The sequence below is a fragment of the Paenibacillus diazotrophicus genome (assembly GCF_042610465.1).
Genome location: NZ_JBGJZN010000005.1, coordinates 346,028 through 403,698 on the forward strand (window position 1 = coordinate 346,028; position 57,671 = coordinate 403,698).

46 protein-coding genes, 2 tRNA genes, 1 pseudogene, 1 riboswitch and 1 other annotated feature (2 of these 51 running past the window's edge) are annotated in these 57,671 nt (G+C 50.7%); of the genes and pseudogenes, 35 read left to right on the plus strand and 14 right to left on the minus strand.

The window, feature by feature from the left end:
* The 4 genes from ACAN54_RS20545 to ACAN54_RS20560 form a co-directional block, all read left to right on the plus strand.
* Positions 1–218 carry the 3' portion of an NfeD family protein gene (locus ACAN54_RS20545; RefSeq protein ID WP_379159635.1) on the plus strand. Its footprint begins 205 nt before the window's first position, so only the last 218 of its 423 coding nucleotides appear in the window; its start codon lies beyond the left edge, outside the window; it ends in the stop codon at positions 216–218.
* Positions 218–1,153, plus strand: a complete 936-nt coding sequence (locus ACAN54_RS20550; protein WP_379159638.1) for an SPFH domain-containing protein — start codon at positions 218–220, stop codon at positions 1,151–1,153. The genes ACAN54_RS20545 and ACAN54_RS20550 overlap by 1 nt, the downstream gene beginning before the upstream one ends.
* Positions 1,154–1,293: 140 nt before the next feature.
* Positions 1,294–1,752 (plus strand): cupin domain-containing protein, encoded by a 459-nt coding sequence (locus ACAN54_RS20555; protein WP_379159641.1) that lies wholly within the window; start codon positions 1,294–1,296, stop codon positions 1,750–1,752.
* A gap of 272 nt (positions 1,753–2,024) precedes the next feature.
* Entirely contained in the window at positions 2,025–2,861 is an 837-nt protein-coding gene (locus ACAN54_RS20560; RefSeq protein WP_379159644.1) for an aldo/keto reductase, read from the plus strand.
* Between the two features lie 187 nt (positions 2,862–3,048).
* Here the strand turns inward: ACAN54_RS20560 and ACAN54_RS20565 are convergent, their stop codons facing one another.
* The gene (locus ACAN54_RS20565) at positions 3,049–3,876 is read right to left on the minus strand and encodes a CPBP family intramembrane glutamic endopeptidase (RefSeq protein WP_379159647.1); all 828 of its coding nucleotides are present in this window, start codon (positions 3,874–3,876) and stop codon (positions 3,049–3,051) included.
* A 136-nt stretch (positions 3,877–4,012) separates the two neighbouring features.
* Positions 4,013–5,857 (minus strand): asparagine synthase (glutamine-hydrolyzing), encoded by a 1,845-nt coding sequence (asnB, locus tag ACAN54_RS20570; RefSeq protein WP_379159650.1) that lies wholly within the window; start codon positions 5,855–5,857, stop codon positions 4,013–4,015.
* A 143-nt stretch (positions 5,858–6,000) separates the two neighbouring features.
* Here asnB and ACAN54_RS20575 point away from each other — a divergent pair, with 143 nt between their 5' ends.
* On the plus strand, positions 6,001–6,357 hold the full coding sequence (locus ACAN54_RS20575) for a hypothetical protein (RefSeq protein WP_379159653.1): 357 nt from the start codon (positions 6,001–6,003) through the stop codon (positions 6,355–6,357).
* A gap of 240 nt (positions 6,358–6,597) precedes the next feature.
* A tRNA-Arg gene (locus tag ACAN54_RS20580) sits at positions 6,598–6,671 on the plus strand.
* A gap of 447 nt (positions 6,672–7,118) precedes the next feature.
* Here ACAN54_RS20580 and ACAN54_RS20585 read toward each other — a convergent pair.
* The 7 genes from ACAN54_RS20585 to ACAN54_RS20615 all read right to left on the minus strand — a co-directional run bounded on the left by ACAN54_RS20585 (position 7,119) and on the right by ACAN54_RS20615 (position 19,692).
* Positions 7,119–8,972, minus strand: a complete 1,854-nt coding sequence (locus ACAN54_RS20585; protein ID WP_379159656.1) for an arginine--tRNA ligase — start codon at positions 8,970–8,972, stop codon at positions 7,119–7,121.
* 75 nt (positions 8,973–9,047) lie between these two features.
* Positions 9,048–9,267 (minus strand) — a binding site (T-box leader).
* 252 nt (positions 9,268–9,519) lie between these two features.
* Positions 9,520–9,858: a hypothetical protein gene (locus tag ACAN54_RS20590; RefSeq protein ID WP_379159659.1), complete on the minus strand. Its 339-nt coding sequence runs from the start codon at positions 9,856–9,858 to the stop codon at positions 9,520–9,522.
* 130 nt (positions 9,859–9,988) lie between these two features.
* Complete coding sequence (locus ACAN54_RS20595) at positions 9,989–13,342, minus strand: DEAD/DEAH box helicase (protein WP_379159662.1); 3,354 nt, start codon at positions 13,340–13,342, stop codon at positions 9,989–9,991.
* 154 nt (positions 13,343–13,496) lie between these two features.
* Positions 13,497–16,955: a cadherin-like beta sandwich domain-containing protein gene (locus ACAN54_RS20600; protein WP_379159665.1), complete on the minus strand. Its 3,459-nt coding sequence runs from the start codon at positions 16,953–16,955 to the stop codon at positions 13,497–13,499.
* A gap of 203 nt (positions 16,956–17,158) precedes the next feature.
* Positions 17,159–17,860, minus strand: a complete 702-nt coding sequence (locus ACAN54_RS20605) for a TetR/AcrR family transcriptional regulator (protein ID WP_379159668.1) — start codon at positions 17,858–17,860, stop codon at positions 17,159–17,161.
* Between the two features lie 66 nt (positions 17,861–17,926).
* Complete coding sequence (locus ACAN54_RS20610) at positions 17,927–18,964, minus strand: ABC transporter permease (protein WP_379159671.1); 1,038 nt, start codon at positions 18,962–18,964, stop codon at positions 17,927–17,929.
* Positions 18,961–19,692, minus strand: coding sequence for an ABC transporter ATP-binding protein (locus ACAN54_RS20615; protein ID WP_379159674.1), 732 nt, complete (start codon positions 19,690–19,692; stop codon positions 18,961–18,963). Before ACAN54_RS20615 ends, ACAN54_RS20610 begins: the two co-directional genes overlap by 4 nt.
* 197 nt (positions 19,693–19,889) lie before the next feature.
* On the opposite strand from ACAN54_RS20615, the gene ACAN54_RS20620 reads away from it, so the two are divergent.
* From ACAN54_RS20620 to ACAN54_RS20645, 6 genes are all read left to right on the plus strand, one after another.
* Entirely contained in the window at positions 19,890–20,333 is a 444-nt protein-coding gene (locus ACAN54_RS20620; RefSeq protein WP_379159677.1) for a hypothetical protein, read from the plus strand.
* A 203-nt stretch (positions 20,334–20,536) separates the two neighbouring features.
* Positions 20,537–21,955 (plus strand): TolB family protein, encoded by a 1,419-nt coding sequence (locus tag ACAN54_RS20625; protein WP_379159680.1) that lies wholly within the window; start codon positions 20,537–20,539, stop codon positions 21,953–21,955.
* 59 nt (positions 21,956–22,014) lie between these two features.
* Complete coding sequence (locus ACAN54_RS20630) at positions 22,015–22,878, plus strand: phosphate ABC transporter substrate-binding protein (RefSeq protein WP_379159683.1); 864 nt, start codon at positions 22,015–22,017, stop codon at positions 22,876–22,878.
* Positions 22,879–22,971: 93 nt separating this feature from the next.
* Positions 22,972–23,922 carry a phosphate ABC transporter permease subunit PstC gene (gene pstC / locus ACAN54_RS20635; protein ID WP_379159686.1) on the plus strand — a complete coding sequence of 317 codons (951 nt, stop codon included), beginning with the start codon at positions 22,972–22,974 and terminating at the stop codon, positions 23,920–23,922.
* On the plus strand, positions 23,919–24,794 hold the full coding sequence (gene pstA, locus ACAN54_RS20640; RefSeq protein ID WP_379159689.1) for a phosphate ABC transporter permease PstA: 876 nt from the start codon (positions 23,919–23,921) through the stop codon (positions 24,792–24,794). The genes pstC and pstA overlap by 4 nt, the downstream gene beginning before the upstream one ends.
* A gap of 181 nt (positions 24,795–24,975) precedes the next feature.
* Positions 24,976–26,853: a flagellar assembly protein A gene (locus ACAN54_RS20645; protein WP_379159692.1), complete on the plus strand. Its 1,878-nt coding sequence runs from the start codon at positions 24,976–24,978 to the stop codon at positions 26,851–26,853.
* A 182-nt stretch (positions 26,854–27,035) separates the two neighbouring features.
* On the opposite strand, the gene ACAN54_RS20650 is transcribed toward ACAN54_RS20645, so the two are convergent.
* A tRNA-Arg gene (locus ACAN54_RS20650) sits at positions 27,036–27,109 on the minus strand.
* A 109-nt stretch (positions 27,110–27,218) separates the two neighbouring features.
* Here ACAN54_RS20650 and ACAN54_RS20655 point away from each other — a divergent pair.
* From ACAN54_RS20655 to ACAN54_RS20700, 10 genes are all read left to right on the plus strand, one after another.
* Positions 27,219–28,175, plus strand: a complete 957-nt coding sequence (locus tag ACAN54_RS20655; RefSeq protein ID WP_379159695.1) for a hypothetical protein — start codon at positions 27,219–27,221, stop codon at positions 28,173–28,175.
* Positions 28,176–28,272: 97 nt separating this feature from the next.
* Positions 28,273–29,610, plus strand: a complete 1,338-nt coding sequence (gene tig, locus ACAN54_RS20660; RefSeq protein WP_379159698.1) for a trigger factor — start codon at positions 28,273–28,275, stop codon at positions 29,608–29,610.
* A gap of 288 nt (positions 29,611–29,898) precedes the next feature.
* Positions 29,899–30,489, plus strand: coding sequence for an ATP-dependent Clp endopeptidase proteolytic subunit ClpP (gene clpP, locus ACAN54_RS20665; protein WP_379159702.1), 591 nt, complete (start codon positions 29,899–29,901; stop codon positions 30,487–30,489).
* 12 nt (positions 30,490–30,501) lie between these two features.
* Positions 30,502–31,758 carry an ATP-dependent protease ATP-binding subunit ClpX gene (gene clpX / locus ACAN54_RS20670; protein WP_379159705.1) on the plus strand — a complete coding sequence of 419 codons (1,257 nt, stop codon included), beginning with the start codon at positions 30,502–30,504 and terminating at the stop codon, positions 31,756–31,758.
* A gap of 112 nt (positions 31,759–31,870) precedes the next feature.
* Positions 31,871–32,998 (plus strand): flavodoxin-dependent (E)-4-hydroxy-3-methylbut-2-enyl-diphosphate synthase, encoded by a 1,128-nt coding sequence (gene ispG / locus ACAN54_RS20675; RefSeq protein ID WP_379159889.1) that lies wholly within the window; start codon positions 31,871–31,873, stop codon positions 32,996–32,998.
* Between the two features lie 112 nt (positions 32,999–33,110).
* A complete protein-coding gene (locus tag ACAN54_RS20680; RefSeq protein WP_379159708.1) occupies positions 33,111–33,794 on the plus strand; it encodes a hypothetical protein in 684 nt (227 codons plus the stop codon).
* A 775-nt stretch (positions 33,795–34,569) separates the two neighbouring features.
* Positions 34,570–36,279 carry an ATP-dependent protease LonB gene (gene lonB, locus ACAN54_RS20685; protein ID WP_379159711.1) on the plus strand — a complete coding sequence of 570 codons (1,710 nt, stop codon included), beginning with the start codon at positions 34,570–34,572 and terminating at the stop codon, positions 36,277–36,279.
* Positions 36,280–36,566: 287 nt separating this feature from the next.
* A complete protein-coding gene (gene lon, locus ACAN54_RS20690) occupies positions 36,567–38,930 on the plus strand; it encodes an endopeptidase La (protein WP_379159714.1) in 2,364 nt (787 codons plus the stop codon).
* A 12-nt stretch (positions 38,931–38,942) separates the two neighbouring features.
* On the plus strand, positions 38,943–39,608 hold the full coding sequence (gene yihA, locus ACAN54_RS20695; protein WP_379159719.1) for a ribosome biogenesis GTP-binding protein YihA/YsxC: 666 nt from the start codon (positions 38,943–38,945) through the stop codon (positions 39,606–39,608).
* A gap of 207 nt (positions 39,609–39,815) precedes the next feature.
* The gene (locus ACAN54_RS20700; RefSeq protein ID WP_379159722.1) at positions 39,816–40,403 is read left to right on the plus strand and encodes a non-ribosomal peptide synthetase module; all 588 of its coding nucleotides are present in this window, start codon (positions 39,816–39,818) and stop codon (positions 40,401–40,403) included.
* Positions 40,404–40,502: 99 nt separating this feature from the next.
* Here the strand turns inward: ACAN54_RS20700 and ACAN54_RS20705 are convergent, their stop codons facing one another.
* Complete coding sequence (locus ACAN54_RS20705) at positions 40,503–41,615, minus strand: acyltransferase family protein (RefSeq protein WP_379159725.1); 1,113 nt, start codon at positions 41,613–41,615, stop codon at positions 40,503–40,505.
* 240 nt (positions 41,616–41,855) lie between these two features.
* On the opposite strand from ACAN54_RS20705, the gene ACAN54_RS20710 reads away from it, so the two are divergent.
* The 4 genes from ACAN54_RS20710 (at position 41,856) to ACAN54_RS20725 (ending at position 45,862) form a co-directional block, all read left to right on the plus strand.
* Positions 41,856–42,959, plus strand: coding sequence for a hypothetical protein (locus tag ACAN54_RS20710; RefSeq protein ID WP_379159728.1), 1,104 nt, complete (start codon positions 41,856–41,858; stop codon positions 42,957–42,959).
* Entirely contained in the window at positions 42,946–43,986 is a 1,041-nt protein-coding gene (locus tag ACAN54_RS20715; RefSeq protein WP_379159730.1) for an acyltransferase family protein, read from the plus strand. Before ACAN54_RS20710 ends, ACAN54_RS20715 begins: the two co-directional genes overlap by 14 nt.
* 38 nt (positions 43,987–44,024) lie before the next feature.
* Complete coding sequence (locus ACAN54_RS20720; protein ID WP_379159733.1) at positions 44,025–45,203, plus strand: hypothetical protein; 1,179 nt, start codon at positions 44,025–44,027, stop codon at positions 45,201–45,203.
* A gap of 95 nt (positions 45,204–45,298) precedes the next feature.
* Positions 45,299–45,862, plus strand: coding sequence for a CueP family metal-binding protein (locus tag ACAN54_RS20725; protein WP_379159736.1), 564 nt, complete (start codon positions 45,299–45,301; stop codon positions 45,860–45,862).
* Positions 45,863–46,025: 163 nt separating this feature from the next.
* Here the strand turns inward: ACAN54_RS20725 and hpt are convergent, their stop codons facing one another.
* From hpt to ACAN54_RS20740, 3 genes are read right to left on the minus strand one after another with little or no spacing between them, the layout of a single operon-like run.
* A complete protein-coding gene (gene hpt, locus ACAN54_RS20730) occupies positions 46,026–46,553 on the minus strand; it encodes a hypoxanthine phosphoribosyltransferase (RefSeq protein ID WP_379159739.1) in 528 nt (175 codons plus the stop codon).
* Positions 46,554–46,572: 19 nt separating this feature from the next.
* On the minus strand, positions 46,573–48,087 hold the full coding sequence (locus tag ACAN54_RS20735) for an IMP dehydrogenase (RefSeq protein ID WP_379159742.1): 1,515 nt from the start codon (positions 48,085–48,087) through the stop codon (positions 46,573–46,575).
* Between the two features lie 32 nt (positions 48,088–48,119).
* On the minus strand, positions 48,120–48,680 hold the full coding sequence (locus ACAN54_RS20740) for a phosphoribosyltransferase (protein ID WP_379159744.1): 561 nt from the start codon (positions 48,678–48,680) through the stop codon (positions 48,120–48,122).
* A gap of 161 nt (positions 48,681–48,841) precedes the next feature.
* Positions 48,842–48,944, minus strand: a riboswitch (purine riboswitch).
* A gap of 170 nt (positions 48,945–49,114) precedes the next feature.
* Between ACAN54_RS20740 and ACAN54_RS20745 the strand changes: the two genes are divergently transcribed.
* From ACAN54_RS20745 to hemL, 9 genes and pseudogenes are all read left to right on the plus strand, one after another.
* The gene (locus ACAN54_RS20745) at positions 49,115–49,957 is read left to right on the plus strand and encodes a protein phosphatase 2C domain-containing protein (protein ID WP_379159746.1); all 843 of its coding nucleotides are present in this window, start codon (positions 49,115–49,117) and stop codon (positions 49,955–49,957) included.
* A gap of 227 nt (positions 49,958–50,184) precedes the next feature.
* The gene (gene hemA, locus ACAN54_RS20750; protein ID WP_379159749.1) at positions 50,185–51,576 is read left to right on the plus strand and encodes a glutamyl-tRNA reductase; all 1,392 of its coding nucleotides are present in this window, start codon (positions 50,185–50,187) and stop codon (positions 51,574–51,576) included.
* A 5-nt stretch (positions 51,577–51,581) separates the two neighbouring features.
* Positions 51,582–52,406, plus strand: coding sequence for a cytochrome c biogenesis protein CcsA (gene ccsA / locus ACAN54_RS20755; RefSeq protein WP_379159752.1), 825 nt, complete (start codon positions 51,582–51,584; stop codon positions 52,404–52,406).
* Positions 52,407–52,656: 250 nt separating this feature from the next.
* Positions 52,657–53,304, plus strand: a complete 648-nt coding sequence (locus tag ACAN54_RS20760) for a precorrin-2 dehydrogenase/sirohydrochlorin ferrochelatase family protein (RefSeq protein WP_379159755.1) — start codon at positions 52,657–52,659, stop codon at positions 53,302–53,304.
* A 166-nt stretch (positions 53,305–53,470) separates the two neighbouring features.
* Positions 53,471–54,512 (plus strand): annotated as a pseudogene (gene hemC / locus ACAN54_RS20765) (hydroxymethylbilane synthase).
* 5 nt (positions 54,513–54,517) lie between these two features.
* Positions 54,518–56,065 carry a uroporphyrinogen-III C-methyltransferase gene (cobA, locus tag ACAN54_RS20770; RefSeq protein ID WP_379159758.1) on the plus strand — a complete coding sequence of 516 codons (1,548 nt, stop codon included), beginning with the start codon at positions 54,518–54,520 and terminating at the stop codon, positions 56,063–56,065.
* Between the two features lie 202 nt (positions 56,066–56,267).
* Entirely contained in the window at positions 56,268–57,266 is a 999-nt protein-coding gene (hemB, locus tag ACAN54_RS20775; RefSeq protein WP_379159761.1) for a porphobilinogen synthase, read from the plus strand.
* A gap of 52 nt (positions 57,267–57,318) precedes the next feature.
* Positions 57,319–57,468, plus strand: coding sequence for a hypothetical protein (locus tag ACAN54_RS20780; RefSeq protein WP_379159764.1), 150 nt, complete (start codon positions 57,319–57,321; stop codon positions 57,466–57,468).
* Positions 57,416–57,671 carry the start of a glutamate-1-semialdehyde 2,1-aminomutase gene (gene hemL, locus ACAN54_RS20785; RefSeq protein ID WP_379159767.1) on the plus strand. The gene runs 1,046 nt beyond the window's last position, so only the first 256 of its 1,302 coding nucleotides appear in the window; the start codon lies at positions 57,416–57,418; its stop codon lies off the right edge, out of view. The genes ACAN54_RS20780 and hemL overlap by 53 nt, the downstream gene beginning before the upstream one ends.

Sequence of the window (57,671 nt, forward strand, 5' to 3'; positions counted from 1 at the left end):
GCAGTTCGCGGGGTTTCAAGGATACAGGGACTGAGATTGTGGGCAGGCAAGGGGTAGTCATTGAACCGATTGAGCCGGGAAGATACGGCCAGGTTAAGGTCGGCGGCGATACCTGGAGTGCAACCTCCATAGAGCCGCTGGGCAAGGATGAAGTGGTCAAAGTAGTTGGAAGAAGCTCGACAATTATTGAAGTAGTACGATGGGGGGATATGTTCTAATGCAATGGGCTATTATTGGGATTATCATTTTTGTTGTTGTCGTATTTGTCGCACTAACTGTCAAAATCGTACCGCAACAGCGGGTAGGGGTTGTAGAGCGTCTCGGTAAATTCCACCGTTTGCTCACACCGGGACTTAATATTCTCATACCGATTATCGATCAGGTACGGACGTATCATGATTTGCGGATTCAGCAGGCCAATGTGCCGCCGCAGACAGTGATTACCAAGGATAATGTACAGGTTCAGATCGATACGATTATTTTCTATCAGGTGGTAGGTCCGGAAGAAGCAACCTACGGTATATCCGATTATGTATACGGGGTACGCAATATTTCCACAGCTACCATGCGGCAGATCATTGGTAAGCTGGAGCTGGATGAAACCTTATCAGGCCGGGAAAAGATCTCCTCGGACATCCGCCTGGCGCTGGATGAGGCCACGGAGAAGTGGGGCGTTCGGATCGAGCGCGTAGAGGTTATCGATATCAAGCCGCCGCTCGATATCCAGGAAGCGATGGATAAGCAGATGAAGGCAGAGCGCAGCAAACGCGCGATCGTGCTGGAAGCCGAAGCCGCTAAGCAGGATATGATCCTGCGTGCCGAAGGTGACAAGCAGAGTAAGATCCTGAAGGCGGAAGGCGATAAGGAAGCGCGTATCCGTCAAGCGGAAGGATTAGGTCAGGCGCAGGAACTGGAAGCACTGGGTCAGGCCAAAGCCATTCAGGCCGTAGCCGAGGCCGAAAAGGCCCGTATTCAACTGATCGGCAGCGCCGGATTGGATGAACGGGTGTTGGCGTATCAATCCTTTGAAGCATTGACCGAAATGTCCAAGGGTGCGGCCAACAAGGTGTTCCTGCCTACCAGTGCTGTGGATACGCTTGGTGCACTCGGCGCCATGGCTGAGGTGTTCAAGGCGAGCAAAGAGAGCAAGTAAGAGGGATATTTTACAATTACGCCACATTCCGTTAAAGTAAAAGCAAAACGAAGGGTACACTGATGAAGCCAGTTTTACTGCGCAACTTAGCTGTACCCTTACGAAGCCAGTTTTGCTGGGCAAAACTTTAAGGAGAGAATATGGTGACGCACAAAGAAATTTCGCCACTGGTGGAAGCGCTGGGGCTGCAGCCCCACGTAGAAGGCGGCTGGTACAAGAGACTATGGAATGCTCCTTTTGAAATTCCACAGGACACTCTGGGTGAGAGCTACTCGGGGCCCAGAGCTTCAGCCTCTTCAATCTATTTTCTGCTGCATGCGGATGAAACCTCAGAATGGCACACGGTGCTCTCGTCTGAGATCTGGCTGTGGCATTCCGGCAGCCCGATTGTCCTGAGCCTGGGAGGCAGCGGTGATAAACCCGAGAATGTAACTGAGGTCGTTCTGGGCCTCGACATTGCAGCCGGCCAGCAGCCGCAGGTGGTTATCCCGCCGGGTGTATGGCAGGCAGCCCGGCCGCTCGGCGAAGAACCGGTACTGGTCTCATGTATTGTCTCTCCGGAATTCCATTTCGATGATTTCAGGCTGATCGGAAAATAAAGTGAGCGGCAATGGAGTATGGCTGTGTAGGCAGCCATACTCCATTTTTTGCATTAGGGGCATGAACTGCTATACTGATTTTTGAAAAGGGCTGATTCCTATACCGGATTTAAGGTTAAAGGAAGTTTGTTAAAGGAAGTTTGTAAGAGGACGAGCACGCTGACATGCAGCGGTTTGGATTATCTTTATGTTTTCGCTGTGACGGACACTAACCTGTGTATAGGGTGGCGGGCCGTATCCGCTTAATACCATTACGTTTGGAGGGCTATTTGATGACTGAAGCAAACGGGCCATTTTCTGGAGGACCTACGTTAAATGACGGTGCAACCATGCCTTGGCTGGGGCTTGGGGTGTGGCAGACCAAGAATGGTGAAGAAGTCATTCAGGCTGTGAAGTCGGCTGTGGAAACGGGCTATCGCAGTATCGATACCGCTGCCGGATACAAGAATGAAGAAGGTGTCGGACAAGCTATCCGTGAATGCGGAGTGGACCGGAATGAGCTGTTCATTACGACGAAGCTGTGGAATGGTGACCAGGGGTATGAGTCGGCGCTGAAGGCTTTTGAGGTTAGCCGCAAGAAGCTAGGCCTGGATGTTGTGGATCTGTACCTGATCCATTGGCCAGTGGCCGGCAAGTACCGGGAATCCTGGAAAGCCCTGGTTCATCTGCAAAAGGAGGGGCTCGTCAAATCCATCGGCGTGAGCAACTTCCAGCCGCATCATCTGCAGGATATTATCGACGATACGGGAGTGGTTCCTGCCGTAGATCAGGTGGAATTCCACCCGCTGCTGACCCAGCGCGAGCTGCTGAAGTATGCGAAGGAGCATGACATTCAGATAGAAGCCTGGAGCCCGCTCATGCAGGGCAATCTGGATCTCCCGCTGTTGAAAGAACTGGCTGGTAAATACAACAAGACCGTAGCACAGATTGTGCTCCGCTGGGATCTCCAGCAAGGCGTTATCACGATTCCAAAATCGGTGCATGCTGAGCGTATCGTGGAGAATGCGGGATTCTTCGACTTCACCCTCAGCGATGAGGATGTCAAAGCGATTGAAGACCTGAATCAGAATCACCGCTTCGGTCCGGACCCGGATAATTTCAACTTCTAAGCTACTAAATACATTAGATAAAATATTGCACACAAAAAAGAGCAAGTCTCCTCCGCGGGACTTGCTCTTTTGGCTTATCAGGACAGATGGCGTACAGCCGCTAATTCCGGTAGTTGGCAATTACTGTAAAATGCCGTGAAAGCCGGTCGATTCTGGAAGAACAAACTTGTTTTCGGCAGAGGGGGCTTTACTGTGTGGGCGGGACGCTACGGCGTCTGCCGAGGATTCGCATCAGCAGAATGCCTTGGATAATAACCAGCATACTGCAGACCATAGCCATCACCTCGGCCGCTTGGTCGCTAGCGGTAAGCAGATCAAAGATGCCATGCCACAGGATCACGGGCAGAATACTCCAGCGGCTTCCAGCACAAATCCAGGCCAGCACGACCGAGCCGTAGGTGAGGCTGATGGCCCAGCCGATCACACCAAAGCCCATCCCCAGATAGCTTTCATTGAACCAGAAGGCCGGTAAATGCCAGGCCATCCAGATAACGGCAACCAGCAGGGCTGAGGTGAACAGAGAGTATCGTGTGTGCAGTTCAGGCAGTAGATAGCCGCGCCAGCCGCTCTCCTCCCCAATCCCGAAGGTAAGCATCCACACGAGTGCGGTCGTCCAGACACCGAACTGCGGCGGCAGATCAGAGGTCAAGCCGAACTGGTGCATATCCGGCGCACTGCCGGTAATCAGGGTATGGGCCAGAATGGCCACCGCCCCATAGGCCAGTGGCAGACCTGCAGCCAGAGCCAGCCACTTTTTGGGGAAGCTAGAGGAAAAAGCAGTTCTGAACCAGGCAGCTAAGCCGCCTGCACCCGGCATTCTCACGCTCACCAGTGTGCCAAGCAGCGGTCCGAAGGAGCCAAGATAGAACTGTCCGGGCAGCACTGGCAGACCAGCGGCATACTGCTTATTGAGCAGCAGCGGCAGCCAGCATAGCCAGGTGAAGCCAAAAGTCACCAGAATAAAGACAGTCAGCTTTTTGGTGAACAGAGGATCACGGTTAACAGAGGACTTCATCTGGATAAAACCCCTTATGCCAAGATATGTTTCACCTATAGTTGTAGAGGTTTTCCTCTTTACCGGCTGTGGGAATGATCACGTTGGCCCGTCTGTGCAGCTACAAAGTCCCGGGAATGCTGATCCGGCAGCTATTTTACCTGATCGAAACGTTATACTTGCGCAGCCAGAGATTGACTTGGGTCAGATAAGCAAACAGCTGCGGGCCGGACATGAGCTGACCGAACCAGGGAAGATTGCTGGAAGACTCTGGTGAAGCGGCGATTTCCCGGATTTTGGCGGCGTCTATTAAAGGTAGTATAGGTGAGGATGAATCATCCAGGATGTTCAGCATCTGTGACCGAACAGCATTTAAGTAAGCCGGATTATGCGTTTTGGGATACGGGCTTTTTTTGCGGTAGAGTACATCGTCCGGGAGAACGCCTTCCAGTGCTTTCCGGAGGATTCCCTTTTCCCGGTTGCCTACGGTCTTGATTTCCCAGGGAATATTAAATACATACTGCACGAGACGGTGGTCGCAATAGGGCACCCGGACCTCCAGGCCTACGCCCATGCTCATCCGGTCCTTGCGATCCAGCAGGGTAGGCATGAAACGGGTAATGTTGAGGTAGGACATCACGCGCATTTGCGCCTGTTTGCCGGTTTCACCGTCCAATTGCGGCACCTCTGCAACCGCATCGCTGTATCTGTCGCCCAAATACTCCAGCGGACGAATCCATTCACGGATCTCTGGGGACAAGAGCTCTGCGCGCATTTTAGGCGCTACCGACCAAGGGAAGGTGCCTGATGACAGCATCTCCTCACGGTGGAACCACGGGTATCCGCCGAATATTTCATCGGCCGCTTCGCCGGAAATGGCGACGGTCGCATTCTTTTTGATCTCCTGGCAAAATAAATAGAGCGAAGAATCCACATCAGTCATTCCCGGCAAATCGCGCGAATAGAGGGCGTTATCCAGTGCCTTCACCAGTTCAGGGGTATCAAAGGCCACATAGTGGTGGTTCGTCTTCAGTTCATCGACCATCCGTTTAATCCAGGGGCCGTCTGCGCCGGGCTGGAAGGTATGGCTTTTGAAATGCTTGTCATTATCGACATAATCTACAGAATAGGTGTCTACCCGGCCTTGGCCGGTGCGGTTGTAGTAATCTACGGCGAGTGCGGTCAGCGCACTGGAGTCCAGCCCTCCGGAGAGCAGCGAGCAGACCGGAACATCAGAAACCAGCTGGCGCTCCAGCGTATCCTGCAGCAGTTCACGAACTCTGAGCGCCGTTTCATCCACATTGTCCGTGTGATTGTAGCTCGTAAGCTCCCAATAAGCGTACTTACGAATTCCATCCCGGTTATAAATCATGGCATGACCTGGACGAAGCTCGAATATATCTTTGTATACCCCATGTCCCGGTGTACGGGCCGGGCCGATAATGAAAATTTCCGCGAGCCCTTCCGGTCCGACCTCCGGTTTCACTTTGGGATGCTGCAGCAGCGCTTTGGGCTCAGAGCCAAAGATGAACACATCGTCGACTTGACTGTAGAACAGCGGCTTCACCCCGAGTCGGTCCCGTGCCAAAAACACCTGATCGCGTAAGCTATCCCAGACAGCAAAAGCAAAAATACCGTTCAGCTTCTCCATGCAGTCCGGTCCCCACTCGATGTAAGCGTGGAGCAGAACCTCCGTATCACATTCCGTGAGAAAATGATGCCCGCGCTGCTTGAGTTCGTTTTTGAGCTCAGGGGCATTATATAATTCGCCGTTATACACAATCGCGTACATCTTATCGTCATGGCGGGCGATCATCGGCTGGGCGCCGTTCTCGGGATCGATAACGCTAAGTCTCCGGTGTCCGAAGGCGCATGGGCCAGAGATCCAGGTTCCGGCTGCATCCGGTCCGCGGTTCTCCAAGGTTTCTGTCATTTTTACGAGCAGTTGCGAGTGCTGTGTAAGGTCGCCGCGCCACTGGATAAATCCGGTTATTCCGCACATGATGCTTCATCCTCTCTTTTGTGCGATTGTTGTCCTTTCTTTTTTGCCAAGTAATACAGATATATGCCGAAGGAAGGCATAAAATGTATGTCCTTATCCGAACACTAGAGATGAGGAAAATTTGCCAGGAGGGATGATGACCAGTGTATTACATTAAAGACGCCAAAATCCGCAGAATGACCGAATACGACGGTGCGCCATGTGCAGAGGTTGGCGTATTGCCCGGAGCTGTTGGTGACTCCGCACTTTTGGTGTACATTGTTGAGGACCAGCGCGAGGAAGGCTATGAAATTGTACGCATTCTGACAAATGACGCTGATACCGCAACCGACTGGTTTGATAATAATTTGCACAATGCATTTCAGGATGTAACGTACAGCGGGTTCACAGGCAGTGCCATTATGACCCCGGAAGATGAACGCTCGAAGTTCCAGCAGGAGCTGCTTATTTTTGGAGATCTGAAAAAACAGTTAGGGGCACATTTTCATAGGTTGTCTTGAGGAGCGGATTGAGGCCGGCAAAGGAACAGACAAAGGAGTAGGGTGAAGAGCAGCGGCAGTGGGATTCGTGCCGCTGGGCCTGCCCCGGCACGGTATCTCAAGGAAAGAATGTATGGATTTCCTCCAATGAGAAAAGGATAGGTGATTTTTAAGCAGCCTCTTGAAATATTTGATCAATAAGGTATAATAAATAACGTTGCATTAATACATATATCTTATAAACCTTCATTTTTTACATGTGTCCCGGTAGCTCAGCTGGATAGAGCATGCGCCTTCTAAGCGCACGGTCAGGGGTTCGAATCCCTTCCGGGACGTCACTAAGCAGCCTTCCTTCGGGAAGGCTGTTTGTGCGTCTGGGGGATGAAGATGCTCCGATGAGGAGGGAGCATTTTTACAGTATAAGCCCTTATTACGTCTAATAAAAATTAAGCGGAAACAGACCCGCTATTTCCGGTGAATCCCTCTGTATGATAGGGTTAGTGGGAAATCCTCCCTCTAACATCGTTAGAAGTTCATTGGAAGAGCTTATAGCCCAAATTAGAGGGGGATTTCCCTCTATTCACCTAAAAAGCATCTTCTAACGCAGAATAGAGGGAGTTTTTCCCTCTATTCCAATTTAAGATCGTTTTTGCCGGGACTCTGCTTAATATCCTTACGTACCAGCCTCTGTCCAACTCAACCCGTCTATCACTCTACTATGGACGCTACCCATCTTCCGAATTATTCAACCGCTTATAAAACCTTTTCGCCAACGATTTTGTCTACATCCGGTCAGGCTTCGGCAGTCCGATTACCTCCAAGGCCTCTCCGAGGGTATTCTGAAAACGCAGCGTTAGCCAGACCCGGAAGCGGATGGAGGCATCTCCTCCCTTAAGGATCGGGCAGGTGGAATAGAAGTTGTTGAACAGCGAGGCCAAGGTATGGGCGAAGTTGCAAATACTATTGGGCGTGAGATCGCGGCTTGCCGTGTAGAGAGTATCCTCCCAGGTGCTGAGCTGTCTCAGCAAGGCTAGCTCGGCTGTCTCCAATCGTTCCGGAAACTGGGGAACCGCTGCCTGTTCCACCGGACAGTCTGTTTTGCTGAGCACACTGCCTGCACGCGCGAAGGTGTACATGAGATAGACCCCGGTATTACCCGAAATCTCCATGGCCTGCTTGAAATCGAACACAATCTCTGTGCCCAGATTGAAGCGCAGCAGGTAATAACGGATTGCAGCAGTGGCGATGATCCGGCTGGAGAGGCCGGTTTTGTCGGAGCGTGTGGCTTCGATGCTGTCCTCCATGAGCTGAACCAGATCGCTTACCTTCACACCAATGCCTTGGCGGCCGGACATGGCGTAGGAGCTTTTGCCCTCTGAAGTATCGATACCAAGCTCGGCGGCGGAAGCTGGACTGAGTGATACGACTCCGTAACTGACATGCTGCAGCTTCTTTGCCTGCTCCGCATACCCCAGCACCTCAAGTGCCTGCTTCACCATAGCCTGCGGATACTCCTGCCTGTAGTCGATGACATTGACCACTCGATCCGCTTTGCCAAATTGCATAGGTCCTCCAGTCAACCCGGTAGTCCATAGACCTGCATTAAATTCGCTGTATTTGAAATCCTTGTCCAATAGTCCGAATTTCCAGAGGTGATAGGCGATATCTTTGGCAGTGTAGGTCAAAATTCCGTTGGAACGCACCAGTACCTTGTCCTTCTGATGGTCCTCGGAATCGCCTTCAGCCGCCGGTTGTTTCAGAATCCAGCATCCTGCCAGTTTACCCTCTGTCTCCTGGATAAACACTGCTGTCTCTTCTAGCAGAAGAAAAGCGGATGACCAGAAGCCTTCTTGCAAAATACTGCTCTCCCAGACCAGAAGATCATACCCGATATCGAAGTTTTTCATTTCTGCGACATGTTCTTTTACGATACGTTCCGCAACCAGTTGGCCGAGCCAGGCCGTATTGCCGTGCCCCTTCTCCAGTTCATGGAGAATCTCCGTCCGTTTATGGACCATCTCCGGCTGCTGTGCATACTCTTTGTTGATGGCGGCATAAATATCCCAGCAGTAATCCCCGAAACGGAGATGCTCTCCGGCTAGCGGCACATGAAGGAGGCCCGCTACCGTATCTGCAAGTTGATTGCCCAGATCGTCCACATAGTTGTGGACTTCTACGTTATGCCCCGTTTTCCGCAAAACTCTTACCAGCGTATCCCCGATACAGGAGTTTCTTAGGTGGCCTATATGCATGGATTTGTTCGGATTCACGCTCGTATGCTCGACGATAACTTTCTCCCCATTGCCCGGAGGGAGCCCAAAAGAATGCCCCGCCCACTCCTGCCAGTTGATGTACATATTAATAAATCCCGGAGCGACGATCTCAATGCGATCAAGCCATCCTCCGGTAACTCCCATTTGCTGAAGCTCTACAGTGATCAGTCCGGCGATGACCATGGGGGCTTTGCGCAACTTTTTGGCTAACTGCATGGCAATGTTACTTGAATAATCCCCAAAATCCGTATTCGCCGGCTGCTCCAGCACGACGGTTACCGGTTCTGCCAAGTCTGCGCCGAGGCTGCTGATTACGTTGTGTACGCTTTGTTCCAGTTGCTTGCTGATCTGTTGACTTAACAATGATTTCTCCTCCTCCAAGACTAGAGTCCAACCGCAAATTCAAGGAGCCCGTTAAACACAAAAAGCCCCGTCTCTAAAAGAGACGAAGGCATAAGCGCTCGCGGTACCACTCTCGTTGCCGAACACAGGGTTCAGCCACCTCACAGGTTAACGGCCTTCAGCCGGGGCTTCCTACTGCAAGTTCAGAAGTCCATCTCCCGGGTGCGCTTCATGACAGGATCTGTACCGGCTTACACTCTCCCGGCTCGCTGGGGACTAGATCGAAGATCATTACTTTCCCGTTCATTGAATGTATATTGATTTTTATCAGTATAGCGAATTATTGGAAATAAGCAATAGCCTTTTGTGGTGAGGTCAAACAGAGGCATCAACCCCCCCAGAGGATAAACGATCAATCTGCAGCAGGTGCACCGGTCAGATTCTTAATGTCTGTCGAGCCGTAAATCAGCAGGGCAATCACGATTATTAGCAAAATAGCGCCGGCAAATTCCTCTCCGTCAAAGTCATCCATCTGTAGTATGCCTCCCTTTTGTCATACTCTCCGGCTTCAGGTGTTATCAGATTTTTTCTTCAAGGCAGTCATTATTTCGTTTAAGGTCAAGCTGTTGTTATCATCCAAAAAATTGACCAGCTTATCTACATTGTTTGAATTGCCGGGGCTTGTGTCGCTCAAAGATTTATACTTTCCCACCAAACTGACGAATAAGGAAGCATCGGTGTACATCTGGACAGAATCAACCCGCAGTTTGCCGGTCAGAAGCAGCGCAGCCACTGTATATTCCAATCCTTTTGGAATCTGTTTGTTGGGATTTACCGGTGGTTTTTTGGTACCGGTCTTTTTTCCCTTTCCAGGAGGGGGCATGGAACTCCCTTCTTCCGTAAACAATCTATTTGTATACTTTATGCTCTTCCGCTGATATGGTGCATGCAGCCAGTCTTTTGTCTACCTTGGTTATCCGTTTGCCCGAATAATAGGCAGATTGTGCCCTTGAGATTGATTCTGCCTAGGTAAAAGATCAGATCATCAGAATCTCGCGGATATCCTGCTCAGTTAGGGAAGATAAGGCTTCCTGCCCAGGCTCGATGACTTCATCGATCAAATTCTTTTTCTTCTGCTGCAGCTCGTACATTTTATCTTCTACTGTGCCTTGAGCGATTAGCCGGATCACCTGCACTACCTTCTTTTGTCCGATCCGGTGTGCCCGGTCAGCGGCCTGTTGTTCGACTGCGGGATTCCACCACAGATCATAGAGAATGACAGTGTCTGCTCCCGTCAGATTCAGACCCGTACCGCCTGCTTTGAGCGATATGAGGAACAGGTCACGTTCCCCCTCATTGAAAAGTCCACACAGTTCAACCCTCTTTGCAGCAGGAGTGTGACCATCCAGATAGAAATGAGAAATTCCCTGTAAGCCCAGCTCGCGGCTGATCATCCCCAGCATCTCAGTGAATTGTGAGAAAATCAACATACGCTTGCCGGAGCTGCGGCATTCCTCAATGATCTCCAGCAGCTGCTCGAATTTGCCCGATCCACCGGTATAACCCTCCACAAAAAGTGCAGGATGGCAGCACAGCTGGCGCAGACGGGTCAGACCGGCAAGCACCTTGATCCGCGCATTGCCGAGCCCATCGCTATCCAGATGCTTCAGCGCTTCCTTCCGTAGTCTGGCGAGATAGGCGACGTACAGCTTTTTCTGTTCCGGCAGCAGCTCGGAGGCCTGAAGGGACTCGATCTTCTCCGGCAGCTCTTTGAGCACATCACTTTTGAGGCGGCGCAGCAGAAACGGCCGGATTCGCCTTGCGATAGTCTCCCGGGGCAGATCGTGAAAGGCTTTTTTGCCCGGGAACAGTCCGGGGAATACGACGCCGTAGATCGACCAGAGATCCTCCAGCGCATTTTCGACAGGAGTTCCTGTAAGGGCGAAGCGGTAGCGAGCCTGTAATGCTTTTACCGCCTGTGCAGTCTGGGTGGCATGGTTCTTAATGACCTGCGCTTCATCCAGAATGAGTGTATGGAAAGAACGTTTGACGTACAGCTCCACATCACGGCGCAGCAGCGGGTAGGAGGTAATCAGAACATCACAGCCTGCCGCATTCCGCAGAGTCCGGCTCCGCTGGTTCAGGTTTCCGTCGGCGATAGCCGCTTTGATCTGCGGAGCAAAGCGCTTTAGCTCATTCTGCCAGTTGTAGAGCAAAGAGGCAGGAGCAACGATAAGTGCAGGCAGCCCGGTCTTGCGGATATCCTCCAGCTCTGAGAGCAGGAAGGCGATGCTCTGCAGCGTTTTGCCCAGTCCCATATCATCTGCTAGGATGCCGCCGAAACGGTAGTGAGCCAGCGTCTTCAGCCACTGGAAGCCATACTGCTGGTAATCCCGCAGCACAGGAGCCAGGGTCTCCGGAATCGCAAAGTCGAGGTTCTCCGGACTGTGTATGTTAGCTAGAAGCCGGCGGAAGGAGCGTCCAATGCGGATCGCATCGGTGCCTCCTTTGCCAGTACTTTCATCCAAGTGAAGCCCCCGGATTAAAGGTAGGGAGAATTCTGCACCTGGAATATCGGTATTCGCCATTCCGAGCTCGTTAATCAAAGTAATGATCTCCTGGAACTCGGCGGTTTCCAGCGGCAGCAGTGCCCCGTCCGGCAGGCGGTAATATCTGCGCTTTTCCTGCAGTGATTTCAGTATAAGTACGATATCCGACTCAGGAATACCGTCCATACCGAATTTGAAATCAAGCCAGTCGGTTTTTTCATTCCAGGTCAAACTGGCCTTGGGGACATAAGTGCCAGCAGGCATCCTCATCTTGACTGCGGTGGTCGCATATACCTGCAGCAAGGGCTCAAGCAATGGAATCGTATGGTACAGGAAGTCATATTCCCCTTCCTCGTCGTTCATAATATAGCCGCTGTCCGTCCGGGCAAAAGACTCATGAGACATCAGCTCCAGAATCCGCTGCTCCGTTTCAATATCCCTCATGAGGATGACTTCATCACCACGGTCACGAGTTTGTTCCTCCAACGGATTGATTACAATCGTTCCGTATTGGAATTCCAGCCCGGCCAGCAGCCGGTCACGCACCCGGTCCAGATAGAGTCTGGCTTGCAGCTGCGTCTGTACCACCCGGTCAGCGATCGCTTCAGCGATATGAACCTGTCCCAGCTTTTTGAGGCCGGGAATTACCTTGTCCATAAAAGTCTCCATCTGTCCGGGGGAGATAATGATCCCGTCGGTTCTAGACTCGGCCAGCATCTTCTTCAGCTCGGAGAGACGTATGCATTCCTGTGCCGGCAGCTTCAGCAGCTTATGTTCAGACAGCACTAGCCCGTAATCCTCCATGACCGTGATGTGTGCTAATCCTTGAATGTCCAGCCGGTAGCCTTTTTCTTCAGCCTCATCAAACTGAAAGCTTAGTGCGGGGAGCTCGTTTTCTATGGGAATACCTGCGGTGACCGTGCCGCCAACCTGCCAATGGACAGAAGGGGCTGCTTCCAGAACAGGTAGCAGAGACTCCCAGAAAAAGGGCGGAAGGGCCAGCACACGCTCTCCGCCAATGCTTCCGGAATAGGAAGAATAAGAGGAGGTACTGTCACGATAGACCCGTTCATTCTGAAGGATCTCAATCAGCTTCAGCAGCACTGCATTGTCTTCCTTCTTAAAGCTGTGCAGGGCAGGGTCATAGATGAAATGCTTGGAGAATTCAAAGGGCTCGCCCCGGTGAACGTGTTCCAGAAACGCTCTTATTTTCTGAACAATGTAGAGACGTCTCGGACCCACTTTCAGTTCAATACCGAGCATGCGGCTGCCAAAATGATAGGAAACTGGTTTGCAGATGATTTCCAGCTCTAGCGGGATTCTGATGTCGATATAGGCTCCTGCCCCGCTCGGGCGTCGGCGGCTGTTCCCGAACAATCCCAGCATGCTGCTTACAAGATGCCGGTCATTGGATTCATCAGGTAAGTTTGGTGAGGTCGTGTTAAGCTGACGCGGAAACAGTATGCCTGTCTTTCCAGTAAATACCTCATGCTGCTCCCGGGCGGTATCCGGTCCTGTTACGGATAACTGTCCATCCACGTCATCTCCGGTATAAAGGATGGATACCAGAACTGCGGCAATATGCTTGCAGAACGGTCCGCCGTGGTAATATGCGGGGCAGGTACATTTGCCGTTCACATCCCCGTCGCTGTCTATGGTGAGCGTGATATCGTAAGGCTCCAGCCCGTAGACTATAGCCTGATACTTTGAATATTCCAGTCCTTCGTTATCCTCTGCCGAGACCAGCCGGACCTTCCCCGCCTCATAATCCTCTGAGCCCTGTTCAAAAGCTGCCTTGCCGCATAACAGCCTGATTACCCGTTCCGGTACATAATAACTCACCGCTTGATCACTTCCTTATACATATCCTTCGTCCTGAATCGCTATAGCTCCCATAATAACAGAACGTGCGTACGCCTTCAAAGCAGTATACGAAAAAGCCATCCATAACCCGCATAGCTGCAGGTTATGGATGGCCGTAGACCGGGTGATATGTTTATTTCGCTTGGATGAGCCCGGATTTCTGAAGCAGTCTTTGCAGCATCACGGCTACCTCGGCTCTTGTAACATGTGCTTGGGGAGCAAGTTCAGTTCCGCTGCGGCCTGAGATCAGACCAGCCTGAAGGCTGGCGGCGATATTATCCAGCGCCCACGCGGAAGCTTTGTCCGCATCTGTGAAGCCTCCCAGAAGTTCAGCTGCGCTGCCGCTATTGAGGTTTGCTGAAAGACCGGTGAGATGCATTGCCTGTGCAATCATGGTCATTGCCTGCTCGCGGGTGATGGAAGCATCCGGCCGGAAGGTACCGTCTTCGAATCCGTTGATCAACTGGTGACGGTAGGCGGTTTGTACTGCGCTGCTGTACCAGCCGGAGCTGCTCACATCCGTGAAAGGAGAAGAGCCGCCAACTGTTTTTAGACCGAGTCCGCGGACCAGAATTGCTGCGAATTCGGCGCGTGTAATCTCACGGTCCGGAAGGAACTGTCCGTCTCCGTTGCCCTCTAGAACCATCCTTGCCCCCAGGTCATGTACGGCAGCTTTTGCCCAGTGACTGGACATATCCTTGAATTTCGCCGGGTGGGAGATAACAGCATAGGTGCTATTGGTGAGACTGCTGATGACCGCAGCATACCCGCCTTCCTGTTGTACAAATCGGGTAGGGACATGGCGCACGGTTCCGCCCGGTTCAATAACAATACCGGTAGCATTGCTTATATCTGTACCCACTGGGAGCGTGAAGATCCGCTGGACATAGGTGCTGAAGCCGGACAGATCGGTGGTTTGGTTCCCGTGAACAAGCTTTACCGAGAAGTCGAGCGGGTCGGTAAGGAATGTGAAGCCATGCTCGGCAGAGGCAGCTTGGGCAGTGCTGGCCAGACTTGTGTCCGGAGCGGCCATTTCAATTTGGATGCGGATCTCTGCTGCGGGTGTGTTCGCGCCGAGTTGGCCTGTTATCGTATCCCAGCTGATCTGCTGTAAGGGAATACTGTATGTTGCTCTGCGGTTGTCCATGGATATAGTTACCTGACTCTGCTGTAAATATTGAAGCAGTTGTCCGTTAAGCTCTACAGTCTGTATATCCGAATTGTTGCCGCCGAATTCTATGGAGATTTTGGCTCCAGGCGGTTGTACATTAAGGATTTCTTCGAGCTTGACTTGATCCAGGGTAAGGATGGAATGATTCCTATTATTCGTATGGAGAATGGATATATCGCCCAGATCTACAGTCTTGCCGTTAACATACATAAATACGGTGGGTACTGCCGCGGCAGGTGTTGACGTTACAACCGGCGTCACCGGTGCTGCGGGTGTTCCACTGGTATGGGCGATAGGTGTGATAGGACTGGAAGAAGCAGACTTAGCACTCTTCCCTGCTCCGTTTATAGCTGTGACGGTAAAAGTGTAGGCTGTTCCGTTCGCTAATCCGGTTATGGTTATCGGACTGGCAGTTCCAGTTGTAATACTGCCACCAGGTGAAGCTGTAATCTCGTAGGAGGTAATGGCGCTCCCTCCGTTGTCTGCAGGAGGTGTAAAATTAATGGTCGCCTGTCCGTCTCCCGCAGTGGCGCCGAGTATAACCGGTGCTGAAGGGACCGTCCGCGGCGTGGCGCTGACTTCGGCGGAGGCTTCGCTATCGCCGCCTCCATTCACGGCCTTGACGACGAAGGAATACGTCGTCCCGTTCGTGAGGCCGGCTGCCGTATAGCTGTCGGCAGCTGCGCCCAAGGTCGCCAGTGCGGTTCCGTAGGTTCCCGGAACCGTGCTGGCGAAGACCTTGTACCCGGTCGCACCGCTGACCGGGCTCCAGGCCAGCGTAACCGCCGCATCCCCGGCGGTCGGCGCGGCCAGCACCGGCGGTGTCGTGTCCTTCACCGCTATGGTGAACACAGGATGGCTGCCTGCATCCGTGACAAGTTCAAAGGCATACTCTCCTGCCGCCAGGGTGGAGAGGTACTCTTTATGGAAGGTCAAAGTGCTACCCGACACTGAATAGGCATTAGTGTCGACTGCAGCTTGCCCCAGCTTTAAGCCGTTCAGCAGATTGCCGTTCAGGGTCAGCTCTGCCTGAACATCCTGATAATGGCCTGCTGCGGAATTGGAGGCATTTTTATCAAAGCTCCCCGAGACAGGGGTTATAGTAGTATCCGCTACTCTCTTAACTATTAGGCTGTAGACGTTGGAATAGCTGGAGTCCTCGGCAGACACCTTAACTAGGATGGTGTTGCTGCCGACTTTCAGAGGGACGGCTGCACCCTGCCCATCCGGTTTGGTCTCATAGCTCCCGCCATTGACGCTGACCTCTATCTTGCCAGCGATATCCGACAGGGCAGGCGTTACCGTCAGGCTTCCGGAGGTAACATCAGTCAGTGTATAAGTGTTTATTACGCTGGAGAAGTTTCCACTCAGTCCCCCTGGGGAGACAGTGAGCTGGGACAAGAGTGCATTGTTGTTTTTACGGTGAACATTCAGACTGTAGAGCTTCTCGGTGACCCCATCCTGGGCAGTTACCTTAAGCACAATCGTATGATCTCCCGGGCTTAATGCCAGAGGAACGCTTGTAGAGCCGGTGGTTATAGTATCGTAGCCGCCTTGGCTGTTTTGAATGCCTAGGGTTGCTGTGGAATCTGAACTTGTAGGGATGACAGTAATGTTTGTGTCATAACCGACATCAGGTAACGTGTAGCTCGTCACACCGGACTGAAAAGAAGGGGTCAAGCCGAGACCTTGGACGGATAAGGCGCTTAGATTAGCATTGGTTGAAGGCAATGCGCGGGTGACGGTAAGAGAATAGGTCTTACTGATCGATTGGTCCTGTGATATGACATCAATGTACACCATATTGCTTCCCACATTAAGCGGGACAGAGGAAGGGATTCCGTCTTGGGCGTTGTTCCCGTTAATTCTCATAGATGCGGCCGGATCATCCGCTTCTGCGGTTACCTCCAGACTGCTTGCCGAATAAGGAACATTCAAAGTGTAACCAGTAGTGAAGGAGTTGAAGGCAGGAGATAAACCTCCTGGGCTAACGTTCAATTTCCGTAGATCTGCATCATTGGTCTGCGGATAATAGACCTGGACAGTATAGATTTTAGTCGTCGAGTTGTCAGATGAAGTGATTTTGAACTGGAAAATATTATTTCCCCGGTTGGTTGCCAGATAACCGGTTGAGGTGTAATAAGCAATGGACGTCCAAGAGCTTCCATTCATCGAATACTCCGTAGTTGCGCCCGAATTGGCCGGCCTGGCCGCGGCGTAATATCCAATGTCCGAACTGCGCATATGTACTGTGTATTCTGTGATCTCCGGGGAAAATGCAGGTGAGAGTTCACCCGCTGCCTGATAAAAAGAGCTCAGAGTAGCATCCGAATCCGAAGCATCGGCCTTGGCAACCCAAGGCAGGATGACAGCCAGCAGAAAAACGGCCATACCTGCGGCTAAAAATCTCACTTTTCTCATTAAAGACCCTCCTTATGTATTGATAATAATAATTGCTATGATATTTATCATTATATACTATCGGATATTGGAGGGAATTAGGTTATAAACAAAATATTCTGTGGAGTATAAGGCTTGTTATTACATATCAAAAAGGCAGCGGGAGTATTACATTCTCCTGTGGACAATGCAATACTCCCGCTGCCTGCTTCCGGACTGTTGATTTACTGTCGTTCTCCACGCTGTAGTGCTGGACCGCCGATTCCATGCAGCATGAATTCCAGGGTCAGGTCAATTTCGGCTTCATCATCCCATTCCTTGTCAGGCATGAGCAGCAGCCGTGCCAGCAGATACCCGATAACCGAGGAGATGGTGAAACGTATGATCGATGAGGTAGGCACATTGACCACCTCTCCCTTTTCTTTGAAATGGTCAGTGATATTCGTTACCCGTTCCAGCACATTGCCCATAACATTTTCAATGAATTGTTCCCGGAGAACCGGCTGAAAGGGGATTTCCTGTACGAAGATCCTCAGAATCTTGAAGTTTTTGCGTGCGAACTCCAGGCGGTTCACCATAAAGGCACGCAGGAACGCTTCATAGCTCTCAAAAGGAACATCCAGCACTCCACCGAAGTTGCGCAGTACGAAAGGTGCAATCATTTTGGCCATCGCCGGACTTACAATAGACAGCAGCAGCTCTTTTTTAGTCTTGTAGTAGCGGAATATGGTTCCTTCTGCCACTCCCGCCCTTTGGGCAATTTCACTGGTAGCGGCAGCCGCGTAGCCCTTCTCGGAAAAAATCTCTATGCCTGCCTGCAGAATGGCCAGCTGCTTGGGTGTCATCTTTTGTTCTTCACTGATAGCCAGCAGCTCTGCAATCCACTCTTCCTGATCTTGCTGCTCTGCCTCTTTGTTCTTATCCATCCCGTTTATCCTCCGAATCTTTTCCTTCAATATAGTCTACCTAGTCTACCACAAGGGATTTGAAGTTTACATTTTACGGTGCTTGCGCAGAGCCAGCACATTCAGCAGCATGAACAAGAGGGAGAAGCCGATGAGCGCATAGACATCCAGGTCGATGGCGTCCCAGCCTTTGCCGCGGATCATGATGTCTGTCAGCGCGTCCGAGCCATAATAGATCGGCGTTGCCAGTCCGACACGCTGCAGCCACAGAGGAAGGGTATCCAGCGGGAACAGCCCGCTCAGGAAAATCTGAGGAACAATGATCAGCGGAATGAACTGAATCATCTGCAGTTCATTGGCGGCATACGCTGAGAGCAGCGTGCCCAGGGTCAGCGCTGACATTGAGAGCAGGAGAGTCATCAGTAACACATAGCCGAAGCTTCCCGCCATCATAATGCCGAGTACCTGGATGGAGAACCAGGAGATGAGCAGCGCCTGGAATACAGTGAATATACCGAAGCCGCAGACATAACCAAGTACAATCTCCCAGCGCTTCAGCGGGGTGGAGAGCAGACGCTCCAGTGTTCCGGTAGTCCGTTCCCGCAGGAAGGAGACACCGGCAATCAGGAAGACGAAGAAAAAGATAAAGACACCGATCATTATCGGACCAAAGCGGTCGATGGTCTTCATATCCTCCGCACCGAACAAATAGCTGATCTGGGGGTGCACCTGGCTCTGTCCGGCAGCAGCCGGGTTGAGATTCTGTATAGCTGCAGTTAAAGCCATTAACACCGCACGGTTTGCGGTTGGATTGCTCCCCTCAAGCATAACTTCGGGTGTCGTTCCACTTAGAGTAATTAGGGCATCCAGCTTACTTTCCTGAAGGTCCGCTTTACCGAGGTCTGCTGACTTGTAGGCTATAACCGTGGCGTTTTGTGATTCCAGTGCGCTGGTGAAAGGGATGGCAGCGCCGGAGACACCGATTTTCGGCTCATAGGCCTCTCCATTGAATACTAGGCTCATCAGGCTGAGCACCAGAAGCGGGGCGATGAACATGAGTGCCATGGTTCTTTTATCATGAATGAATTGTTGCAGGATTCGCAGGGTAATTGCACGTACTCTCATCGCCGGACACCTCCATAATATAGAAAAGCTTCTTCCATCGAAACGGCTCCGGCAGATTGCAGCAGTCCCTCCGGCGTATCCACAGCCAGCAGTTGTCCGTCCCGGATCATCGCCAGCCGGTCACACTTTTCCGCTTCGTCCATCACATGGGTGGTCAGCACAATGGTGGTTCCTTTTCTGTTCAGTTCCCGCAGCTCTTTCCAGATGGACTGGCGCAGAACCGGATCGATGCCCACAGTAGGCTCATCAAGAATGAGCAGCGGCGGTTCGTGTAACAGGGCGATAGCCAGCGACAGACGCCGTTTCATTCCGCCCGAATATTGATCCACACGTTTACGCAAATGCTCCTGCAAGTTAACAATCTCCATCACATCAGCGATACGCCGGGTACGGTTTCCGCCTTTAAGTCCGTACAGGGATGCGAAGAACTCCAGGTTTTCTTTGGCACTAAGCTCGGTGTAGAGTGCATCCGATTGTGCCATATATCCGATTTGCTGCAGTAATGAGAGTTGGGGGACACGGGTACCCAGCACCTTCACCTCTCCTGAGGTAACTTCATCGATGCCGGTCAGCAGCTTCACGAGAGTGGTTTTACCCGAGCCGGAAGGACCAAGAATGCCAAAGGTTTCTGCCTGCTTCACCTGGAGTGAAATATCTTTCAGTACCTCTTTACTGCCGAATGCCCGGTGAACGTGAGTGACAGCAATCACAGGATTCACTTGGTTCATGTTAATCTCCTCGATTCCAAAGATATGAGTGAGTACTCACTCATTATTCTAGATCAATCTGTTGCTGAAGTAAATTTCTTTTTTGGAAAAACATTATCAGGTAAGCCGATACTTAGTTTTAACCTGTGGAAGTACAGGGTAATTATGGGTATGAGTATAGGTGCTAATCCTATAGTCCATACAGGAGGGGTTGGAAGATGGTTTACATAAAAGGTGTGCTACCCTTGCTGGTGCTGGCAGCAGCCACAGGGCTTGGCGCATGCAGCAATGGGGGAAGTGAAGCTTACGGAGGGCATTTCCGCACTCTGGCAGAAGAAAGTGTAGATCAGCCACAGTATCTTCCCGGGGATTTGCCGATTCCAGCCGGTGCGGGCATTACCTTTACAGAGGGTGAGACGGCACACGGGAAAAAGTCCTCCATGCTGATCTACGAAACGCAGGAAAGTATGGACGAGCTTGGCAGTACCTACCAAAAATATGTGAGTGACAAAGCGCTGAAGCGCGGGACACAGATTGTGGACAGCAATAACTTGATTATTAATGGCAAGGTTCCCAATGCCTACTCTTATTCTATTATTGGCACCAGCTCTGCTTCGGATCCCGGCACTGCCGAAATTATCGTAACATGGATTGAGAATTAACCTAATTCACCGAAATTTTATCTAAAGACCGGCCTTGAATATTCAGGGGCGGTCTTATTTTATGTAAAAATTCGCAGCTTTGATGCCGTTAATTCTTTTTACTTTGCCCAGTTAATATTTCCATAACATTCCTCTCGAACAGAATTGACACTCGTAGATGAAAATAACATTAGCAGTTACCTATAGGAAAAGGGTGAATCTAATTGAGAAATAGTAAATGGTTCAGCGCGGCTTTGGCTTCAACACTTCTCGTAGCAGGAGGAGCGGGAAGTATTTTGGCAACAAGCAGCAGTGCTAATGCTGCCGCCGTCACAACCGCAGCAGTCAAGGCAGGCAGTACAACCTGGACTGTGAACGGAACGCCGGTGACCCTCAGCACCATTGATAAGGGCGGGTATAAGCTGTATTCGCTAAGTCAAGTGGCAGGAGAGCTTGGCGCCAAGCTGATCTTGGGCAGCAGCGGTTTTGAACTGAATGACAGCAAGGGGTTACATAATGTAGTAATTCAGGCAGGTGCAAAAAGCTATCAAGTAGATGGTGCGGCACAGCAATTCACCGTAGCTCCTGTTATCTATAACGGTAAAGCCTATGTAGAACTGACTAAGCTGGTTACTTCGCTTGGCGGGGAACTGCAGGCTGATGACCACACGATCCTGAGCTTTGCCCGTCCGGAAGGCCAATTCGATACTCTGCACTTTAGTGCTGACGGAAGTATTATTGCGGATAAAAGCGATTCCGATACAGCACAGCTGTTCAAATTCCGTACTTTCCCTGGCGACTATGAGGTTTTCTCTTCTAATGATAGCGCGCTGGATTTCGCAGTTTCTGCTGATCAGAACTGGGGTGCCTTCACCGATGAGACAGGCCAACTGAAGCTGATCAATCTTGTTAGCGGAGCGATATCCTCACTTGGGACCGACACCAGCGTGAAGACGGATCTGGTCTGGTCTCAAGATGGCAAGACCCTCTACTTCATTCAAGGCGATAAGCAGGAGAAGATTGCTCAAATGTCAGTAGATACAGGAACCGTCAAAACTCTGCTTGAAGATAAAGTAGAGAACAAATCGGAACTGCGTCTGTCATCGGATGCCAAAAGCGTTGTCTACATTGTTAACGTAACCGGGGTCGCCAAGAATGATACCGACAGCACCGAAGATTCGCTTACTGTAGATTACAGCAAAGCCGGCGAACAGCTGTATAAGCTGGACCTCACTACTAAAGATGCGAAGCCTGTAGCTCTGACTACTGCACTGGATAATAAACTGTATCCGGAAATTCTGGCTAACGGCGGAGTAGTGTACCTGAGCGCGGATCCGGATGGCAATGCAGCCAATACCCTGAAGTCTATCGGAGTTGACGGTACAATTACCAACATCGCTCTTGATGTGGAAGCTTCGTGGTCTACCGGCGTAGTGAGTGGCCTGATCGTCTCCGGTACGGCAGCAGACGGAAGCACATCTATCTATTCCATTGATGCGAATGGCAGCAAGACAGTTCTATTCCACACTGCTGAAGATGTTTCTGAAGTAGCCGTATCCAAAGACGGCAGCAAGCTTGCGGTTGTCAGCGATGGTAAAGTGCTTCTGATTCAGAACGGCAAAGCGATCCAGCTCTCCAAATAAACGACTAAGGCAACACCCACATCATATAACGGCGCAAACGCCGAGAGGAGAAATTGTTCATGAAGGTTTTCAAAAAATTAACAGTCACAGCTTTGACCGCAGTTATCGCGGTAACTGCATCTTTTGCCGGAATTGCGGCCGCTGCAGATTCACTTAAGGGAAAAATCACCGTCAACGGATCGACCGCATTGCTTCCGCTGACATTGCAGGCAGCTAAGGAATTCCAGAAGCTGCATCCAAAAGTCAAGATCGCTGCTTCCGGTAAAGGTTCCGTCACTGGTCCGCAAGCCGTAAAGAAGGGCATTGCTGACATCGGCGCATGCGACTGGGATGCAAGCATGGACGTACCGGGCTTCAAAGCTTTTGACGGACAAGTAGCCAACAAAGTAGCAGTGATCCCTTTTGCCACTATTGTTAACAAAAATGTGGGTGTAGACAACCTCACCACCGAGCAACTGCAAGGTATTTTCTCCGGCAAAATCACGAACTGGAAAGAGGTCGGCGGTTCGGATGCCAACATTGTGGTAGTTACCCGTGCCTTCGGTTCCGGTACACGTGTTAACTATCAGGCTAAAGCATTGGCTGGCGGAGATATTACGAAAAAAGAGAAAAACTACAAAGAAACCGGATCAAGCGGCGACATGAAAACAGCTGTGGCTACAACTCCTAACGCTATCGGTTACATCGACCTTGTCTATGTTAGCGGCAGCGACATCAAAGCTGTGAAGTTCAATGGTGTTGCAGCAACTTCGGATAATGTCATCAATGGTTCGTACAAGATCTGGGCTTACGGATATTATATGACCAAAGGCCAGCCTACCGGCGCAACCAAAGAATTTATTGATTATGTACAAAGTAAAAAGTTCCAGAATGGTTCCCTGAAGAAGCTTAAATTCATTCCGATTTCCGCAATGAAGGGCTAATCGTAAGTCTTTACAAATATCAATATATATTGAACGGTAACAGCGGCCAGCTCCGGAGTATATGCGGAGGTGGCCGCTTACAGGAGGGAAAGTATGGGGGCACCGGTCCAGGACCTGGCATCGCGGGCACAGAATAGCAGTCTTTCAGAAGGCGGCTTAAGCACCAAACGCCACAACAGGCATTTATTCAGCAACACCATGTTCCGTTATTATTTTTTATTCAGTATCCTTGCACTTTGTCTGGTGCTCGGACTTGTCATTGTATTCATCGGCAAAACGGCGCTGCTTCTGTTCGCTCATCTCTCGCCGCTTGAGTTCTTCTTCTCATTCAACTGGAGTCCGGAAGAGGAAGCCTTTGGCGCCGCTGCCTTTATTGTAAATACATTATCACTGACGGCGTTGACACTGCTCATTGCTGTACCTATCTCGGTTGGAATGGCTGTGCTGTGTGCGGAGATTGCTCCGAAATGGCTCAAGAGCTTCATCCGGCCGGTACTGGATTTGCTTGTGGGGATTCCTTCTATTGTATATGGTTATCTGGGGCTTACCGTGCTGTTACCTTTTCTGCGCAGAGTCAGCGGTGAAGGACTGGGAGACGGTCTGCTTGCCGCTGCACTTGTCCTTGCCCTGATGGTGCTACCGACCATTTGCCGGATCAGTGATGATGCAATCATTGCTGTTCCCGGCAAATACCGGGATGCAGCTTACGCCCTCGGCTCCACCCGCCTGCAGGTGATTATGCGTGTAGTTCTGCCTGCAGCCAGCAGAGGGATTATCTCGGCAATTATTCTGGGCATGACCCGCGCGGTCGGAGAGACGATGGCGGTTGTGATGGTGATCGGCAACACGCCGCAGTTGGCCAAAACCCTGTTCACCCCTTCATCCGTACTGACCAGTAATATCGTGATGCAGATCTCCAATGTGGAATTTGACTCCACCTGGAACTATGCGCTGCACATGATGGCATTTCTCCTATTGTTGATTTCGTTTGTGCTGATCCTTATCATCCGGATTTTAGGCCGTAACAGGAGGGATGCAGCATGAATTTCACCCGAACACGCCATACGGCCCGTTCGCAACGGAACAACAAAATCGCCACTATTGCCTTTTACACACTGGGCGCTCTGGTCATGCTGCTGATTTTCTGGCTGCTCTTCACCATACTGAGCAAAGGCCTGCCTTCGCTTAGACCAGACTTCCTCATCAAGCAGCCGGAAGAAATCGATGCCGGAGGCGGTATTGGACCGGTATTATTCAACTCCTTCTATATTCTGTTCATCTCGCTGCTGATTTCTATTCCGATTGGTATCGGTGCCGGGATTTATATGGCAGAATATGCGCCGGATAACCGGTTCACCGGTGCACTGCGTATCTGCGTGGAGTCGCTATCCTCGGTGCCTTCAATTGTATTCGGGCTGCTGGGTCTTGCAGTTTTTGCCGAATACTTCGATGTCGGACTGACCATTCTCGGCGGTGGCGTCAGCTTGGCGCTGCTTAATCTGCCGATGCTGGCCCGTGTTACGGAGGAAGCGGTTCGCTCTGTTCCAGGAGAGATCCGTGAAGCCGGCTACGCCCTCGGAATGACTAAGTTCCATGTCATCCGTAAGGTAGTGCTGCCGGTAGCTATGCCGGCAATTGTGACCGGCGTCTGCCTGGTGGCAGGACGCGCCTTCGGGGAGTCTGCAGTTATTATTCTGACTGCGGGCCTCAGCACTTCCGGGGAAATGTGGGATTTCAATCTGTTCTCACCAGGCGAGACACTGGCTGTTCATCTGTGGTATGTACAGTCAGAGGCTATTGTTGAGGATGCACGGCAGATCGCCGACAAGTCTGCAGCCGTGCTTGTGTTTGTGGTGCTGCTGATTAATTTCATTTTCCGGTTCCCGCTGTGGCTCGGACGCCGCCGGGGACGTTAAGTAGCTGAAGATCTTTATATTATACAGAAACGGATGCCAGCCTGGGTTAAGGAGGGGATCCGTTTTTGCTTGTGCCCAATTGATAATTGCTTAAAATTGTTAATAATACTAAAATGAAAGCAGTTCCATTTTCATGCAAACTGCCCACTAAGAAATTGTGCCTTATCAGGAGGTGCCTAAAATGCCCGAGCGAATGTCTGAGCAAGAGCTGAACAAGCTCATCAACATGCTGGAGCTTACACAGAATGATGGAGAACACGATTATATTGTTGAAGATACGTTTAGAACTGACGGGGCTCAGGATGATGATCTTTTCGGGCGCCTGTTAGTAAGAGCAGATAAAATCTTCGTTCAGGATCCGCTACCCGGCGGATTACCGGCCGTGATCTCGGCCGTTCTTCCTGTAGTGATTCATGTCAATGGACAAGTCATTGAAGGGCCGACACCTGTTACATCAAAGGATATTATCGATTGGGAGCTGGTTGAGCCTCCTTTATATGCAATTACAATTTCAGAAGACCGGCTGATGGCTTTTTTTACTTTATATTCCCCAAAGAAGTTTCGCTGGAGACTTAACAATCAAAATTCTTCGAGTGAAGTTAAAGTAGATGCTTCTATTGATGTGGAGACAGTAACGGGTCAACTGGGGCTGAATCAGATTATTGCCGATTTCGAGCAGCGTGGAATCATTCAGAATCTGAATATTTCCGGCATACATGGAGAACTGCAGAATCCTACGTATCAGCCCATTCCTGCATCCAAAGGAAGAGCGGCTGTACCCGGGGAAAATGCACGTTTGGATTTGTTCTTTTCCGAAACCATCGAAAATGAATTTAATGAAATTGAAGGCCAGGTAGACTACCGTAGTCACCTTCGGATCCCGTCAGCGATCAGAGGCCAGGTCATCGCCCGCAAAACTCCGATTGTCGAAGGGATTCCAGGTTATGATGTCTACGGTGAAATTCTCTATCCGCCTCCCCCGAATGACATTACTGTGCTCGCAAGAAATAACACCGTGCTGCTGATCAATGACGAGGTGCGCGCGCTGTATGAAGGAAGGCCGAGAGTCACAGGCGACAAAATAAAAAGTTTCGATATCTGCACCACCTACATGGTTCCCGGCAATGTGAACATCAAATCAGGCAATATCGTATTTTCAGGAGATATCGTGATTCGCGGAGATGTCGAAGACAATATGATTATTGAGTCTCTGGGCAATGTTTATGTGGCCGGGAGCATTTATAATTCTACAATTACTGCTACCGGCAGTATTATGGTTAAAGGAAATGTGGTTAACAGCAATCTGTATTCGGGATACTTTGGTGTAATGTACAACCGGATCTACAATTGCTCCAAACAGCTGATTGATGAGGGCAGAAATCTGCAAAAAGCGGTCCGCCTTCTGAATCAGGCGGTGCAGAGCCGCAATCAAAGCGTGAAATACGGACAAGCCGTTCTCCTGCTACTGGAGAGTAAATTTCAGAAGATTCCGCAGATCATCAAGGATTTGCTCTCCGTACTGACAACCGTTCAGGCTAATTATCATCAGGATTTAGGACAGACACTTCATTTCCTGAACCTGTTTCTTAAGCCGGTGCAACTGGTGGAGTTCATCACTGATGCCTCACTGGGCGGGGTGATCGGAATGCTCGAAGAGCTGCATTCTGGTGTGGCGCAGATGCAGGAGTCCAAAGTGGAGGTCAATATCGGCAAATGCCAGAACAGCACACTGAAATCGAATGGAGATATTCTGATCCATAGAGACGGAATTGTGCAGAGCGAGCTTTTTTCCTCTGGGAATATTATGTTTTTAAAAACATTTTCCGTCTGCCGCGGCTCCAAACTGGAGGCAGGTGGCCACATTTCTGCTTATTATGTTGGAGGTGAGAGCGGGGCGCAGTCCCTGCTTAAGGCCAAGAACAGCATCACCGTGCGCAAGATGTACTTTGGTAAAATCACCGTTGACCGCTATACAACCGACATTACCGAGCCTATAGAGAACATGAACTTTGACGCCGAAACCGTGCGAAAGTTGAAATTACAGATGGAGTCTGGATGAAAGCCCGGACGCACAAACAGCCTCCCCGAAGGGAGGCTGTTGTATGACGTCCCGGAAGGGATACAGCCGAAACCCGGCTGATTGCGAAGCGTATGCTCCCGAAGCGTATCCAACGAACCCGTCTCCGGCTTCTCATCCCCCGGACGCACAAACAGCCTCCCCGAAGGGAGGCTGTTGTATGACGTCCCGGAAGGGATTCGAACCCCCGACCGTGCGCTTAGAAGGCGCATGCTCTATCCGGCTGAGCTACCGGGACATGAGATAAGACTGAAAAGCAAGCAAAAATTATGTTATCATATATAGATAACTTTTTCAACTTGTTTTTTTGAAACCGCAGTGGGATATGCTATAATCTACAAATGATCATGGTTCGGAGAAAAGGAGGTGCCCTCATTAATCATTCGAATTCCCCCGCCAAAGAGAATATCGTGCTGTTTCCGAAGACATTGGATTATTATCAGATCCAGTTGACGGTAATGCTGGAGAGTGAACGTTACGGGGAAGCGATGGAACTGCTGAGGTTTCTACTGCAATGCCAGGGACAGGAAGAGCGGCACTACGAAGAATGGCAGTCGCTTTTGGAATGGCTGGAGGCGGCCTTCCCCTATGCAGCACAGAACGGAGATGAGCACACAGAGCTTTTGGCCGGTGAGCAGGATCTGAAGGAAGAAGACATGGCCCGCATTCTGGCAAAATCCAAACTCGAAGAAGATGCGGATTATCCTAACAAACTCCTGCAGAAGATAATGCACGAGCCTTTGTCGGAGTCGACGATCCTCGCGCTGGAGCAGTTGTCTTATCTGGAGGGCAGTCATATTGATGATTCGCTGATCAGTTGGCTGGAGCAGACGGCGGTTCATCCGTTGCTGCAGTTCAGGGCTTTGCAAACACTGCGACGACGAGGAGCACAAGGTACTGTCGGGTTGCCGCGCTCAGGTGAAATGTCCTATGTTGAGATCGATACGGTGCCTCTGTCTAATGAAGAGTTCCCGCCGGAGGTGAGCCAGGTGCTTGAACGGGTTGCTGAGCAAGCTGAGGTGCATGAGCCGACACTGTATTATTTTGCACAAGAACTGTGGGGCCAGTTCATGATGTCGATTTATGGCTCAGAGGAATACCTTAAACTGCTCATGGGGGAGGACGCTCAGCTCGACATTTGGGCAGGTGCGCTCCATCAGATGGTGTCCGAGAGCTTGAACGGAACCCGCCAGGAGGAAGAAACACGGGCCATGTACGGGATCACAGGCAGCATGCGCTTTCAATTCGAAGGGGCATACCGCTCTCTCAAAGGATTTGTAAAGAGTTCTCTACTTGATAAATAGAGTAATGTTGTATATAATATAATGGTTATTCTGTGCGTGAATTGCGTGATTATTTTTAAGAAAACATGTAACCTATTTTTGGAGGGAAAAGTATAATATGAAAGCAACCTGGGAAAAAATAGAGAAGAACCTTGGAGTTCTTGAAGTCGAAGTAGAAGCAGAACGTGTAGCTGCAGCACTCGACAAAGCTTTTAATAAAGTAGTTAAGAAAGCGAACGTACCTGGTTTCCGTAAAGGTAAAGTACCGCGGCCGATTTTTGAATCCCGTTTTGGTGTAGAAAGCCTTTATCAAGATGCTATCGACATTCTTCTTCCTGAAGCTTATGGTGAAGCGGTTGAGGAAACCGATATCTTCCCTGTAGACCGTCCTGAAGTGGATATCGAGCAATTCGCCAAAGGCCAGCCGTTCATTTTCAAAGCAAAAGTTACTGTTAAACCAGAAGTAACTCTGGGTCAATACAAAGGCGTAGAAGTTCCAGTACAGAAGGCTGAAGTTACTGATGAAGAGCTGGATGCTGAACTGAAACGTCTGCAAGAACGTCATGCTGAGCTTGTTGTTGTTGAAGATGCACCAGCAGCTAACGGCGACATCACAGTGATCGACTTTGACGGATCTGTAGATGGCGTGCCATTCGAAGGCGGCAAAGCTGAGCGTCATTCGCTGGAACTGGGAAGCAATTCCTTCATTCCAGGATTTGAAGAACAAGTAGTAGGCATGTCTACTGGGGACTTCAAAGATGTTGAAGTAACATTCCCTGAGGCTTACCACGCTGAGAACCTTGCTGGCAAAGCAGCAGTATTCAAAGTGAAGCTGCATGAAATCAAACGCAAAGAGCTTCCTGCTCTGGACGATGAATTCGCTAAGGATGTAAGTGAATTTGATACTCTTGAAGAATACAAGGCGGATTTGAAGGCACAGCTGGAATCCCGCAAACAGGAAGAACTCAAAGGCGTTCGTGAAACTGCAGTAGTTGACGCAGCAGCAGCCAATGCTGATGTTGAAATTCCTGACGCAATGATCGCAAGTGAAGTAGCGAACATGGTTCGCGATTTCGATAACCGTCTTCGTCAGCAAGGCATGAACATGGACATGTTCCTAAGCTTCTCCGGCCAGACTCGTGAAGATCTCGAGCTTCAGATGAAGGGCGACGCCGAAAAACGTGTGCGCAACAATCTGGTTCTTGAAGTAATTGCCAAGACCGAAAATATTGAAGTTTCTGAAGAAGAAGTTACAGCAGAACTCGCTACCATGGCTGAATCCTTCAAACGTACTCCTGAAGAAATCCGCAGCATTCTTGCGGCCAATGGTTCACTGAGCAGCCTGAACGATGAGATTTCGCTGCGCAAGACTATTGATTTCCTTGTGGAGAACAGTGTAGAAGTTGAAGCTCCGGCTGTAGCTGAAGAAGCTAAAGAAGAAGCTAGCGCTGAGTAATCATTTTTGAGGGCTGCATTCCAACTAGAACGGCCAAGCAAGGCGGCCTCCATAAACATAGATAAGGCACGTAATGTCTGTTACGTGTCTTATTTTTATCGGTGGAGGTATATATCCTATACATAATCACAGTCAGGAATTGGCATTCTCATGGGATTTGCGCTATAATGGCATGCACATGAACAATGCGATATCTGCCGCAGTGAAAAAATGACATAGCGCCTTGAACGTGTTAAAATATTTTTGAAACGGAAAGACTAATCTGTACAGAGAAAAGAGGTTGGTGGCATGAGTCTGGTACCAATGGTTGTAGAATCAACAAGTCGGGGAGAACGGTCATACGATATCTATTCCAGATTGCTGAAGGACCGCATCATTTTCCTGAGCAGTGCGATTGACGATGATGTCGCCAATCTGGTCATTGCCCAATTGCTGTTCCTGGCAGCAGACGACCCCGAAAAAGACATTCACCTGTACCTCAACTCGCCCGGTGGTTCTGTGACAGCCGGCATGGGTATATATGATACGATGCAATACATCAAACCGGATGTCTCGACGATCTGCGTGGGCATGGCGGCAAGTATGGGATCGCTGTTGCTTACTGCAGGGGCTCCAGGCAAAAGATTCGCGCTGACTAACAGCGAAGTAATGATTCACCAACCGCTCGGCGGCGTTCAAGGGCAGGCATCCGATATCTGGATTCATACCGACTGGATTCTCAAAACGAGACAGAAATTGAATCAAATATATGTGGATCGCACAGGTCAACCCCTTGAAAAAATCGAACGGGATACAGACCGCGACAATTTTATGACCGCGGAAGAAGCGAAGGAATACGGGCTTATTGACCAGGTGCTCTCTTCACCGATCAAATCTTAAAGGGGTGGTTAGATGTTTAAATTTAATGATGAAAAAGGGCAATTGAAATGTTCTTTTTGCGGCAAATCTCAAGAGCAGGTTCGCAAGCTTGTAGCAGGACCTGGCGTTTATATATGTGATGAATGCATCGAGCTATGCACGGAAATCGTGGAAGAGGAGCTCGGCCATGAGGAAGAGCTGGATCTGAAGGATATTCCGAAACCGAAGGAAATCCGTGACATACTTGATCAGTACGTCATTGGTCAGGAGCAAGCGAAGAAATCACTCTCTGTTGCCGTGTATAATCACTACAAACGTGTCAATAGCCAGAGTAAGATTGAAGATGTTGAACTGACGAAGAGCAATATTCTGCTTCTGGGTCCTACAGGTTCTGGTAAGACACTCTTGGCTCAGACTATGGCTAAGATTATTAACGTTCCTTTTGCTATTGCAGATGCCACCTCTCTTACGGAAGCGGGTTATGTTGGTGAGGATGTCGAGAATATCCTGCTAAAGCTGATTCAGGCTGCCGATTACGATGTGGAAAAAGCGGAACGCGGCATTATCTATATCGATGAAATTGATAAGGTAGCACGTAAATCCGAGAATCCGTCCATTACCCGTGACGTTTCCGGTGAAGGTGTACAGCAGGCATTGCTGAAGATTCTTGAAGGTACTGTTGCTTCTGTTCCACCACAGGGCGGGCGCAAGCATCCGCATCAGGAATTTATCCAGATCGATACTACGAACATTCTGTTCATCGTTGGCGGTGCTTTTGACGGTCTGGAACAAATGATCAAACGCCGTATCGGTAAAAAAGTCATCGGCTTCAATGCAGCGGTTGAAGGGCAGAAAGATCTGAAAGCAGGCGAATATCTGTCGATGGTATTGCCAGAAGACCTGCTCAAGTTCGGTCTCATTCCTGAGTTTGTCGGCCGTTTGCCGGTTATCTCGACTCTGGAACCGCTTGATGAGAACACGCTGGTTCGCATTTTGTCCGAACCGAAGAATGCCCTCACCAAGCAGTATATCAAGCTGTTGGAAATGGACAACGTAGCACTCAAGTTTGAGCCGCTCGCTCTGGAAGCGATCGCCAAGGAAGCGATCAAACGCAACACAGGAGCGCGTGGACTGCGTGCCATTATTGAGAGCATTATGCTTGATGTAATGTATGAGGTTCCTTCACGGGATGATATCAAAGATTGTGTCATTACAGAGCAGGTCGTACAAGAAAAGTCGCTGCCTGAGCTGAGCCTGAAGAAAGACAAGAAAAAAGAGGAAAGCGCCTAAGTGCATTCCTTAGCCATATAAGTGATTAATAATACATGTCATTGTCTCCACCTTACAACCGCCTATATGGCGCAGGGAGGGTGGAGCTTTGATCGTTATGGGGGAGAAAACCATGTTCTTGAGACACCAGACCCGTCCCGTCAATGTTGGCGGAGTAATTATTGGGGGAAATAACGAGGTTGCTATTCAAAGCATGTGTACAACCAAAACAGCTGATGTCGAAGCGACTGTAGCCGAGATTCTGCGGCTGGAGGAAGCAGGTTGTCAGCTTGTGCGCGTGACGGTCAATAATGAAGAAGCTGCGGCTGCCATCAAGGAGATCAAGCAACGGATTCATATCCCGCTGGTAGCAGATATTCACTTCAACTATAAGCTGGCCTTGCTTGCGATTGAGAACGGTATCGACAAGGTCCGTATTAATCCGGGAAACATAGGCCGACGTGACAAAGTCGAAGCTGTAGTTAAGGCTTGTAAAGACAAAGGTATTCCGATCCGCATCGGTGTCAATGCAGGTTCCCTGGAGAATCATCTCCTGGAGAAATACGGCTATCCGACTCCTGAAGCGATGGTAGAGAGCGCTTTGTATCATATTGGTATTCTGGAAGAGCTCGATTTCCATGATATTATCGTATCCCTCAAAGCCTCCGATGTACCAATGGCGATAGAAGCTTACCGACAAGCAGCAGAGGTAATTCCATACCCGCTCCATCTTGGAATTACGGAGTCGGGCACGTTGTTTGCCGGCACTGTGAAGAGCTCTGCGGGGATCGGTGCGCTACTCTCCATGGGCATCGGTAACACTGTGCGTATCTCGCTCAGTGCCGATCCGGTCGAAGAAGTTAAGGTGGCACGGGAGCTGCTCAAGACCTTCGGATTGATCTCCAACGCTCCGACGCTGATTTCCTGCCCAACCTGTGGCCGGCTGGACATTGATCTTTTCTCCATCGCCAATGAAGTGGAAGAGTATATCTCCAAGCTCAAAGTGCCGATCAAGGTATCCGTGCTGGGATGTGCAGTGAACGGCCCAGGTGAAGCCCGGGAGGCAGATATCGGGATTGCGGGTGCGCGCGGAGAAGGTCTGCTGTTCCGTTATGGCCAGATGATTCGCAAGGTTCCTGAAGCGGAGCTGGTTTCGGAGCTCAAGAAAGAAATTGATGCCATTGTCGTTCATTTTGAACAAACCGGTGAAATTCCAGGACGTAAACATGCAGCAGGGCTAGCTCCACAACCGAACTTATAAGTTGAGTCCTTTTATTATGCAATGAATATAAGCTTGTGGCCTAGAACGTCCCATCCTCCTCCGGATCATCCGGAGGTGCGATGGGGCGTTTTTATTTCTGAGGAGGAATAATGTGAACGCAGGTAGAGATTTTGAGAGAGTGCATGAGGAGTTTATTCGGTATCATCTTTCTTGCCGTTCCGGGGAACGTAAAGGAAGACTGGAGAGAGGGCACCAACACGCAGAAGGATTATTTTTGCAGAATGTTTGGTGGCCGCTTCGCGGCAATTTCTGTGACCTGCATCCGGAATACGAGGTTATGGATTGGCGAGGGCGATCTTATTTTGCCGACTTCGCCTTTCTGCCGGGGCCGGTGAAATTACTTTTTGAGATCAAAGGATACACATCCCATGTCAAAGAGATGGATAGGCACAAGTACAGCAATGAATTGAATCGGGAGACTTTTCTATGTGCCATGGGTTATCAGGTGCTGTCTTTTGCCTACGATGATGTTGAGCGGCATCCTGAGTTGTGCATTACCTTGTTGCGCATGGTGTTAAGCAGATATATCACCTCGGCAGTACCAGTCAATAAAGCTTTGCTTGCCGAGAGGGAAATAATCCGGTTTGTGATTCGTCACTCGGGTTCAGTCCGCCCACGGGATGTTGCTCAATATTTTACATTGGACCCCAAAACGGTGCGGATTACACTTAACAGGCTGTGCGAAAAAGGCTGGCTTAATCCGGTCACTCGTGGAGCTGGAATCCGAAAGGTGCGATATGAGCTGGTACGTAACGTTCTGGATTATTGGGACTGAGATAAGTCAAGCCCAAGCCCAAAAGTATTGTTGATTACTGAAAATCTATGCTCTGAAATGAGTAGTTCTATGCGCTGAAAGAAATATATCTATGCGCTGAAAAGAGTAGAATAAAGGGATTTTCCCCCTATAAACTAGCTGAATTGAGTATTTTTCTGCCATTAGGGGGAATTACGCCACCTAATCTCTAAGAAAGCTCGGTTTTAGAATATTATTTAGTAATTACAGGGTATAAATCCCTCTATTCGCTCAAGTTTAAGGGGATCAACTGAATTACATGGTGGATTTCCCTCTAAATGATAAAAGATAAGCATAGAATTCACGATCTCGCCAGTTCAGCAAGTATAGATCGAGCGTCTAGCATAGCTCACCCTCCCTGGCACAGTTCAACTGTATACTTCAACATGCAAATTTCAGCACGCTAGCTCAGCACGCTAGCTCAACACGCTAGCTCAACCAATCGCAGAGCACCCCTGCACATCTCAACCACACATCTCGACCACACATCTCAACCACACATCTCAACCAGATTGCTCCAATCCTAAATACAGAATTTCTACAAAGGCTAAGCTACATCATCACGCTCACATCAGATTCAATTTCATGCGTATATCCAGCAACTATGGTACTGCGTACAGTCTTCCTAAGGAGCCAGTTTATTTCAGTTCATCCATAAATCCCTCGCATGGGCGTTTATGAATGAACGAAAAGGCTATACTACCTAGTAGTAGCCAAATACAGGACAGGTAGACTATGGCGAACAGGAGGATGACCTATGGAATTAAGTATATTGCTGATGATTGTGCAGCTCTTTTTCGCGCTGGTCATCGGCGTTTATTTTTGGAATCTGCTGCGGGGACAGAAGACCAATAAAACGGCGGTGGACCGCGAATCGCGTAAGGAGCTCGACAAGCTGCGCAAAATGCGGATGATTTCCCTCACCAAGCCGCTATCAGAGAAAACCCGGCCAGCCTCCATTGGAGATATTGTCGGGCAGAAGGACGGGCTGCGCGCATTGAAGGCTGCACTATGCAGTGCCAACCCGCAGCATGTTATCATTTATGGACCACCGGGCGTCGGCAAGACTGCCGCTGCGCGTGTGGTTATGGAGGAAGCGAAGAAAAATGCGCTCTCGCCCTTTAAAAGTGATGCGAAATTCACAGAAATTGATGCTACGACTGCCCGGTTTGATGAGCGTGGGATTGCTGATCCGCTTATTGGTTCGGTGCATGATCCCATTTATCAAGGTGCCGGAGCTATGGGTGTGGCCGGTGTGCCGCAGCCGAAGCCGGGTGCTGTAACCAAAGCGCATGGCGGGATCCTGTTCCTGGATGAGATCGGTGAGCTTCATCCGATTCAGATGAACAAGCTGCTTAAGGTGCTGGAGGACCGCAAGGTGCTGCTGGAGAGTGCTTATTACAACTCCGAAGACAGTAATACGCCTGCGTATATCCATGATATTTTTCAAAATGGCCTGCCGGCCGATTTCCGGCTGGTAGGTGCTACAACCCGATCACCGGATGAAATTTCACCAGCGCTGCGTTCCCGCTGCATGGAGATCTACTTCCGCCCGCTTCTGCCGGAAGAGATTGCTGTTATCGGTCGCGATGCGATCCAGAAGATCGGGCTTAAGCCAAGTCCCGAAGCCATTGAGGTAGTACAGCAATATGCCACGAATGGACGCGAAGCGGTTAATATGATCCAACTGGCTGCTGGACTTGCATTAACGGAAGGCCGGGATACGCTGAGTGCAGCAGAAGTGGAATGGGTGGCCAGCAGCAGTCAGCTGCCTATGCGTACCGAAAGGAAGATTCCGTCTTCGCCTCAGATTGGATTGGTCAATGGGCTTGCTGTATACGGACCAGGGATGGGCACACTGCTAGAGATTGAGGTATCGGCAGCGCCAGCCAAGAACGGTCAGGGAAGAATTAATGTTACTGGAGTGGTTGACGAAGAAGAAACCCGGGGCGGTTCAAGAACCATTCGGCGCAAAAGTATGGCCAAAGGCTCCGTGGATAATGTGCTGACGGTTCTCCGGATGATGAACCTGGAGCCTGACCGTTATGATCTTCATGTGAATTTCCCTGGAGGAACACCGATCGATGGCCCTTCTGCCGGGGTGGCCATGGCGGTGGCCATTGTTTCTGCGATCAGGCACCTGCCGGTGGACAATAAAGTCGCTATTACCGGAGAGATCGGTATTCATGGGCGGGTAAAGCCGGTAGGCGGAGTGATTGCCAAGGTTGAAGCAGCCTTTCAGGCGGGGGCTACCACGGTGCTGATTCCCAAAGAGAACTGGCAGTCGCTGTTTGCTGATCTGGCGCCCCTGCGGGTGATTCCAATGGAAACCGTTGAAGAGGTTTTTCGTCACCTGTTCGGGGCTGACACTGCGGATGTACGCCTGCCGGCAGTCTCCGGGGAGACATTCTCTGCTTCACCATCCATGTTAAAAGCAGATGCCAGTGGTGACGGTCCAAAGGGCTGATCCTCAGTATAAAAGGAAAGCCAGACGTTTGATCGGTCCTAGTAGATCGCCGGAGCCATCCAGCAGGCCTTTTTCACACGAAGCGATGTGTGTCGGGGGCCTGCTTTTTGTATTAGGACAGAGCGGACATATTCAGGGTAGATGTAGTGAATAATAAACCAGGTCTGGCAGTGCGCGATGTAGGGGCTGAGGGCTACGGGAATGTACACCTAGTTGGTGTTTTGATGCCGCTTTTGTTAGAATGAAATATATGACACTACTTGAGAACCATGGGAGGTGCGAAAGCGATGATACAAAGTAAAGCCAAAGGTCGTCGTTTTCCTTTATTACCGCTTAGAGGTCTTCTTGTATATCCCAGCATGGTTCTTCACTTGGATGTGGGACGCGAGAAGTCAGTTCGGGCGCTGGAAAAAGCTATGGTTGAAGATAACCTGATTCTCCTCTGCTCACAGTCAGAAGTGAATATTGAGGAGCCGGGACAAGAAGATATTTTTCGGGTGGGTACTGTCGCTAATGTGCGGCAGATGCTGAAGCTTCCTAACGGTACGATCCGTGTGCTGGTTGAGGGTGTAGAGCGCGCCGAAATTATTCACTATACGGATAATGAGGAGTATTATGAGGTCATGGCCCGCGTGCTTCCGGAGGAAGAGGATGTGGACCAGCAGAGTGATGCCTTGATGCGCACCGTGCTGAACCAGTTCGAGCATTACATCACTCTCTCCAAAAAAGTCACCCCGGAAACACTGGCTGCTGTCTCCGATATCGAAGAACCCGGTCGGCTTGCTGACGTCATTACGAGCCACTTGGCGCTGAAGATAAAAGATAAGCAGGAAATCTTGGAGACGATTGATGTCAGCAAACGTCTGGAGAAGCTGCTGGATATCCTCAACAATGAGCGTGAAGTGCTGGAGCTGGAACGCAAGATCAACCAGCGGGTAAAGAAGCAGATGGAGAAGACGCAGAAGGAATATTATCTTCGCGAGCAAATGAAAGCGATCCAGAAGGAGCTTGGTGAGAAAGAAGGCCGGGCAGGCGAAGCAGAAGAATTGCGCAATCAGATGGAAGAGATGCAATTACCTGAACGCGTGAAGGAAAAGATTGAGAAGGAGATTGACCGACTGGAGAAAATGCCGGCAAGCTCGGCTGAAGGCGGAGTGATCCGCAATTATGTCGATATGCTGCTAAGTCTGCCGTGGAGCGAGTCTACGGAAGATGACCTTGATATTCTGAAGGCGGAGCAGGTGCTGGATGAGGACCATTATGGTCTGGAGAAGCCGAAAGAGCGTGTACTGGAGTATTTGGCAGTCCAGAAGCTGGTCAAGAAGCTGAAAGGCCCGATTCTCTGTCTGGTAGGTCCTCCGGGTGTAGGTAAAACCTCGCTCGCGCGTTCCATCGCCCGTTCACTAAACCGGAAATTTGTGCGTATTTCATTGGGTGGTGTACGTGATGAAGCCGAGATCCGGGGCCATAGACGAACTTATGTCGGGGCAATGCCAGGCCGGATCATTCAAGGGATGAAGACCGCAGGCAGCATCAATCCTGTATTTCTGCTGGATGAGATTGATAAAATGGCGGCTGATTTCCGCGGTGATCCCTCGGCGGCACTGCTTGAGGTACTCGACCCTGAACAGAATAATACATTCAGTGACCACTTCGTCGAGCTGCCGTTTGACCTGTCGAACGTCATGTTCGTGACTACGGCTAATACGGTGCATAACATTCCGCGGCCGTTGCTGGACCGGATGGAGATGTTATACATTCCCGGTTATACGGAACTGGAGAAGCTGCAGATTGCCAGCCGCTACCTATTGCCGAAGCAGCGCAATAACCACGGTCTGGAGGATGCACAGCTGTCTATTGAAGATGATACCTTGCTGAAAATTATCCGTGAGTATACCCGTGAATCCGGGGTACGTAATCTGGAACAGCAGATTGCTGCATTGTGCCGCAAGGCCGCGAAGCAGATTGTATCCGGTGAGAAGGAGCAAGTGAGTATTCTTCCGGCGGAGGTCAAAGATTATCTGGGTGCTTCGAAGTACCGCTACGGTATGGCGGAGCTCGAAGATCAGATCGGTACGGTTACCGGACTTGCTTGGACTGAGGTTGGCGGTGATACACTTCTGATCGAAGTCACGGTAGTTCAGGGAACCGGTAAGCTGACCCTGACCGGACAGCTGGGCGATGTGATGAAGGAATCGGCACAGGCCGCCTTCAGCTATACGCGTTCCAAAGCCGAGGAGCTGGGACTCGCACCTGATTTTCATGAGAAGAACGATATTCACATTCATATTCCCGAAGGTGCCATTCCCAAAGATGGCCCGTCTGCAGGGATCACCATTGCTACAGCCCTGATCTCTGCACTCACGAAACGTTATGTCTCCAAGGATGTAGCAATGACAGGCGAGATTACTTTGCGCGGCCGGGTTCTGCCGATTGGCGGATTGAAGGAGAAGTCACTAGCCGCCCACCGTGCTGGTTACAAAAAAATCCTTCTGCCGAAGGACAACGAGCGTGACCTGAAAGAGATTCCCGAGAGCGTCCGCAACGATGTGGAGTTCGTGCCGGTCTCCCATATGGATCAGGTGCTGAAGCATGCGCTTGTCGAGCACCACAACGAAATCAGCAGTGAAGCGCCGAGTAGTGTGCATTAGAAAGGAAGTCCTATGAAAGTAAACAATGCCGAATTTATCATCAGCGCCGTAGGCCCTGATCAATACCCTGTTGACGCCTTGCCGGAGATTGCTCTGGCAGGGCGCTCCAACGTCGGGAAATCTTCCCTCATCAACCGTATGATTAACCGTAAGAATCTGGCCCGTACCAGCTCCACACCGGGTAAGACGCAGCATATGAACTATTATCTTGTGAATGACAGCATGTACTTTGTTGATTTTCCTGGTTACGGCTATGCAAAGGTATCGAAGACGCAGCGTGCCTCCTGGGGCAAGATGGTGGAGAAATATCTGGCTGAGCGCGACACATTGAAGCTTGTTCTGCTCATTGTAGACCTCCGTCATCCGCCTACCGGTAATGACAAGATGATGTTTGATTGGCTGAAGCATTACGATTTACCTTTATGCGTAGTAGCAACCAAAGCCGACAAGATTCCCAAGACCCGTTGGCCCAAACATATCAAGATCATGAAACAGGAGCTTGGTGTGCTGCCTGGGGATAATTTTATTTCCTTTTCTTCGGAGATAGGACTAGGCAAGGATGAACTATGGGAGCTTATTGAACGGTATAATCAAATCTCGGAAGAAGAGGCTTCAACAGATTCTGAGATTGAAAATGCTGGAAGTGAACCTCAGTCGGAAGATTCCCCAGAAGCCTAGGGAGCAGCTGGGTGATGCGCAATCGCTAGGATCAGCGTGTATTACTCATAGAATAATGAGGAATACATATGTAATGCTTGGCTCTTATTCATTTCTCCCGATATAAGGTGGATTATCGGCGTATATCCTGTTCTTTCTGATGAGAAACCTACTGCTCTTCATTGTATAATCATGCTAAAGGCTGTTACACAGAATTGAGGGATAGACATGGCTCAGAGACTGGCTACAGAATATGTGAATGCGACTTTGCAAATGACAGAATTTCAGATGAAGCAATTTCTGCTTACCGCCGATACCTGCTTCATCAGCCACCGGGTAAAGATTCTTGGCGGCGGAGAACAGGAAGTTGTCCTGGAGGAAGCCGGAGGCGAAGAGGTTCATTTATCCTTCCAGCAAAGAGGCAGCATCTACGTATGCGCCCTGTCCTGTACCATTGTGAACGCGCATCTGAATAATGCTATCCGCAAGCTGTTCGTTACCTACAAGGGGAGCGGAACAGTGAATCGAATATATCGTGGATTCACCATGGTCTATGTGTACGAGAGCGGTTCAGTTCGCAGAATCTCTGAAGTTACACCACTAGGGAGCAAGCTGGTCTATCAGCACAAGCACTCGCTTGCAGAGATGATGCGTCTCTACCAGTCTGATGCGATTGAGCGGGAGATTGCGAGTCTGCGCGGAACTATTGATAATCTGCTGGATCAGCGTAACCTACTATATAGAGATGAAGCGATTCACGAGATTGATCATTTGCTGGAACATCTCACCCGTAAACTGTTTGAACTGGAAGCATAAAGGATAGTTAACGGGAAGTGAAACGGAGGTTTAGTGTACCTCCGTTTTTTTGCGTTCTCAGCTAAGGATATTCAAATGTATGTAATTTGTATGAGTGTGTTAAGAAGCCGCCGCTCTCTCCAGAGAGTTTTTTTTGGCGGTAGCCTTCTGCCCTGCTCCCCCCAGTAAAAAGCCAAGCCCCGGTACCCGCTTCACCACGATACTGAGCAATAGCGAACCCGCCACAGCAATTACCGCAGTCGGGAACCATCCCAGGTAGCTGTCATAGACGTAGCGTTCCATGAAATTCAAGAGCAGGATGAAGACTCCGTAATGGAAGATCAGGATCGCGAGAGATTCCCGGCCAATGTAGGTGAGAAGTGCGGCGAAGAATCTGGATCTGGAGAGGAACTGGGTCATTTTAATAGCGAGCAGACTTCCGGCGATACCGGCTATATAAAATAGTAGCAGATTGCCGTACTCCCTGTTGTTCATGTCTACATAGCTGTTGAAGTAGGCTGCAGCGAGGAAAATGGCCATTAACACCAGGGTACCCAGGTTGAAGATACGGATCTTACCGAGCAACTGGTATTGCTTAAGCTGGTAACCGATGAACATGAAGAGCTGGGCGACCAGTGCGACATCGATGTTCCAGGGCAGATAAGCAACAGTGCTTAGTGCATATCCGGATAGGCTTAAGGCTAGCATGGCGGCAAACTGCAGTATAAGCGGGATTTTGCTTAGATAACGCATACTGAGGCAGAAGATAATCTGGGCTGCGAACAGGCAGGTCAGGAACCAGATGGGAATGTTCAGAAGCAGACCGCCGGAATAGGTGCCGTAAGCGATAGCCAGCAGGGGTTCATACCAGGTAATATCCATGCTGTGATTGGTTTCGATCGTGCGGAGGGTCAACCAGAGCAGGTAGCACAAGAGTCCGGCGGATAGATAGGGAATAACGAGGGTAAGGATGCGGGTACGCAGCAGTCCCCGGAAATTATCGAAATATTTGGCTGCGCTGAACAGGTACCCGGAGACGATGAAGAATAGCGGAAGCCGGAAGTCCCGGAACATATCATTTAGAACCACAGGCGTTAGGCCGGCATGTCCCACTACAACGAGCAGAATCGTAATCCCTCTTACCATATCGATTACTTTAAGCCGTGGGGTTCTTACAGAGGCGGAAGTCGAATCCGCTGCAGTTATCACTTTAGAAGCTTCGGGAGCTTGCATGGGTTGACGGCAGCCCCTTTCCATATAAGTTATTCTTTAGGTTATAGGAAATAATAGGTAAGAACAATGGTACAAACTAGTTATTTCAAATACTACCTTAGTTGGTTGATATATTTAAGACTGAATTTATATCAAATCTTATACTTTAGAGGGATGGGGAATACTGAAATGCCAATTATACTCAATATACAAACATTCTCTGCATAGAGAATTACACCCTAAGGAAAGGATAGTGAATGGATGAAGGAATATGACTATTCATTGGATGCGATCAAGGGGATTAGCTGTATTTTGATGATTATGGCGCATATTCCGCTTTATTTTAACGGCAATGAACGTGTATTTCAGATTATTGCTGGTTTGGCTCCTGTTCTTTTCTTTGCAGTATCGGGAGTAACAACCACGCTGCAGGCACGCAGGCGAAGCTTCAGATCTATGTTTAGCTTTTATGCGCTATTCGCTGTTATCGGTTTCTCTTATAATCTCATGTGGAGACCGGATATGCAGGCGTTCAAGATTATGGATGTTCCCCAGATCATCGCACTCGGCGTGCTTAGTGTATACCTCCTGGAGAAATACCTCAAACCCCCACTCTATTTATATCTTCTATTGTCGCTGCTTGCGTATTCGGTACATGGTGTTATCAGTCAGCGCTTGCCGGACTTCCCTCTAAAGTCTATTTTGTTCACAGAGACGGTTGGGTTTACGTACTTTCCCTGGATGTTTGCGTTTGTGGCCGGGATCTTTGCCTATCGATGCAGTAACCGGGTGAACCTCATCTTAACTCTGGTATCCGGGTTGCTGCTTGCCGCATTCAGTTACGGAGGTGTGCACGAAGCGGATTTTGTTAAATATAATATGTCGGTACAATATCTGCTGTTGTCACTGGTGGTGTTGTTCGGGACCTTTTATCTCTTCAGACGAAAAAAAAGCTACTCTACCTCCAACAATCTGATTCTATATTTCGGCAAGCATTCGTTTCTGTTTTTATTTACCCATCTGTTCCTGATCCTTGCATTTGACCGCGTGGGGCTGGGCGGCTTGTATATTGTGTGGATGTGGGGGCTGGCCCTGGTCTGCACTTATGTGTCGATGAGAATCCTGCTTCGGCTGAACTGTTACATAGAAAATTACTTGGATCATCCGGTGCTTTGGGTTCTTATTGTCATAGGTGTTATTGCGATTCCGCTGCTGATCTCCAATAGGGATTTCATCATTCTTGCAGAAGCTGCACTGGGTATCCTCTTCTCGCTGAATTACAAAAAACTCTCCGGCTTAATGCCTGCAAGCTATTCTTCCCGCCCGCAGCCGGTCATTCAGGAGGCCCTTCATGAGCAAGCTTAATTACAAGCTGATCAGCACGTACCGCACCCAGCTCATGGGGCTGGCGATTCTATGGGTGATGCTCTATCACTCGACTGTGGATTTCTCTTCCATTCCTGTGCTGGGTACCCTGCAGGCTTATGGATATGGCGGGGTGGATATTTTTCTGCTGGTGTCGGGGTTGGGGCTATATTATGCTTACCGCAAAAACACCGGCACAGGTCTATTTTATCAAAGAAGGCTGCAGCGGATTCTGCCCACATATCTTCCCGTAGTGCTGTTATTTTGCCTGCTGTATTGGGTGATGGGTGAGATGTCCCTGCTGGATGTGCTGCTGAATCTGACTACGCTTAGCTTCTGGTTTGGTCTGGATGGCCGGTTTGACTGGTATGTTCCTGCACTGCTTGTACTTTATCTGCTGACACCGTTGTTTATGCATTTTTTCAAGGTACACCAAAAGGTGTTAGTTGTCGCTGCGGCCAGTCTTATTGGACTTCTGCTCAGCGTGGTACTATCTGGAACACCGCTCTCTTATTTACTTATTTTTACGATAAGAATTCCGATTTTCTTCGTTGGGGTGCTTGTGGGGTATCTAATCGACAAGCAAGAGGTCATCTCGCGGCGGAATGGAATGGTGTATCTCGGGATGCTTCTGACGGGTGCAGTGCTGCTGGCAGCAAGCCAAAAATATATGAGCGGCTACGTGTGGAGCTATGGACTGTGGTGGTATCCTTTTATCCTGATTACACTGCCCTTATGTCTGCTCATGGCGGGGATGCTGCACTTGGTGCCGGAATACAAAGGATCGCGGTTTCGCTTCCTTTCGTTCTGTGGAACGCATAGCCTGGAGATTTACCTGATTCATGAACGAATGCTCAAAATTACAGCGGATCTCCGGCAAAACCTGGACTTGCAGATGAACGACCTTATGCTTAATGTGATAAGTATCCTGCTTACCTTGGGACTTGCTATTCTGTTGAAAAAAGCAGTCACTGTGCTCAGCACCCGAATGAAGTCCGGTACGGCACCTGTGCCTTCCGCTTCGTGATGGCTAAGCAGGGTAAATATACCCTAGGAGGTGTCACTATGTATTTGACCAAACGTTTACGGCAAACCTCGTTAACTCTGCTCTCTGTGGGTCTGCTCACATGTGCAGGATGGGGGATAGCAGCTTCTCCGGCAGCAGACGCGGCACCAGCAACACCAACAAAGTCCTGCAGTAGCGGGGATCATGGCATTCTGCAGGGTCTGCAGAAAAAGCATACAGATGGGAGCTCGGAGCCGCTTACCTTCGCCACTGTAGATTTCTTGAGCGCAGATACGGGACGGACGGCTGGAAACGGTTTTCTTATCGGGACTTCGGATGGCGGATGCGAATTTCAGGAGATCTATCAGGGACAGTGGAACTTTAAGCAGATAGAATTTCCGGATAATGTGCACGGCTGGGCACTGGCAACTATACAGGATACTCAAGCCAAATACCTGATTCGCACTACGGATGGAGGCTCCTCCTGGAAGCGGCTGGGGAATAACGCGGTAACCTTTGAACGCATAGAATTCCTGGACAGTAAAACCGGGTTCGGCTATAACCGCGCTTCTACGTATTATACGAACGATGGTGGGGTTAGCTGGAGCAAAGTCGCTACACCGGCCAATACTCGCGGAGCTGATTTCACAAGCCGTAACAGCGGTTGGGCGGTTGTTATCGTTCCGGGCAACGGCTATCAGGTGATGCGGACCACCGATGGCGGGACTAGCTGGAAGCGGATGATGAAGGCGGCTTATTCCGATCCGCAGTATGCTAGAGTCTATGCTAATGCATCACAGGTATATACGGTTCTCTACGGCGGTTCGGGAATGTCACAGACCTCGTATTCACTCTATGGGAGCTCCAATGCAGGCAGCAGCTGGACCCGGGTCATTGCCCAGGAAACTGCCGGCGGCGGCCCTGCTCCAGGGAGCGGGGCGGCCAAAGTGAAGAAGGGGCCGGCTTCGGGCAGTCCCGGAAATCTCCAGCTGATCGGCAAAACGACGGCCTTCATGGTTGGCTATCAGCCTGCGGCACAGATGGTGGGCACAGGTATGACCAAGAATAACGGCCAGGTATGGAGTAATTCCAAGACGGTGTTGGGCTTTGAAGGTGTGATCTCCTTCGTAGATCATAACCAGGGCTGGATGGCGGTGCGTGATCTGAACAGCTCGACCCTGTATTTCACCAAAGATGGCGGGTCGAATTGGAGTGCCAAGTTTTCTTTTGAGTTCTAGGGCTCTGCTTCATAGATTTGTCACGCTTTCGACTTGTCTACAGCTGTCCTGGCTCGCTTATAATAGGGGAAAGAGACAGGAGGATGATTGCCCAGATGAGAAAAAAATTCCTGGTGGCCGCTGGTATAGTGGCTGTTATTGCCATAGGAACATATACGTTAGCGGAGTCTACGGACAAGAACGAGAGCGGCAAGCTGAATACAGTAGCTGTTAACATGGACACGGCGAGCTTCAAGCAAATGGTACAGAGCTTCAGCATGCGGACCGCACAAGCTGAGTCGGCGTCTATTTCCTCCACGCAGCTTATTGTTAAAGAGAGCGATACTAAATCTACGACTTATTCATTGCCTAAAGACGAATTTTTCGTCTCCATCGCACCCTACGTCGAGAAGACTCATCCCTGTGCAACCCATAGTCTGACCGGCTGCCAGGGCGAGATGGTCGGGGAGGACTTCAACATTTCGGTCAAAGACTCGGATGGCCACATGGTGATGGACAACCAGACTGTGCAATCCCAGCCCAACGGGTTCATTGATTTGTGGCTGCCGCGGGACCGGACTTTCCAAGTGACGATCGAGCATGATGGTAAAAAGGCCGAATCCGAGATTTCTACGTTTGAGACGAACGATACTTGCGTTACGACGATGCAGTTGGGGTGAAGAAAGAGAACTTCTGAACGGCTTATAGCGGGCGAATTCCTGTTTTCGACGGGGATTCGCCTTTTTTGGCGGACAAATAACATAGGCAAAGCCGGGTCTCCCATCTTTCCTGATGTTCACTGGCATGAACGCTTGAAAGAAGGAGGACCCGGTTGTCTCTAATCTATTCGCTTGTCTCTACGATCCACACTTCCGGCAGGTTGCGATACTGCTCTGCATAGTCCAGGCCGTAGCCGACGACAAATTCGTCGGGAATTTCGATGCCGCAGTAGTCGATAGGGACGTCTACGAGCCGACGGGAGGGCTTGCTTAGAATGGTACAGATGCGAACGCTGGCGGCCTCGCGCATGAGGAACAGCTCGCGCAGATGCTGGAGGGTCTGGCCGGTATCAATCAGATCCTCTATAAGCAGGACATGCTTGCCGCGGATGTCAGTATCGATGTCTTTTTTGATCGTGATGACGCCAGAGGAGGTGGCGCTGGCGCCGTAACTGGATACGGCCATATAATCGATTCCTACCGGGAGGGTGATCTCGCGCATCAGGTCGGACATGAACACAGCCCCACCTTTAAGGATGCCGACCAGCACCAGTTCCTGTCCCTTGTAGTCTTGCGCGATGGCTGTGCCTAGTTCTTTGACTTTCTGCTGCAGTTCGTGTTTGGTTATCAGTATTTCCTTGAGTGCGTTCATGGGGTACGCTCCTTATGGATCAGGATGATGATCTGTCCTTTTCCTTCAGCATAACATCATGGGCGCCACCTTCAAAGATGGTTGTCGAGGAGACAAGAGTAATCTTCGCCTGCTTCTGCAGCTGCGGGATGGTCAGTGAGCCACAGTTGCACATGGTAGATTTGATTTTGCTGATGCTGAGATCCAGATTGTCTTTGAGGCGGCCGGCATAAGGGATGAAGGAATCCACGCCTTCCTCGAACTCCAGCTTGCTCTCCTTGTCGGCGTTCCCGAAGTCGTAGCGCTGCCAGTTGCGTGCCCGGCTGGAGCCCTCGCCCCAATACTCTTTGACAAAGTTGCCGCCAACGAGCAGCTTGCGGCCCGGGCTCTCGTCGAAGCGGGCGAAATATCGTCCAAGCATCACGAAGTCAGCCCCCATGGCCAAGGCGAGAACGATATGGTAGTCATGTACAATACCTCCGTCAGAGCAGATGGGGACGTAAATACCTGTTTTCTCGTAGTATTCCTGGCGGGCTGCGGCGACTTCGATAACGGAGGAGGCCTGACCGCGGCCGATGCCTTTTTGCTCACGGGTGATGCAGATCGAGCCGCCGCCAATACCGACCTTGATGAAGTCTGCCCCCGCTTCGACCAGATAGAGGAAGCCTTCTTTGTCCACGACATTACCTGCGCCAACTTTTACGTTCTCACCAAAGGTCTCTTTAATGTAGCGGATCGTCTCAGCCTGCCATTCAGAATAACCGTCTGAGGAATCGATACAGAGCACATCCGCACCGGCTTCCACAAGCGCCGGAACCCGTTCCTTATAGTCTCTGGAGTTGATGCCTGCTCCGACAATCAGCTGTTTGTTACTGTCATGCAGCTCCAGAGGGTATTCCTGGTGGCTGTCATAATCCTTGCGGAAGACCAGATGCACCAGATGACCGCTGCTATTTACGATGGGAAGACAGTTCAGCTTGTGATCCCAGATCATATCATTGGCTTCTGTCAAGGTGATGCCTTCATTAGCATAGATCAGCGAAGCCAGGGGTGTCATGAACCTTGTGATCGCACAATCCGGAGGCAGACGGTTCTCGCGGTAATCCCGGCTGGTGACAATACCCATCAGCTTGCCTGTGGGCTCCCCGTTGTCGGTAATGGCGATAGTGGAATGGCCGCTGCGGGCTTTTAACTCCAGTACATCCTTCAGGGTATCTTCGGGACGCAGATTGGAATCGCTAAGCACAAAGCCGGCCTTGAATTTTTTGACTCTGCGGACCATCTCGACTTGCTGCTCGACAGACTGGGAACCATAAATGAAGGAAATCCCACCGCTTTTGGCCAAGGCAATCGCCATGTTATGATCGGAGACGGCCTGCATCACGGCAGAAGTCACGGGAAGGTTCATCATAAGGGCTGGAGTTTCACCCTTGCGGAATTTGGTTACCGGGGTTCTAAGATCGACATTTCCCGGAATGCATTCTTTGGTCGTCAGATTCGGCACCAGCAGGAATTCGCTGAACGTTCTGGACGGTTGATCATAATAGTAAGCCATGTTCGGTCACTCCCTCTCTAGGTTTGCTGTTCCTATACTTTAGATAAGAATCGTACCGGTACGCCTATATCCGTTTCCAGTTGTTTGTAGAATTCACCTTTGGCCAGTATCGCCTGTACGCCGACAAGCTGAATCCCCATATGGTCCATTTGCTGGGCGATACAGCGGATCGTTGCCCCAGAACTGATTACATCATCCAGAAGCAGCACCCGGTCTCCGGCAGTGAATCCGTCAAAATAAATATAGTTCTCATTATACGCCGTTTCACGTCTGATGCTGACCTCGTAATTGTCGTATAACTCGGTGCTGAGACGAAGAATATTCATCGGCTTCATCAGTTTGTAGGCCGCGAGCATGCCCCAGGTATGCCCGCCCGGCTCGGGAGATACGATATAATCAAAAGCAGGGAATTCTACCGTAATGCTCTCGGTAAGACTGTCCGTGATTTCACTGATCAACTCGGGATCTATATAGGTGCCGCGTTCTCCGAAGGGATAGAGCTTGAAATCATAGGCGGTTTCTTTATTTTTATAAATTCTCACATTTTTGGCTTTACTGATGGATTCGCTGAGTTTTGCATAGGATGCGCTCATGATCTTCACTCCTTATAAGTTTAAAGTTTAAAGTTAGTATGAACCTCATTTGCTTCACTTCGTTTCAAACAAAAAACCAGACTACAAGAGGCACCGGGAGGACAATCGGCATCATGGACGAGCGCACCAAAATCATGCAGGCTCTCGCCTTGAATATCCTTCAGCCTTGCGGTGCCTCTTGTAGCCTGGGGCAATTTACGGTTGCCTGTAGAAACGCTCAAACCAAATTAATGAGCTTATACAAGAGGTATGAGATTAAAAATTCGAATGAAACATGACATTAGATGGGGTCTGGGTAGACTTTATTCACAGTAATGTCAGGAACAATGACTTTAATCATTTGTTATATGCTATCATTCGCAATATTGTGTGTCAATCATTGATTTATGTGTTAGATTTAATTACATATATGGCAAATGGGAAGGAAGATTGAGATGCCGGAAGCTTCTGAATGGCAATTGGATACTTGTTCGTTAAAAGGTGATGGAGAATGGAACGAAGATGCGCTGGTCATCCATAAAAAAGCATCTGTGTATGGTGTTGTGGATGGCGCGACCTCGCTTTCGGCATACCGGAATCCAGAGGGGCGGACAGGAGGATATATAGCGGCGCAACTGGCGGCGGCACATTTCATGGGAATGGACCCGGACGGGAAGCTGGAGCAGACTACTGCTGAAGCGAACCAGGCTCTATCGCAGCGGATGGTGGCAGAAGGAGTAGATACAGTGGAGGCGTCCAATCGGTGGTCAGCGGCTTTGGTCATAGTGCAGATCCGTGAATACAGCATTGATTACGTGCAGGCAGGGGATTGTATGCTGCTTGCAAGGTATAAGGATGGAACGGTGAGAGCGCTGACTCATCCCCAATTAGCACATGTAGACCGGAGGACACTAGAGACAATGGCTCATTTGCGCGCGGAAGGCATAGGCGATCCGGCAGAGCTCCGCAGAAGGCTTATACCTCACTTGAAGGGTAACCGTGCCCTGGCCAATACGATGGGCGGATACGGAATTTTGAACGGCGATTCGCAGTTTCCTCTATTTTTGGAGAAAGGTACGTTCAACCGGGCTAATCTGGAGAGTCTATATATGTTCAGCGACGGCCTATACACCGAAGAAACCGATTGGACGGAATTGACAGGGACTCTGGATAAGCTTGGGGTTGAAAGGTATGCCCGGGCTTTGTATGAAAAGGAACAAAATGACCACATGCTGCTGGAGGTGCCGCGCCTCAAGGTTTCTGATGATAAAACATGTGTGGTGCTGCGTCTGGGATAGATCTGCTGAACGGATTACGATGTAAGAGGCGACAAAGTCTGCAGCTTAATTATAATTATTATTATCTGGATTTCATAAATAGTTCAAAGGTTTTATCAAAAGGTGCTTTTTCATGTGATATACTTAACACAGCGTTTATAGAACTTGTGAAAGTGGCAATAGCGAATTTTGGATGAGCGGCAAAAGTGTCTGCACCAATGAATAGAGATTAGGATGGTGAACAAACGATGCATATTGTCGTCGTTGGCCTGAATTACCGTACGGCGCCCGTAGAAGTCAGGGAACAGTTCGCTTTTGCCGAAAGGGATCTGCCTGAGGCGCTGCATCAGCTGATGCAGACCAAAAGCGTACTGGAAGGGGTTGTCGTTGCCACCTGCAACCGGACAGAGATTTATGTGGTTGTAGACCGGCTTCATATGTGCGGATATTTCATCCGCAATTATATGGAGCAGTGGTTTGGAGTGAAAAGTGATGTGTTTGCACAGCATATGTATATATATGAAGACGAGCAGGCGATCACCCATCTTTTCCGCGTAACCTGCGGACTGGATTCGATGGTGATCGGCGAGACGCAAATCCTTGGACAGGTACGAAGTGCTTTTTTAACTGCCCAGGGGGAAGGTGTGACGGGAACCTGGTTCAACCAGCTGTTCAAGCAGGCGGTAACGCTGGGTAAACGGGCTCACAGCGAAACATCGATTGGCGAGAGTGCTGTATCTGTCAGCTATGCGGCTGTAGAGCTGGGCAAGCGGATTTTTGGCATGTTCTCCGGCAAAAGAGTACTCATTCTTGGCGCCGGTAAAATGAGTGAGCTAACGGTGAAGCATCTGTACAGCAGCGGTGCAGCGGAAGTGATCGTTGCTAACCGTACGCTGGCGCGTGCTGTGGAACTCGCTGAGAAGTTCTCCGGGAAGCCGAGCACGATTGAGCATGCGCTACAGCATCTCGATGAAGTAGATATAGTGATCAGTTCGACTGGGGCCGAGGGCTATGTTCTGACAGCCGATCAAGTGGCCGAGAACATGAAACGCCGCCCATCACGTCCGCTGTTCATGATTGATATTGCCGTCCCTCGTGACATTGATCCTGCAGCAGCTAGCGTCCCGGATGTGTTCCTATACGACATTGACGATCTGGAAGGCATTGTAGAGACTAACCTGGAGATGCGCCGCTCAGAAGCTGCCAAGATTGAAGTGATGATTGAAGCTGAACTGGAGGATTTCCAGATGTGGCTGAAGACGCTGGGTGTCCGTCCTGTGATCCGTGCGCTGCAGGATAAGTCCAATGGTATCTATGAAGATACTATGGATAGTCTGTTCAACAAGCTGCCGGAACTGGACGAGCATCAGCGCAAGGTGATCCGCCGTCTTACCAAAAGCATTGTCAACCAGATGATGCACGATCCGATTAATGTCATCAAGGAACTGTCCGGCGGCAAGCAGGGGAATGAAGCGTTGGAGTATTTCACGCAAATCTTCGCGCTCCAGGAGCAGCTTGGTGCAGGGACGGACGACGGAAGTCCTGCAGAGACTGAACGAAAGGAAGCTGAACGCGCCTCCGCCAGTGAGTTCACGCTGCCGAAGTCGGTGTTTGCTCCGGCAGGCCTGCTGGGCGGGTGAACCTAATGCAACTGCTGAACGGAATATATGATACAGCTCTGCTGCTATATGCCCTGAGCCTGCTGTTTGTTTTCTCGGATTGCCTTAAGCGGAATCCGGGCGGGAAGCGGCTGGGCACAGGGCTTCTTGTTTTTGTTGGCCTATTGCAGGCCTCAGGTCTGGCGATCCGCTTCTCTCAGGAGAAAGGCTTGCCAATTTTCACACCGTATGATTTCCTGTTCTGGTTCTCCTTCATTATTGTACTGACCTCACTTGCGATTGCTTATACCCGCGGTGGAGAATTTACGATTCTGCTGCTCAGCATGGCGGGGTTTAGCGTTTTTCTGTTGAACCGGTTCTGGTTGACCGCCGAGGATCATACCCTCCAGAGCTGGAGTGCGGTGCACGGATGGCTGGCGATGCATATCATTTTGGCCAATCTGAGCTTTGCCGCACTGACACTGGGAACGGTATTTGCCATAATGTATCTGTTCCTGCATACACGGCTGAAGCATAAGAAATGGGATGACCGCATCCGCCGCCTGCCCAGTCTGGAGACCATGGACAAATATTCATATACTGCGATTCTGGCCGGGGTTCCCCTTCTGCTGGCTTCACTGGTGCTGGCCGGAATGTCGATTGTTGCTGAAGGACAGACACCACTGTTTCAGGATTCGAAAGTGTTAACCACCTTGTTAGGGCTTGGGGTTTACATTGCCTACATTATTCTCAAGCGCTCTGCCCGCCGCAGCGGCACCTCCATGGCCCGCTGGGCCATTGCCGGCTACGGATTCATTATTCTTAACTTTCTGCTTAATTCCTGGTCGGAATTCCACGGCTGGGGAGGTTAGAAGTGGAACAGGGAGTAACGGGTGTGGAAGGGATTGCGGACGTAAATTGGATATAGCTTAAAGCCATAACAAGAAGCAGAACTTAGGTTGACAGGACGCCGGACTAGGTTAAGTATAAAAAAGAATGATAGTGTTGAGGGATTCTATTCGGCCTTGGCAGTAGTAAAATTGAGATTGGATTAAGGGTTCTGGATATTGATGTAAATGGTTAGGATAGAGGGGTTCATGGCAGAAGTAGGAGTGTGGCTGCATGGTGAAGTATTTTCCCGTCATGCTGGATCTGCAGGACCAGCGTGTGGTTGTCATTGGCGGCGGCGCGGTGGCAGAGCGCAAGGTAGGCGCACTTATGGAAGCCGGGGCGGCTGTAGTTCTGGTCAGTCCTTCGCTGACCAGGCCGTTAGCCGCCTTGGCTGAAGCGGGGCGGCTAAGATGGAACAGCCGCCCGTATGCCCCCGGTGATATACAGGGGGCAGTGCTGGTCTACGCCGCAAGCAATGATGCGGCGGTGAATGAGGCGGTGGCCTTGGAGGCGCGCAGCCTCGGCCTTCCGGTAAATGTAGCCAGCCGGGCTGAGGCTGGCAGCTTCATTACCCCCGGCGTGCTTCGCCGGGGGCGGCTGACGGTCGCCGTGTCGACCTCAGGCGCGGGACCGTCGGCAGCTGCGAAGATCACGGAGCAGCTGGCTGAGATATTGGGCGAAGAATATGAGCCTTATCTGGATTGGTTGCACAGCCTGAGGACCGAGATCAAGCGCAGGGAGTTGCCGCCTGATCAGCGCGGACGGCTGTTGCGCAGACTGGGGGATGTTGATGTGTTGAATGAGATGCGACAGGGCACCTTTATAGAGTGGAGTAAGGACGAGATTGAAGACTGGATTGCCCGGAATTTAGAAGCATAGTCAGGGACACTGCAATATGAAGGAAGCCGGCAGGCTGGAGAAAGATATTAGGCTAAGGAAAATTAGGAATGCATGATCTATGAAATGGAAATCTGCGTTGAATAAAACGCAGGTGCATGCGCGAATCACGGCAGAGCCAGTTACCAGGTACCAGGAGGGATGAAATATGAGGAAGATTATGGTAGGCAGCAGACAAAGTGCGCTGGCGCTCACGCAGACGGGACAGGTGATTGCCGAGCTGGAGCGGCTGAGCGAGGAGCATGGGTTTGGGTTTACTTTTGAAGTTCATAAGATTGTAACTAAGGGAGACCGGATTCTCGATGTGACGCTGTCGAAAGTCGGCGGTAAAGGGCTGTTCGTCAAGGAAATTGAGCAGGCGATGCTGGCTCATGAGATAGATATGGCTGTACATAGCATGAAGGATATGCCCTCTGAGCTGCCTGAGGGTCTGATGAATGGTGCGGTTCCGAAACGTGTGGACCCCCGGGATTGTCTGATTTCAAACGGCGGGCTTGCACTCGAAGATCTTCCGCAAGGTGCGCGCTTAGGCACAAGCAGCTTGCGCCGGTCCAGCCAGCTTGCCGCACTTCGGCCGGATCTTCAGATTGAGCCGGTACGCGGCAATATTGACTCGCGCCTCCGCAAGCTGGAGAGCGGTGAATATGATGCTATTCTGCTGGCGGCAGCGGGGCTGGCCCGGATGGGCTGGAAGGACCGGGTCACAGCCTATCTGCCTCCGGAGATCTGTCTGCCTGCTGTAGGGCAAGGCGCACTCGGGATAGAGTGCCGGGTGGATGACGCCGATCTGCGCAAGCTACTGGCCTTATACAATGATGAGCAGACCGCGCTTACGGTAGCGGCGGAGCGGACTTTTTTGGGAGCTTTGAATGGCGGCTGTCAGGTGCCGATTGGCGCTTTTGCCGTGCTGGACGCTGAAGCTTCGAATTCTGACTCCCCAAGGCTGATTACATTGACAGGAATGGTGGGAACGCCGGACGGTTCAGTCATTCTCANTGCTGGACGCTGAAGCTTCGAATTCTGACTCCCCAAGGCTGATTACATTGACAGGAATGGTGGGAACGCCGGACGGTTCAGTCATTCTCAAAGAAACCTGCAGCGGGCATAACCCTGTACAGCTGGGTGAAGAGGTGGCAAGAAAGCTTATCGCCAGAGGAGCGGAACAGATTTTGGCGGATGCAAGGGGATGAGGGAATTGAAGGGGAAAGTTTATCTGGTTGGTGCGGGACCTGGGGATGCGAGGCTGATTACGGTTAAAGGGCTGGACTGCATCAAGAAGGCGGATGTACTGGTGTACGACCGTCTCGCCAGTCCCAGACTGCTGAAATGGATGAAGCCCGGCGGGCAAAAAATATATGTAGGCAAGCTGCCGGATCGTCATACGATGAAGCAGGAGGAGATCAACCAACTGCTCGTTGATTTGGCGCTGGAAGGCAAAACGGTAGTCCGGCTGAAGGGCGGGGACCCGACAATTTTTGGTCGTGTGGGTGAAGAGGCCGAGCTGCTGCGCAGGCATGGTATTTATTATGAGATTGTGCCGGGGATCACCTCGGCGATCAGTGTTCCGGCGTATGCCGGTATTCCGGTCACCCACCGGGATATGGCTTCTTCGCTGTCCATTATCACAGGGCATGAAAGCCCGGATAAGCTGGATCATTCCATTCACTGGGATAAAGTAACCAATGCAACGGGTACACTGGTATTCTTGATGGGCGTGGCCAAAATCGGCTATATCAGCTCCCAGCTGATCAAACATGGCCGGCCGCCGGAGACGCCGGTGGCGCTTGTCCGCTGGGGGACACGTGCGGATCAGGAGACGCTGACGGGGACGCTCGCCGACATTGAGGCGAAGGTGAAGGCGGCTGATTTCCAGTCGCCGGCAGTGATTGTTGTCGGCGAGGTGGTGCTGCAGCGCGAGCAGCTCATGTGGGCAGAGGCGCTGCCGCTGTTCGGCAAGCGCATAGTGGTTACACGGGCCCGCAGCCAGGCCAGCGAGCTGGTGGACCGGATTGAGGAGCTCGGCGGCGAGCCCTACGAGTTCCCGGTTATTGAGACGAGGATGCCCGAAGGCACCGAGCAGAAGGCAGCTATTGCCGACGCGCTGGCGGCGCTGGAAGAATACGATTACGTATTCTTTACAAGCGCGAACGGCGTGGAGTTTTTTTGGCGCCACCTGGCGGAGCTGAAGGTGGACGTTCGTGGGCTGCACCGCGCCCGGATCGGCGCGGTGGGCCCGGGCACAGCCGCGGCGCTTGCGCAGCGCGGGCTGATGGCCGAAGAGCTGCCTGGACGCTTCCAGGCAGAGGGTCTGCTTGAAGCCTTCGGACCTGGGCTGCAGCCGGGGCAGAAGGTGCTGCTCCCGCGCGGCGACCTGGCCCGTGAGTGGCTGCCGGACAAGCTTCGGGAGCTCGGCCTGGAGGTGACCGAAGTGGACACCTATGAAACTGTGGTGACGGGTGAAGATGATATAGAGCTGCTCAAGCTGCTGGAAGAAAAACGGATTCATGCGGTTACTTTTACCAGCTCTTCGACGGTGCGCAACTTTATCAGTATTTTGCGGCGTATGGGACTTGAAGATCCCCTTCCGCTGCTGGCGAACGTCAAGATTGCCTGTATCGGTCCAGTCACTGAACAAACCGCCGTAGAGGTCGGGCTGACACCTGGACTTCTTCCTGAAGAAGCGACGATCGAAGCGCTGGTACGGGAGCTCTGCGACTGGAATGAGAGCACGAGGCTGAAATAGACAGCACGTTGAGGCAGACTGCAGGTCTGCCGCGGGCTGGAGAGCTCTTGCTAACAGGCTGTGCCACCCCTTTCCAAGCTAACGATTTAGCTGACGCTCAGACAATACTACCAAATGATCCGGGTTTGCGTGAGAGCGCTTCTTATGCTGCATCCACGACTCTATTTGTGTTTATATATCTACTGTACAGGAGGATATACTTATGGGTTTTCCAATTACAAGACACCGCCGTTTGCGCGGAACAGCAGGAATTCGGGGTATGGTCCGGGAGACGATCCTGAATACGCTGGATTTCATCCAGCCGATTTTTGTTACCTATGGAACAGGTGTGAAAAGTGAGATCAGCTCGATGCCGGGTGTGTATCATTTTTCCCTGGATACGCTGAAGGCGGAAGTGGACGAGATCGCGTCGCTGGGCATCCCAGCCGTGCTGCTGTTCGGGATTCCCGAAACGAAGGATGCGGTCGGCTCCTCTGCGTTTGCTGAGGATGGCATCGTGCAGGAAGCCACACGGCTGATTAAAAAATGGTATCCCGAGTTGCTCGTGGTTGCCGATACCTGTCTGTGCGAATTCACGGATCACGGCCATTGCGGGATGGTTCATACCCATACGGTTGACGGCGTGGTGCATGGCGATGTGATTAACGATGCTTCGCTGGATTTGTTGACACGTACTGCGGTATCCCAGGCTAAGGCGGGTGCCGATATTATCGCTCCATCGAATATGATGGACGGGTTCGTGCATGCTATCCGTGCCGGATTGGATGAGAATGGATTTGAGCATGTGCCTATCATGTCTTATTCGGTAAAATATGCTTCGGCCTTCTACGGTCCGTTCCGTGAAGCTGCAGACTCCGCACCTCAGTTCGGAAACCGCAAAACCTACCAGATGGACCCGGCCAACCTGCGTGAGGCGATCCGGGAAGCGGATTCGGATGTGCTGGAAGGGGCAGATATGCTGATGGTAAAACCGGCCCTGGCCTATCTGGATGTGATCCGCACGATCCGTGACCAGTTCGATCTGCCGCTGGTAGCTTACAATGTGAGCGGTGAATATTCTATGGTCAAAGCAGCGGCTCTACAGGGCTGGATCGACGAGCAGGCAGTTGTGCTCGAAATGCTGACGGGTATGAAACGCGCCGGAGCGGACATCATTATCACCTATTTTGCCAAGGATGCAGCCCGATGGCTGCGCGGATAATTGGACTGAACGCTGCTCTCCTGGGGGCTGCCGGGTCAGAACTTTTCATTAAATGTATCCATCGTCTATCACCGGAGAAGGCCACCGCCTGCTCCGGTTTATCGTTGTAATTCAAGCTGCACAATATGAACTGGACAGGAGTGGTGACAATGAGCAATTTGCCTTTGGCACGGCGGGAAGAGGCTTCCCGCAAGGCTTTTGACGAGGCTAAACAGTACATCCCTGGAGGTGTGAACAGTCCGGTACGGGCGTTCAAATCCGTGGGGCTGACCCCAATTTATGTAGATCACGGCGCGGGTTCACGCATTTATGATATCGACGGCAACAGCTTTATTGACTATGTCTGTTCTTGGGGTCCGCTGATTATGGGCCATGCCCACCCTGAAGTGGTCAAGATGCTGCAGG

Bases quoted from the DNA above. Each gene is read 5' to 3' on its own strand.
- ACAN54_RS20550 (WP_379159638.1), top strand. From the start codon at position 218: ATGCAATGGGCTATTATTGGGATTATCATTTTTGTTGTTGTCGTATTT.
- ACAN54_RS20555 (WP_379159641.1), top strand. From the start codon at position 1,294: ATGGTGACGCACAAAGAAATTTCGCCACTGGTGGAAGCGCTGGGGCTG.
- ACAN54_RS20560 (WP_379159644.1), top strand. From the start codon at position 2,025: ATGACTGAAGCAAACGGGCCATTTTCTGGAGGACCTACGTTAAATGAC.
- ACAN54_RS20565 (WP_379159647.1), bottom strand. From the start codon at position 3,876: ATGAAGTCCTCTGTTAACCGTGATCCTCTGTTCACCAAAAAGCTGACT.
- asnB (WP_379159650.1), bottom strand. From the start codon at position 5,857: ATGTGCGGAATAACCGGATTTATCCAGTGGCGCGGCGACCTTACACAG.
- ACAN54_RS20600 (WP_379159665.1), bottom strand. From the start codon at position 16,955: ATGAGAAAAGTGAGATTTTTAGCCGCAGGTATGGCCGTTTTTCTGCTG.
- ACAN54_RS20605 (WP_379159668.1), bottom strand. From the start codon at position 17,860: ATGGATAAGAACAAAGAGGCAGAGCAGCAAGATCAGGAAGAGTGGATT.
- ACAN54_RS20610 (WP_379159671.1), bottom strand. From the start codon at position 18,964: ATGAGAGTACGTGCAATTACCCTGCGAATCCTGCAACAATTCATTCAT.
- ACAN54_RS20615 (WP_379159674.1), bottom strand. From the start codon at position 19,692: ATGAACCAAGTGAATCCTGTGATTGCTGTCACTCACGTTCACCGGGCA.
- ACAN54_RS20620 (WP_379159677.1), top strand. From the start codon at position 19,890: ATGGTTTACATAAAAGGTGTGCTACCCTTGCTGGTGCTGGCAGCAGCC.
- ACAN54_RS20630 (WP_379159683.1), top strand. From the start codon at position 22,015: ATGAAGGTTTTCAAAAAATTAACAGTCACAGCTTTGACCGCAGTTATC.
- pstC (WP_379159686.1), top strand. From the start codon at position 22,972: ATGGGGGCACCGGTCCAGGACCTGGCATCGCGGGCACAGAATAGCAGT.
- pstA (WP_379159689.1), top strand. From the start codon at position 23,919: ATGAATTTCACCCGAACACGCCATACGGCCCGTTCGCAACGGAACAAC.
- ACAN54_RS20645 (WP_379159692.1), top strand. From the start codon at position 24,976: ATGCCCGAGCGAATGTCTGAGCAAGAGCTGAACAAGCTCATCAACATG.
- ACAN54_RS20655 (WP_379159695.1), top strand. From the start codon at position 27,219: ATGGTTCGGAGAAAAGGAGGTGCCCTCATTAATCATTCGAATTCCCCC.
- tig (WP_379159698.1), top strand. From the start codon at position 28,273: ATGAAAGCAACCTGGGAAAAAATAGAGAAGAACCTTGGAGTTCTTGAA.
- clpP (WP_379159702.1), top strand. From the start codon at position 29,899: ATGAGTCTGGTACCAATGGTTGTAGAATCAACAAGTCGGGGAGAACGG.
- clpX (WP_379159705.1), top strand. From the start codon at position 30,502: ATGTTTAAATTTAATGATGAAAAAGGGCAATTGAAATGTTCTTTTTGC.
- ispG (WP_379159889.1), top strand. From the start codon at position 31,871: ATGTTCTTGAGACACCAGACCCGTCCCGTCAATGTTGGCGGAGTAATT.
- lonB (WP_379159711.1), top strand. From the start codon at position 34,570: ATGGAATTAAGTATATTGCTGATGATTGTGCAGCTCTTTTTCGCGCTG.
- lon (WP_379159714.1), top strand. From the start codon at position 36,567: ATGATACAAAGTAAAGCCAAAGGTCGTCGTTTTCCTTTATTACCGCTT.
- yihA (WP_379159719.1), top strand. From the start codon at position 38,943: ATGAAAGTAAACAATGCCGAATTTATCATCAGCGCCGTAGGCCCTGAT.
- ACAN54_RS20700 (WP_379159722.1), top strand. From the start codon at position 39,816: ATGGCTCAGAGACTGGCTACAGAATATGTGAATGCGACTTTGCAAATG.
- ACAN54_RS20705 (WP_379159725.1), bottom strand. From the start codon at position 41,615: ATGCAAGCTCCCGAAGCTTCTAAAGTGATAACTGCAGCGGATTCGACT.
- ACAN54_RS20710 (WP_379159728.1), top strand. From the start codon at position 41,856: ATGAAGGAATATGACTATTCATTGGATGCGATCAAGGGGATTAGCTGT.
- ACAN54_RS20715 (WP_379159730.1), top strand. From the start codon at position 42,946: ATGAGCAAGCTTAATTACAAGCTGATCAGCACGTACCGCACCCAGCTC.
- ACAN54_RS20720 (WP_379159733.1), top strand. From the start codon at position 44,025: ATGTATTTGACCAAACGTTTACGGCAAACCTCGTTAACTCTGCTCTCT.
- ACAN54_RS20725 (WP_379159736.1), top strand. From the start codon at position 45,299: ATGAGAAAAAAATTCCTGGTGGCCGCTGGTATAGTGGCTGTTATTGCC.
- hpt (WP_379159739.1), bottom strand. From the start codon at position 46,553: ATGAACGCACTCAAGGAAATACTGATAACCAAACACGAACTGCAGCAG.
- ACAN54_RS20735 (WP_379159742.1), bottom strand. From the start codon at position 48,087: ATGGCTTACTATTATGATCAACCGTCCAGAACGTTCAGCGAATTCCTG.
- ACAN54_RS20740 (WP_379159744.1), bottom strand. From the start codon at position 48,680: ATGAGCGCATCCTATGCAAAACTCAGCGAATCCATCAGTAAAGCCAAA.
- ACAN54_RS20745 (WP_379159746.1), top strand. From the start codon at position 49,115: ATGCCGGAAGCTTCTGAATGGCAATTGGATACTTGTTCGTTAAAAGGT.
- hemA (WP_379159749.1), top strand. From the start codon at position 50,185: ATGCATATTGTCGTCGTTGGCCTGAATTACCGTACGGCGCCCGTAGAA.
- ccsA (WP_379159752.1), top strand. From the start codon at position 51,582: ATGCAACTGCTGAACGGAATATATGATACAGCTCTGCTGCTATATGCC.
- ACAN54_RS20760 (WP_379159755.1), top strand. From the start codon at position 52,657: ATGGTGAAGTATTTTCCCGTCATGCTGGATCTGCAGGACCAGCGTGTG.
- hemB (WP_379159761.1), top strand. From the start codon at position 56,268: ATGGGTTTTCCAATTACAAGACACCGCCGTTTGCGCGGAACAGCAGGA.
- ACAN54_RS20780 (WP_379159764.1), top strand. From the start codon at position 57,319: ATGTATCCATCGTCTATCACCGGAGAAGGCCACCGCCTGCTCCGGTTT.